Source organism: Pseudomonas sp. YNh, from assembly GCF_037993085.1.
GTDB lineage: Bacteria > Pseudomonadota > Gammaproteobacteria > Pseudomonadales > Pseudomonadaceae > Aquipseudomonas > Aquipseudomonas putida.
Genome location: NZ_JBBMRJ010000030.1, coordinates 1 through 55,563, shown reverse-complemented (window position 1 = coordinate 55,563; position 55,563 = coordinate 1). Strand labels below are relative to the sequence as shown.

Genomic DNA, 55,563 nt, shown 5'->3' with positions numbered 1-55,563 from the left:
CAGGCAGAAGATCAGCGCCGAGTCTTCGGGCTTCCAGTACTCGGGGCGATAGCCGCTGTTGGCAAGGTCGGCCGGCAGCTTGTCGCGGTAGCGGAACAGGTAGGCGTTGACCCCGCGCGCATATACTTCGAAGAAGCGCTTGAGCCGTGGCGATGCGTCGGCGTATTGCTGGGCGGCGCTCTGCTTGAGGTTGGCAGCGCGCATCAGGCGGTCGATGTCCAGCGCGTCGCTGCCGGCCAGTTCGGCCAGGCGGCCTTGGGCGAGCAGGCGCATGGCGACCATCTGTTCGATACGGTCGCCCGCGTGCACGTAGCCCAGGCTGAACAGCGCATCATGGAAGCTGCTGCTTTCGATCAATGGCGCGCCCATGGCGTTGCGGCGGATCGAGACGTTCTGCGCCAGGCCTTTGAGCGGCTGCACGCCGCTGGTCGGTGGCACGCTGTCCTGGTGGCCGCCCGTCTGGCAGCCGGCCAGCCCGAGCATGCCGAGCAGCGTGGCGGCGGTTGCAAACCGCAGGCGGAAGGGAGGAAAGGCGGGGGCGGCCATGACAAGGGCTCCTGCAAGGCGAGGCGGGTTTCGAAAGGCGCTAAGGTAGTAAGCGCGCAGGCGCCGTGCAAGGTCCTGTGTCGGTTTATTTGCCTGCGCGGGCTCAAACGTTGAAGTGGTCTGCCAGCGTGTCGGAAAAATGCGTGCAATTGATACGCGCATAGCGTCGGTAGTCACGGGTGACCGCGAATGCAGAGCCAGGCATCAGCAGAATCTTGTGCTGCTCCAGTTTGCGCACCAGAGGTTGCAGGTCGGGCAGGTCCGGGTGGTAGACCCAGAGGAACATGCCCCCTTGCGGCGCGATCTCGAACTGCCAGCCGCGCTCGAGCAACAATCGTTGGGTCTGGACTTGCTGCCGGATCAGGCGCTGCTGTACATCCTTCATGTGCCGGGCATAGGTGCCGTCCGACAATATGGTGTTGACGAAGCGCTCGCAAAACGCAGGCACGGCCACGCAGGTCAGCAGTTTCAGGCGGGTCAGCGGTTCTATCAGGTCTTGCGAGCAGGCGATGAAGCCCACGCGCAACGAGGCGGACAGGCATTTGGAAAAACTGCCGATGTAGATGACCCGGTCAAGGTTGTCCAGCTCGGCGAAGGTCTGGCGCACGGCAGGGCTGAAGTCGCCATACACATCATCCTCGACCACGTAGAACTCGTGCTCCACCGCCAGGCGTAGCACGCTGAAGGCGTTGTGCGGGCTGATGTTGCTGCCGGTCGGGTTGTGGAAGGTGCTGTTGCAGAAGAACGCTCTGACCTTGTGGATGGCCAGGTAGCGCCGCATTTCCTCCACATCCGGCCCGTCCTGGGTCCGCCGGATACCGACGACGTGCCCACCCGCCAGCTGGATCAGCTTGATCAGGTTGCCGTTGCCCGGCTCGTCGACGAACACGTGGTCGCCTGGCTTGATCAGCAACCGGGCAACCAGGTCCAGGCCTTGCGTGGCGCCCAGGGTGGTCAGCAACTGGTTGGGGCGGGCTTCGACACGGGTCAGCCGTTTCATGTGCACGCACAGCTGTTTGCGCATGGGCAGGTAACCCTGGATGTCGCCGTACTCTGCCAGCGAGCTTTGCTCCAGCCGCGCGGTGCGACGAATCGCCTTGGCCAGCAGCTCGGTGTCGCGCCACGCCGGCGGCAGCCAGCCGCTGCCCAGTTTGGTGTAGTGCTGCCCGCCCTGCAGCAGCCGGAACAGCGGATCGCCGGCCATGCACTCGGGCTCGTGGATCACGCTCGTCTGCCGGCTGCGGTTGGCGACGAAGTAGCCGCGGCCGGGCGAGGCCGTCAACACACCTTCGCTGACCAGCTGGGCATACGCCGATACCACGTCGTGGTAACTGAAATCGACAGCGGCCGTGAGTTTGCGAATGGAGGGCATGCGTTGCCCTGGCGACCACTCGCCTGCATCCAGGCGCTGTTTCAACAGGTGATGAAGGCTGGAGGGGTTCATGGCAGGTCCGAAACCGTTAGAAAAAAAAGCCTAACAGTTAACGGAAATGCTTGTCGACTGTTCGTTTGCAAATGGCCAGTACCTGCCACTATCCCCTTGTCGGAACTTTCGGCTGCCAGCAAAGGCGGCACTTTTAGCGTCTGTGCAGACCAGACAACTGGATATCAAGCCCATGCATACTATGGACATGCAATCTGCCGTCATTGCCAGGCTCCCTTTGCCTGACGAACTGGCGTCATTCAAAGTAGTCAAGAATCTTGTGACCTCGGCGTTATTGGAATGCTGTTCAATCGACGAGTTCGAAGCGCTGAAAGAAACACTGATTATTGAAAGTGTTTCCGAACAGGCCCATGCCGACTTGCAGGCCTTTGCCCAAAAAGATCCAGCGGCTGGCCGCGACCTGGTATTTATTGCAAGAACTTACACCTCTTATTCTGCGGTTTTGCACTATCGGCTTGCCCACTGGGTCTACTGCAATACGGCTTCTACCTACGGTGCTGGCGGCCAGTGCCTGGCCGCCATGATCTCCAGGCGCGGAAAAATGCTCTCGGGGGCGGAGATTCATTTCCGCAGCCGTATCGGTGCGCGCTTCATCATCGATCACGGCATGGGCACCGTCATTGGTGAAACATCGACCATTGGTGACGATTGCTACGTGCTGGGCGGCGTCACCCTGGGCGCACGCGGTATCAGTGACAACCCTTCGAGCCCCAGGCACCCGACCTTGGGCAACCGGGTACAGATCGGCGCGTTCGCCAGTGTGCTGGGTGCTATCCACGTCGGCGACGGCGCCTTCATCGGGCCGGGCTGCATCATTACCAAAGACGTCCCTGCCGCTGCCCGTGTGCAGGTAAAAACATCACTGCAGGTGGTATTGGAACCATGAATTCCCTGAATTATGAAGTGTTGCGCAATACCGAGAAACTTTATTACAAGGACCAATACCTGGCGGGTGCGAATACTCAAGTAACGCGGGTACACAGTGACGGTATCGAATTGCAGAGTACCGTGGCCTATCCCGAAGGTGGCGGCCAGGAAGCTGACGTCGGCACGATTGAACTACCGATAGGCACTGTGCGCTTTGTCTGGGTTAAAAAACTCTACGGTAGCCCTATTCGCCTGGAAGGTTTCAAAGGCGGAAAACTGGGCGGCATCATTATTCACAGCCTGCACCCTGATGACTTGCACCTGCTGGATGAAGTCACCGTTGGCATGCCGGCCCGCGTCACTATAGATATTGAGCGACGCGAACGGTTGACGCTGTCTCACAGTGCCAGTCACTTCCTGTATGCCGCCGCCATCAGCCTGCGTGAAGAACTGAAACAGTGGACCATCGGCTGCCATATCAAGGAAGACTCGGCGCGTTTCGACTTTCTGGTCGAAGACGCATTCACTGCCGAAGACGTGGTGGAGATAGAACGGCGTGCAAATGAGCTGATCGCCTGCGATGCGCCCATCGAACACTACGCGGTGCAGGGCCTGGAAGACGCGCGCCTGTGGACCTACAACGGCATCGAAATCCCGTGTGGTGGCACACACCTTGAGTCGCCTCGGCGGATCGGGCGCGTGTCCGTGCGCCGCAAACGCCTGGGCAAAGGCAAAGAGCGGCTGATCTGCGTGTTCCCGGATGCCGAAATCGATGTTTCCACCTATCACGAGCCTGGGCTATGAACAGCACACTCCCGCGGCGTACCTACCTGTACTTCACCGCACAGTCGATCAACCTGACGACCGCTGTCATGTCCGTGACCATGGCCGCCATCGTCGGGGCCGCATTGGCGCCGGCTGCTGCGTGGTCCACCGTGCCCTACGGGTTCCAGTTTCTCTGCCTGATGCTGGCAACGTACCCAGTCTCCAGGTTGATGAGCCGTATCGGTCGCAAGAAAGCCTTCATGCTGGGGTCGATCCCCTTGGCGGCTTCTGGTGTCAGCGGTTATCTGGCCGTGGAATACCAGCACTTCCAGCTGCTGGTACTGAGCCATTCAGCGTTGGGCGTTTATATCGCCTTCGCCAACTTCAACCGCTTCGCGGCCACTGACAACCTGGCCCAGAGCCTCAAGCCCAAGGCCCTTTCACTGGTGGTGGCGGGGGGCGTGATTGCAGCCGTGGTGGGGCCGACTCTGACCGAGTGGCTGAGGGACGTGGGTGGGTACCCGCTATTTTCGCTGTGTTATGCCTCGTTCGTTGGCCTTGCGTTGATGTCGCTGTTGATTGCCGTTTGCCTGCCCGACGATGCCGGTATCGTCAAAGCCAGTCAGCACGCGGAAAAATCGGCCACTCCCCGCGAACCGTTCAGCCCGTCGGTGAAAGTTGCCATGGCGGTTGCGGCGCTGAGCTACGGGATCATGAACCTGCTCATGATTCAGGCATCGATGCACATGAAACACATGCATGAGGACTTCTCTGATGTCCGCCTGGCCATCCAGTGGCATGTGGTTGCCATGTTTGCACCGTCATTCTTTACCGGCGCAATCATTCAGAAGCTGGGCATCAAGACCACCATCTGTGCCGGGCTGGCACTGTTGATCGGTTGCTCGGCGCTGAATATTTGGTCGCACAGCTACGCCATGATGACCCTGGCGCTGATTGCCCTCGGGCTGGGCTGGAACCTCACGTATGTGGGCGGCGGCGCATTGCTGGCCCAGTCGCTGCAAAACAGCCCGGCAGCGATGCAGATGCAGGGCAAGAACGACCTCGCCATTGCCATTCTGGCAACCGTCGGTGCGTTCAGCCCTTCGCTGTTGCTGAGTACGGTTGGCTGGGATGGCACCAATGCCATTTGCATGGCCCTTTGCATCGGTTTGCTCTTCGCCACTGCCGGCCTGCTGCAGAACAAGGCCTGCCTGCACACGTCAATGGAAGGTAGCCGCAAATGAGCGAGCTCATCAGCGTCAGCGAACGCATCTACACCAAACTGGAAATGAACAATCCAGGCGGCAGCCACAAATACCGGGCAGCCCGGCACATTGTCGAGCATGCCCTGCGCAACGGCGACATCATCCCGGGTGTGACCACGGTCATTGAAAAAACCGGCGGCAGTTTCGGTTTCGGCTTGCTGGCGGCCTGTCACAAGTATCAGGTGGCCGTGGAACTAGCGGTAGGGCTTGGCTTCAGCCAGACCAAACGGGATTTGCTGGAGTGTTTTGGTGCCAGGCTGATCGGCAAAGAGATGCTGGTGGCCGGCGCCACACCCAAGGATGTCGTGATGCATCACCTGGAGAACCAGGCCGCACTGGGCAAGTCCTATTTCTACACCGATCAATTCAACAACCCGGTGGGCATTGAAGCCCATCGTTACCAGACGGCCAGTGAGCTTGCCGTGCAATTGACCAACATCGGGGCCGGGCGGGAAATCCTGTTTGTCGGCTGCGCCGGCACTGGCGCAAGTTTCACAGGCATTACCCTGGGGCTGAAGGACCACGGTTTTGACGTTTCGACGGTGTTGGTCGACCCCAGCGGTTGTGATTCAAGGGCGGGCGTGTTCACGGACCATCGCTTTGAAGGCATGGCGGTGGGTGTTTGCCCACCCTTCATGGACTGGTCGCTGGTGGACGAACGGGCTCAGGTGCAGCACGCCGAAATGCTGGCCGCACAGCGCTGGTTCTACATGCAAAGTGGCATTTTCGTGGGGAATACCGCCGCAGCCTGCCTCGCTGTTGCCCAGCGCATGGCACAGCACCCGCGGTATGCCGCGACCACCCTGGTCACCATCGCCTATGACGCGGGGCTCTGGTACCAGGACTTGCTGGGGGCGACCCGGCGAAAGGCCGCGTAGCAGGTTTTTAATCGAGCCAGTCGATCAGGCGCCGTGGCACTTCTTGAACTTTTTCTCGCTACCGCACGGGCAAGGGTCGTTACGGCCAACGTCCTTCAGGGCGTTGCGTACCGGCTCCTGGTGGCCGTGGTTGCAGTGCGGGCCGTGTACATGGCCATGATCGTGGTGGTGGTCATGATCATGGTCGTGGTTGCAGTCAGGGCCATGAACGTGGGGTTGTTGGGACATTGCAGGGTTACTCCGGGATGTGATCGCCGGGGATTATCTCACCACTGCGCGATAAGTGCAGGTCCCGATGGATGACCAACCCGGTCGCCAGTTCGCCCTGCAAGGTGTAATGCAGCGGCTGCCTGCTTTTGAGCAGCTTGGCCAGTGGCTTGAGGTGCTGCCACAGGTTGGTGCGCGCGGTGATCTTGAAGGTGCGCCGGGCGTGCCCGCCCACGCTGCGCCAGACACTGGCTTCGTCCTGCACCAGCAGCAGGTCGTTGAGGCGTATTGCATACGACAGGTTGCGGATGAACAGGCGGCTGTCATTGGGGTTGTCGACCCGTAGGTGCAGCACGAACTCCTGCTCCAGCAACCTGGCCTTGACCGTTTCGACCTCGACCAGGTGCACTTCGGGTTCGCGCCAGTCGTCACCCCCCCAACTGGCACAGCCCGCCAGCAAGGCCAGGCATGCGATCAGTGTGCAGGGCAGCAGCAGGCGGGCGCGGGCCATCATGCTCAGCTACCCACGTAACTGGCGCAGCATTTCTTGAATTTCTGCCCGCTGGCGCAAGGGCAGGGGTCGTTGCGCCCGGCCTTCAGCCCAACCGTAGGGTCGATGAAATACCAGCGCCCGGCATGCTGGACGAACGCCGAACGTTCACGGTGCTGGTGATCGCCATCCTGGTCGTGCCAGCGCGCGGTGAAGGTGACAAACCCGTGCTCCGGCTGGCCGCCCAGTACTTCGGCGTCTTCCACCTCCAGGCCCAGCCAGGTGCTCTGGGCGCTCCAGGCCGCCATGGCGGCCTGGTCCAGTTCGGCTTGCTGGGCCGGTAGGGTGGTGGCCACCAGGTAGTCGACCAGGCCCAGCACGTAAGCGCTGTAGCGTGAGCGCATCAGCGCCTGGGCATCCGGTGCCGGGGTGCCTGCATGGTAATGCCCGCAGCAAGCGTCGAGCAGGTTGCCACTGCCGCAAGGGCAGACCGAGACACTCATCATCACCACCAGTACTTGCCGAAGTTTTCAGGGTTGGCCCAGAACTGAGTGGGGTATGGCGGCAGGCCAAGCGTAGCGGGCTTCATAGAGGACCTCAAGGATTTTGGTGACAAAGCTGGTGACAGTGTTGGTGACAGACAGCAAGACCGCAAGGGTGAGTTAACCGGGGTCCTTAACGCGCCCACGGGCACCCATGCGAGGGCCTACGGGGGAGCCTGCGCGGGAAGTCTTGTAATGGTGACCTTTCAGATTTTTCTGTCAGATTCTCAAAGAGCCTTATGGTGGCCTGCGAGACCACAACCAGAACCCCAGTTGAACGGCCAGACAGACCCAGTAGAGGGCCTGAAGTTGGTCCATGGGGTTCTCCTTGAAGGGTTAGAGTGACTTGTGAAAGCGAACGTCTGTGAGTTCGTGTTGCAGGGCCACCTCAAGGAGGCGCTCATAGGTATGCGGCCAACTCCTTTGAGATTGGTCGTTAGAAGCACCTGATTGAAGCAACGCAAAGCATAGCGCCGCATGTGGAGTCAGAGACTCTACCGGAACCTTCGTAACTACCCGCTTGCCCTTGTAGGTGTAACACAGCGTGACACTCATAGTAGGGCCTTTGTGAGGACAAGTTAGTCATTGAGCATAGCCCGAGCTTAGGGTAACGATAGTATTATTTCCTCTGCTTAGAGAGTGGCTTTAAGTCCAAGCTCGCGAGCGCGCTGTAGCGTCAAATGGCCTTTCGCTACGGCAGCACGGAGACCCCTTTGAGTATTCTTGTGGGGAGCCTTGATGCTCCAGTTACAGCGATCCTTAAAGGTGTGGCGCTCAAGGATGTCAGCACTATGGGCATGTCCAATATCAGTCATGATATCGGCAACGATTAGGGCGACCTCTGGTCTCTCAAGGATCGCCTCGAAGGCGTGGAAGACGACACGTTTGAACTCTCGGGAGACCCAAGCGGCATACTCAATGGTCGCCAACTTGGTCCCGAAGGTTGCCTCCCGTTGCTTGCCAGTTTGCGAATGCATTTTCTGCATGCACAAATCATCTGACTCTCTTAGGTCTTTGGCGTCAGCGTTTCGCCACTGTCCCGGCTGTTTACCCTTGGGCAGCTTCAATGTTTGCCAGATCTCTGTCAGGTCCCATTGGCCCCGGTCGTTTGCCTTGAAGGCTTGACCTTCGATGATGATGACGTGGCCGGAGTGCTTGTGTTTGATATCGATATTCACGGTGTCGATTTCCTTTTGTTTGCTCTCTGAGTTCGCTCCCAAGGACCAGCGTACAGACCCCGACAAGGGTTCTGATCAGTGGCAAAGAGAGCAAACAGAAAGACTGTACTGAGTGATGCCCAGCGACGGGCGATGGTGGTTTGCGTGTCCATTCTCTGGATGCACAAAGGTGACGCCCCAAGATTTGGGGAGGTGGAGAGATTCAATTTCTGCATCTCTTAGTGCCCCTGCCGGTCCCTCTTTAGGTCCGGCCTTACGGGGCGCTTTTAGATCAGCTCAGGGCAATGCGAGTGACCAGCGGAAACGGCACTTGGACAGTCTGAAGACCATCGGTAGTCAGTTTCACCTTGACCATGCCATTGGCGATGATGTCCACCTCAGCCATGATCTCAAGGTCCCAGCCTTGGGCGTTCGGATTGCGGGTCGCTTCGATGCGCCAGATGTTGCCGTCCCGGCGCTCACGGTAGCTCAGTGAGGTGAACAGCTTGGGCAACATGAAGATGCCATGGTCGGTCCCGGTGTACGGCTGTACGCCTGCGCCAATGAGGTCTTCGATAGAGTCCTGACCAGCACGTTGAGCAGCACGCTCAAGGACAGCCACCAGAGACACTGGGAGCAGGATCACGAAGTCGCTTAGCGAGGTCCCTACAGTCTGGTTAACGTGGGTCGTGAGGATGTCGATGAGGTCCTCAGCGATCTCGGCAGGTTTGCCCGTTGGCTTGACCTCAGAGACACTCTCGGTGCTTGGGGCGGTTGCCAAGATGGCAGCGACCTTACCGGCTGCGCTGTGCTCAATGTCACGGAGCATCTTGTCAGCGGTTTGCTCCATAGACTGGACGGTGAAGCCTGCCATCAGGTTGTGGTCGAGGATGGTGGCACGGTGGCTGATGACCAATGCCGTGTCGGTGGCCTCGGTGAAGATCACAGAACCGGCCAGCACTTCACCCTTGTCGATGGTCTGGTTATCCCAGTTCTTGCGAGGGTCGAAGGTGACAGAGCGGTCGGCCATGGTGATGATTTGTTGCCCAGTGGCCTCAGAGCCAGCCGGACGGAACTCACAAGGAGTCGCCTCCATGGCAGCCTCTCGCCACTCATCGCCGTTCAAATAGTCCTCAGCGGCCTCCACGAGGGCCTCCACATAGACGGACACATCGGTGGCCGCTTGGGTCTCTGGACGGACATCGGCAGTGTTGAATCGGATTGACCCGGTGTTTCCATCGACAATGGCAGTGGAATAGGTCGAAGGCTTGGTGTACTCGAATGGTTTAGTCATGATTGTTGTCTCCTGAATAGATGAATGAAGTGGTTGTGTGTCGAGGTGCTGTTACCAGCCACCGCTATTGGCACGAGAGGCAGCACGGACACGGGCACCATGCTCACGAATGGCAGCGTCTCGGGCTTCCTTATCGGCCTTCGCTTGGGCGATCTCACGAGGCGACCATTCACGGCACCGCTCGGCATGGGCATTGGCCTCAGCCTGCAAGCGAGCACGCTCCTGAGCCTTCTGGTATTGGTCTTGGCGGTACTCTCGGGCAACTACAGGAATCGCTTGGAGCGACAGACCGGCCTCATCGAACGCTTTAACGATCTCGAATTGCTGGCCCTTAACGGTCCCGCATTGGGCGACCAGCATGGGCAGCATGATGTTCTCTACGTACTCACGGTTCAGGGTCTGGCCCGACACGGTGACTTCGTTCTTCAGGACTTTCGTGATAATGATTTTCATGGTTTGGGTTCTCCTATTGGGGACCCTTTGATTCGTCCTTGCGCCATAGACGCGCACGACCAGACGGCCAAGGAGAAAGCCTTCGCGGGCATCTTCAAGGACGATCAAAAGGTTCTGGGTTTCAAGTGGTATTGGTGTTGATGACGCTGATTCAGGACATGGCAGGCCTGAAGGGCATCGAAGGGATCAACCGTGGCGACGGCTGTTGTGCAGGGTCGAGGAAATTATTTTGTTGTTGGTCTTCCTGTCTTGCCCATAGTGAGGGTTTTTAACGACAGTCTTGACGGGCGCCTTTAAGTTGTGAGTGAGATTCCTTCAGAGCCACTCAATGGAATCCTCAAGTGAGTCGTGGCGATGGCTTGCAGACACAACCCTTGTTCAAGTAGCTGGTTCAAACGGTCGAGGGTCTTTTGGGGACACTTAGCGAGGACCCGTTGGGCCAGACCATCCATGTCAAAGGTGACCTGTCCATCCTTGTAGGTCCTGAAGTTGAAACGGTGGTCACTGAGAGTTCGGCGTAGCTCAATGAGCTGGGTTCGAGCAGGTCGAGGGAATACAGTGGACAAGATAGACACGTCCTGATCGGTGAGGCGTGAGTTAGCTGGGCAGACAATGATGGTCATGGTGTGAGGTCTCCTTTGAGGTGTTCTTAAAGATGCCCTTTGAGATGAATAAGAGATGAGGGTGTAATAACAATTACCCCTCTCCCTCTGGGCTGGTCGATTAGTTGGTCAATCAGGCGAAGCGATGGCCTCGGAGATGATCTTTATATTATCCGGCGTTAAGTCGCCAAACCCCGAAATAGAGCCTCTGCGCCTACCTCAGCCACAATCTCAGCCTTGATGCCAGGGTGCCTCTCCACATACGAAGCGATCCCATGGGCAGCGTGTCGGGCAGCCTTGGCGATTCGCTGGGCGGTTCTCAAGGAATACTCATTGGTCTTGCAGGCGTCCGCCGTGATCTGCGAAAGGAACAACGCACCGATGACCGCTCGGGCCTTGACGTTGATCTTCCCGTTGGTGACTCCTGCACTGGTGATGATCGACCCAGTAACGATGTCGTCTACCCATGGCAGCGGATCGGGAATCGCAAGGAGGTACATGTAGGCTGCGACAGGGTTAGCGAAGGTGGCCTTTGGGCGTCCACGGCCTCGCTTAGGCTCATCGCTTGGGGGCTGGTGGGGTTGCCCTTGGGTCTCGCTGGTAAGGCCCTTGGCGGCTTTCTGGTGGTCCTCAGAGAGGGACTCATCGGCACGGCGCTCAGCCGCCCATGCCTGATACAGGGCTTCGAGGTTTGCGGGTCGAACCATATCCTCGCGGCGAATAACCTCGCCAGAGATTGGGTCAGTGTGAAGGATGGTGCCGGTTTCGTGATCGACGTGACGGTGTAATGGTCCGGGTTGTGTGAGCAGGGTCATGATAGTGGTCCTCATATGGCCGCTGCGAACGTGCAGCCATAGTGAGGGTTTTTAACGACACCGCTTTCCGAGGGCGATCAAGGTCGAGTTCATCAGAACCTTGCGAAGTCTCCACCCGGCAAAGTTCTTAGGTAGTCAATCAGGTCATGAAGCGCTTTCACTACACACGGCTCTCCGTCGAGCCAAATCCAATCATAGAACTCTTGCACCTTGGAGTTGTTCTCTCCGGTGATTGTGTCCAGTAGTGCTTGAGCTTCGATAAGCGAGATTGGCTTGTCCTTTAAGTCCCAAATGTGAGCGGCGTATCTGCTTCGAAATTTTTTGATGTTACGTTTTTCAATTTCTTTGGCGTACTGGAATAAAGGGTTGACGAAGGTTTTATCAAGTGAGTAGAGGTGCTGGTTATAGTTGTCCCTAATCTCCCAAACCTTGTAAAGTGAAAGGATTAGGCTGTGGTTACACACTCTCAGTCGCGTCATGATCTGAATCAGTGTCAGCTTGCCATCGCTGTAAGCTTTCAAAAAATCTTGGCCCATACAAACTGCGGCAGTCAAGTCCGTCATCTGATCTAAAAGAAGCCACTTGATTTCATTGTTGGCTTTAGCTTTTTCCATATGATCCTACTCCTTGTTAATTACCATTCGAGAATTGGACAGTTCGAGCGAACGCCTTCACCAGAGCCTCATGGAGTGTCCCCACAGGAACCCTCTGAGACCCCGCATAGAGGTCATAAGTAATGTTCCCTGAGCTGTGCCCGGTGATGCTCTGAGCGATGACCTCAGGGGTCGCAGCGGCCTTCAGCAGACCCGACAGGGAATGCCTCAGCGAGTGGAACGACTGGTCACTGCCTGCCTTCAATCCCAGTGGCTCACGTAGGGCCTCATTGAGCGGCTTGTTGAAGTAGTGAGCCTTCGCCTTGAACAGCTTGCCGGGTTCCGATGCCACCCACTCAAGGAAGGTCTTGAGGGAGAACCCATAGGCCCCATCGACCAGAGGGACTTGCCGGATGGAGAAGTCATTCTTCAGGGTCTTTCCCTTCTCGTCCTTGTTGATGTCGATGACGGTGATCCCGTCCACTTGCTTTATGTCGTCCTGAGTCAGTTGGTACAGCTCACCAATACGGGCACCTGTGAGGACTCCCAGAGACAGCGCCCAGCGCTTCCAGTCAGTTGCAGGCAGGGCGTTGGCATAGTCCATGATGGTTGCCACCTCATCACGAGAGAAGGGCCTACGCTCACTGTCAGCCCCTTTCTCGATCTTCAGACCCTTGTCATAGGAGCGCTCAAGAAAGCCGTTGTTAACAGCCCAATCCATGACAGTAGATAGCTGGGTCAATAGCTTGTTGACTGTCAGGACCTTGCGGCCATCCATCACACGCTCTTTGAGCGCCACCATGTCAGCCCTTGTGTGGGTCTTGATGTCGAGGTCCCCGAGAAGCCCCGAGAGCGTCTTACAGTTCGATTGAATGGCCTTCAGGGTCGAACCTTCTACGTTGCCTTGGCGTTCCTTGATGAACAGCTCAGAGAGGCCCTCGAAGGTAATCGGGTCTGTCGAGGACGCATTTACAGATAGGGACAGGGAAGGGGCTACAAACGTGCTACAAGACAGCTCCCCAATGATCTCCGTGAGTTCCTGAGGGCGACCCTCAAGACGCTCCTGAGCGGCCCTGAGTACCCTCTGGCCTGTGCCGATAGCTCGCTGCTGGTTCCCAGTGAACCGACCAAGCGAGGCAGCCTCAGCGAGGTGGTTGCTCATCTGGTCATAGATTTCCATGTATAGGCCCCGTGAGTCCTCGCTATGGCCCTGTAGGGCGTCCTCAGCGATCTCCTTGAGGCGCTCCTTGAGGTCCTCCCACGAAGCCTCAGGGCGGTCGAGGTGGAAGACAGCCAGTGTCTTGAGGATGTCCTTTGAGAACTGCATAGCGGTTGGCCTATCGGTGGAACGGAGAGAGATGGCGAGACTACGGGTTGAGCATCCCCGAGGGCGAACCCTCAGGTAATAGATTCCTGACCGTCTGTAGTGCCAGACCGAAAGGGCCTGAGATGGTCGTTGGTGACAAGGCTGGTGACAGGCTGGTGACAGTTGGCCCTGCTCTGGCATAGCTTCGATAGCGTTCATGGTGAGGTAAGCCCTTGATATTCATGGGTTTACCACCAGTACTTGCCAAACATTTCCGGGTTGGCCCAGAACCTGGCGTTGAGCCAGTCCGGGACCTGCTTGTAGTCATGTAGATCATAGGTGAACAGGCTCAATACCTGCTGGTCACGGCAGAATTTCTCGCTGGCCGACAGCGCCAAGGCAAAGAAGTCGGTGTCTTGCCAGCCGCAGGCGGCCAGGTCGGCCAGCACCGCTACCCGGCTGGCATTGAGGTTGCGAATGCCGCCGAGCAGTTCCAGGCCGGTGCGCTTGGGCAGGTGTTCCAGGCAGTCCACCAGCACCGCCAGATCAAAGCGTTGGGCCGCCAGTCCGGCCGGCAGCGGGCCCGGGGCAGCCGTGGCGATCGTCACCTGGGGGTGCGCCTGGGCGAAGGCGTCCAGCGCCGGGAAGCGCGTGCCGACCAGTAGCAGGCGTTGCGGGGTGAAGCGTTCGAGCAGGGCCGCCAGGGCTTGCTGCGGCGTGCGTTGGGAAAAACCGTCGGTCATTGCCAATCCTCGTTCAAGTCGTCCAAGACTAGCGGGCCGCGGCGTGTGGGCAAAGAGGCATGTGACCACGTCGTGGCTTATTGCTGGCAGGGTTGGAAAGCGCGGTCTTTACTCCCAGAGATCGGCCTTATGCCGATTCCCCCTAGGAGAAGCAATGAAATGAGCATAGTACGCACAGCGTTACCCCTGGTACTGCTCACCAGTGTGTTGACTGGTTGTGCAGGTTTGCAAAAAACCGACTGGCCGAAATGTGCCGCCGTCGGGGGTGTAGGCGGCGCCGCTTTGGGCGCTATTGAAAGTTCCAGCTGGGCTGGCTGGGGTGCGTTGCTGGGCGGTGGCCTGGCGGCGGGCTATTGCTGGGCCCATGGCGATGGCGACGAGGATGGCGACGGCGTGCCGGATAGCCGTGACAAGTGCCCGGGCACCCCGCGTGGTGTGCAGGTCGATGCCAACGGCTGCCCGCCTGAGCCGGTAGCGGTGGTGGAAGAAGTGGTGGTGCAGAAGGAGGAAGTCATCGTCATCCGCGATGTGCACTTCGAGTTTGATTCCGCGCGCCTGACCGCCAGTGACAAAGAGCGCCTCAATACCATTTCCACGCGTCTGAAGCAGGAAGCGCCATCCGCTCGCCTGAGCGTCAGCGGCCATACCGACAGCGTTGGCTCCGACAGCTACAACCAGAAACTGTCCGAGCGCCGCGCCCACTCGGTAACCGATTACCTGATCGAGAGCGGCGTACCGCGCAGCAGCTTCGTTTCGGTGGTAGGTGCCGGTGAAACCCAGCCGGTGGCGGACAATGCCACGGCCGACGGGCGTGCCATGAACCGCCGTACCGAAATCAAGATCCAGCGGTAGACGGTATGCGCCCGTGCCTTGAGCAGTGGCGCGGGCGCGTCTTCATGCCGGTCAGCCGTTCGTGGCCGATGACACAGGAGCATTCAGCATGAGTGTGATGTCGAAGGCGGCATTGCCGCTGTTGGTGGCTGCCAGCCTGCTCGCGGGTTGTGCAACCCACAGCGATGGTAGTGCGCCGCTTAACCAAAGGACCTGGCCCATCTGCAGCCTGCTGGGTGGCCTGGTCGGTGGCGGCCTGGGCGCTATTGAAAGTTCTACCTGGGCCGCAGGTGGCGGTGCCCTGGGCGCGATCGCCGGTGGGCTGATCTGTTACGCCCAGGATGGTGACGAAGATGGCGACGGTATTTTCGACCGCCGCGATCATTGCCCCGATACCCCCGCCAACACTGCAGTCGACCACATGGGGTGCCCGCTGAAGGAGTACCCGTCAGCGGCGCCTGCCACTGCACCTGAGCCCTCGCCAGAGGTGATCATCCTCGATGACAATGGTGCGGTGATGTTTGCCTTCGATTCCGCCGACCTGACCCCGGCGGCGCAGCAACGCCTGCAAGGCCTGGTGGCAAAACTCGACGCGCCGACGATAGCCAGGGTGAGTGTGATCGGGCACACCGACAACGTGGGTTCCGATAGCTACAACCAGGCGCTTTCCGAGCGCCGTGCCAGCAGCGTTGCCGAGTACCTGATCGGTCAGGGCCTGGAGCCGGGCAAGGTCACCAGCCAGGGCCGCGGAGAAAGCCAGCCGGTCACCGATAACGAAAGCGAGGAGGGCCGCGCGCGCAACCGACGGGTGGAGCTGCACCTCAACTGAGCGGTGCTGGCACCTGACTTGACATTGCAGTTAATGTGGGTCGCACGGCCCGCTCGAACGGGCCGCCTCGACATAACAACATTCAATAGGGGCGGGGTATGAAGTTCATCCTGGGCCTGGGCAAGGTCCTGACGGTCGCTTTCTGGGGTGTGGTGTTGTTCAATCAGTTGATGCCACAACCTGTGCCTTTCAATCTGTTGATCAATGCCGCTGGCATCGTCCTGTTCGGCTTGCACCTGCTCGAGGTGCTGTTCTTCAATGGCAGCCTGCGTGGGCGCAGCCACCGCTGGTTCGACCGTTTGCAGATCCTGCTGACAGGTATCTTCCATGTCATGTCCATTCCCCGTGCGCAGGAGGCGCCGCGAAATGCGTAATCTGATATTGCTGGCCATGTTGGCCGCTCCCCTGGCCCAGGCTGAAAGCCTGGAGGTCGCCGCCAATTCCATGCTGCGCCTGCCCGACAAGTCGGCCAGCGTGCACTTCACGCACCTGCGTGTCGCGGATGCGGCAACCCTGCTGCTGCCTGCCTCGCTTGCGCAATTGACGGTCGACCAGCTGGAACTGGGGCGTGATGCGCGCATCGCCATCGCACCCTCCGATAGCCCCCTGGTGATCGAGGCGCGTAGCGCGAAGTTGGGTGAGGGCAGTGAATTCAGTGCCCCCGGGGCGGCGGGTAGTTATCAGCGGGCAGCTCGTCCGGGCCGCAGCCTGGACCTGAAACTGGCTGAAGTGGATGCCGAACGGGTGGCGATCGATGCCCGCGGTGGCGCGGGCGCTCCGGGTTATGTGGGGCTTGATGGTGGCAACGGCCAGGCGGGTGGCTGCACCTGGGGCCAGGCCAGTCGTGGTGCCAATGGCGATAACGGCGGCGACGGGCATGATGGCGCGCCGGGAGGGCGCATTCGCCTGAGCGTGCCGCAGGGCTTCGCGCAAGAGCGCGTTGTCGTGCGCCTGGATGGTGGCGCCCCAGGCAAGCCCGGGGCGGCGGGCAAGGCGGGTAAAGGGGGGGCTAGCAAGGGTTGCCTGGTGTACAGCACCGATGCTGGCGCCAATGGCCGGCCAGGGCAGCCTGGGCAGCCCGGCCTGGCAGGCGCCGCAGGTGAGCTGATTCTGCAGCACCTCTGAGCACTGTGGGCGGCATCCTTTGGGGGAGCGGCCTTGTGTCGCGATTGGTCCGCGAAGCGGCCCCAGGGTTTCAGTACTGATACGCAAATCGGGGGGGCTGCTTCGCAGCCCAATCGCGACACAAGGCCGCTCCCACAGGTATCGCGCAAGTTTTCAGATAATAAGCAAGGCCATTGCCCTGCCAGCCTCCGAGAGCTGTCAGATCATCAGGCGCGAACTGGCCACAGCGACCACTGCCAGGCCCAGCAGCAGGTTGATCCCCACCATCCGCCGAATCCGCCCCAGCACCGCCGCACCCGTCGGCCAGTCCTCGGCCTGCACCGCCGTCTTCAGCTCCGGCAGCAGCAGCGCCTGAATGCGCATGAACAAGGCAAACATGGCGATGCCGCCACCGATCATTACCTGCACGTACTTCGGCGCAGTCTCGAAGCCACTGAAACGCACGTGCAACATGCCGATACCACTTATCGCCAAAATCGCCACCGCCAGCCAGACCCAGCCGAAGAAGCGTCGGAAAACTTCCACCCACAGCCGCAGCCGCGCAGGCCCTTCAAGGGCTGCAACCGTTGCCGGGCGCAGCACCAGCCAGGCGAAGAACATGCCGCCAACCCATACCAGGGCAGCCAGAACATGCAGTGTGTAGGGCAGGGCAAAGGCGAGCATCCGGATCTCCATGCGGCATAAAGGGCAATAGCGGGGTATGATAGCCGCCCCATGCGAAACACTGAAAATATATCCAGCCCGACGGGCGCCTGCAGACCATGATCAGCAACGAACTCAAAGCCACCATCCAGGGCGCCTACTCGCGTTTTCTCGAAGCCAAAAGCCTCAAGCCTCGCTATGGCCAGCGCCTGATGATCGCCGAAGTGGCCAAGGTGCTTGGCGACATTGCCTGCGACGATGAAGGCCGCCGTGCCGGCGAGCCTGCCGTTGTGGCCGTGGAAGCGGGCACCGGTACCGGCAAGACGGTGGCCTACAGCCTGGCCGCCATCCCGGCCGCCAAGGCCGCTGGCAAACGCCTGGTGATCGCCACCGCTACCGTGGCCCTGCAAGAGCAGATCGTCTTCAAGGACCTGCCCGACCTGATGCGCAACAGCGGGCTCAATTTCAGCTTCGCCCTGGCCAAGGGCCGTGGCCGCTACCTGTGCCTGTCCAAGCTCGACATCCTCCTGCAGGAGGGACACGCCCAGTCCGCCACTGCCCAGTTGTTCGAGGAAGAGGGCTTTCGCATCGAGGTCGACGAGCGCAGCCAGAAGCTGTTCAACAGCATGATCGAGAAGCTTGCCGGCAATCGCTGGGATGGTGACCGTGACAGCTGGTCGGAAGCCCTGGAAGACCAGGACTGGGCCCGCCTGACCACCGACCATAGCCAGTGCACCGGCCGCCACTGCCCGAATTTCCAGCAGTGCGTGTTCTACAAGGCCCGTGAAGGCATGGGCAAGGTAGACGTGATCGTTACCAACCACGACATGGTGCTGGCCGACCTGGCGCTGGGCGGGGGGGCAGTGTTGCCCGATCCGCGCGACACCATGTACGTGTTCGACGAAGGCCACCATCTGCCAGACAAGGCCATCGGCCACTTCGCTCATTATTCGCGCCTGCGCTCCACCGCAGACTGGCTGGAACAGACCGCCAAGAACCTGACCAAGCTGCTGGCCCAGCACCCGCTGCCCGGCGACCTGGGCAAGTACATCGAGCAGGTGCCAGAGCTGGCGCGCGAAGTGCGCACCCAGCAGCAGTTCATGTTCACACTCTGCGAGCAGGTTGCCGACTTCCGCCCCAGTGAAGACACCGAGGGCCGCGAGCGCCCGCGCTATCGCTTCGAAGGCGGCGTCGTGCCGGAACAGCTGCGCGAAGTGGGTATCGAGCTGAAGAAGGGCTTTGCCCGCCTCAACGACCTGTTTACTCGCCTGGCCGACCTGCTCAAGGAAGGCATGGACGGCGAGGTCAACATCGGCATTGCCAGCCACCAGGCCGAGGAGTGGTACCCGCTTTTCGGCAGCCTGGTCACCCGTGCCCAGGGCAACTGGGAACTGTGGACGGCCTTTACCGCCGAAGACCCGGAAGACAGCCCGCCCATGGCTCGCTGGCTGACGCTGGCCGAGAGCGGTGCGATGTTCGACATCGAAGTCAACGCCAGCCCGATCCTCGCCGCCGAGATGCTTCGCCGCAGCCTGTGGAGCGTTGCACACGGTGCGCTGGTGACGTCGGCGACGTTGACCGCGCTGGGCAAGTTCGACCGCTTCCGCATGCGCTCCGGTTTACCGCGTGATGCGATGACCTGTGTGGTGCCCAGCCCGTTCGTGCACGGCGACGCTGGCCTGTTGCGGGTGCCTGACCTCAAGGCCGACCCACGCGACGCGGCGGCACACACCGCGGCAATCATCCGCGAGCTGCCGAACATCGTCGAAGATGCCCGTGGCGCGCTGGTGCTGTTCTCCTCGCGCAAGCAGATGCAGGATGTGTTCGATGGCCTGGACCGTGACTGGCGCAAGCTGGTCCTGATACAGGGCAACCTGTCCAAGCAGGAAACCCTCAACAAGCACAAGGCGCGGGTCGACGATGGCCAGCACAGCGTGCTGTTCGGCCTGGCAAGCTTTGCCGAGGGTGTCGACCTGCCTGGCGCCTATTGCGAGCATGTGGTGATTGCCAAGATTCCATTTGCCGTGCCCGATGACCCGGTCGAAGCCGCACTGGCGGAGTGGATCGAAGCCCGCGGCGGTAACCCGTTCATGGAAATTGCCGTACCCGACGCCTCGCTGAAGCTGATCCAGGCCTGCGGGCGCCTGCTGCGTACCGAGCAGGATCGCGGTGTTATCACCTTGCTTGACCGGCGCCTGGTCACCCAGCGCTACGGCAAGGCTATTCTCAATGCGCTGCCGCCGTTCCGGCGGGAGATTTCCTGACCGCCGGAGCACTTGCTCCGGCGCGTTGTCCATTACTCAGTCTTGGTCCCGCAAGGGGCCTGAAGGAGAGCCCCAGCCCTATGGTCCGCCTCACCCTGCCCGCCGTTTTCGCCCTGTTGTTCAGCTCGCCCTTGCTGGCCGGGCAGCAGACGCTGTTCAGCTTCGTGCGCCCGGCCTCGGTGGTCAATGTGGTGACCGAGGATGCCGGCATGCCGCAGTACAACGCGGAGCAAACGGCCGAGGGCGAGGTATTGCGGCGTGTGGTGTTCAACCCGGTCGAGCGGCCCACCCTGCGGCTGAGCCCGCAAGGCGGGGCGTGGGATTGGTCCACCGGGCAGTTCCTCACGTTGCGCATGCAAAGTGCCATGGACTGGGCGCTGACGGTGGATGTGACTGTGCAAGGCAGCGATGGCCGCACCTTGACCAGCCGCGTTGACCTGCCGGCCGGCCCCGCTCAAACCGTGATGGTGCCGCTGACGGCCAGCTCGCCGCTGAGCCAGGGCATGCGCGCCGGCCCACCCATGCCGTGGAACCATGGTGGCCAGCGCTTGCTGCTGACCAGCAGCGCGGGCGCGGTAGACCTCAAGCAGGTGGCCTCGGTCAGCCTGAGCATCCCCAGCCCCAAGGTGGCGCAGAACCTGCTGATCGAGCGGGTGGGCATTCAGGACGACGACCAGGCCTACAAGGCGGCCTATAAGGAGCTGATCGATGCCTATGGCCAGTCCACGCGCGGCAATTGGCCCGAGAAGGTGGCCAATGACGAGCAGCTCAAGGCGGCCGATACGCGTGAACAGCAGCAGCTCAAGGGCTGGCTGGCTGAACGCGGCAAGCAGCAGCTCGATGGCTATGGCGGGCTGCTGGCAGGGCCGGCCTTCGAGGCCAAGGGCTTCTTTCGCACCGAAAAGCGTGATGGCCGCTGGTACCTTGTAACACCGGAAGGGCACCCGTTCTATTCCCTGGGGGTGAACGCCGTCGCCGCAGATGGCGGGCGTACCTACGTCGCCGGCCGTGAAGGCATGTTCAAGGCGTTGCCGGGCGAGGGCGATGCACTGGCCGCATTCTACGGCGAGGGCAACAACGACGATGGCAATGCCTCGTCGCAAGGGCGCCACTTCAAGCAAGGGCGCTGGTTCGATTTTTATGCCGCCAACGTGCAGCGTACCTACGGCAAACCCTGCCCGCCTGCCGCAGAAGGGCAGCCAGCCAACTGCCCGCCACTGATCCTGGACGCTGCCCGCTGGCAAACGCATGCGCTGGACCGATTGCAGGCCTGGGGCTTCAACACGGTCGGCAACTGGAGCGAGCCCGCCCTGGGCCTGGCCAAGCGCATGCCCTACACCCTGCCGCTGTCGATCGTGGGTGATTACGCCAGCATCAGCACCGGCATGGACTGGTGGGGCAGCATGCCCGACCCGTTCGACCCGCGTTTTGCCATGGCCACCGAGCGCGCCGTGGCCATTGCCGCCCGTGATCACCGTGACGATCCTTGGCTGATTGGCTATTTCGCCGACAACGAGCTGGCCTGGGCTGCCCCAGGCAGCGACCCTAAAGCCCGGTATGGCCTGGCTTATGGCACTTTGCGCCTGACCACCGATGTACCGGCCAAGCGCGCCTTCCTCAAGCAGTTGCGTGACAAGTACCGCAATCAGCAAGGGCTGTCCAAGGCCTGGGGCATCGAACTGACCGCCTGGGAGCTCATGGAAGACCCGGGCTTCGAGGCGCCGTTGCCCGACCCGCAACACCCGGAAATCGAGCGCGACTACCAGCACTTCCAGCAGGTGTTCGCCGAGACCTACTTCAAGACCATTGCCGATTCATTGAAGTGGCACGCCCCCAATCACCTGCTGCTCGGTGGCCGTTACGCGGTGAGCACGCCGGAGGCGGTCAAGGCCTGTGCCGAGTTCTGCGATGTGCTCAGCTTCAACTTCTATACCCTCAAGCCGCAGGACGGCTACGACTTTGCCCGCCTGGCCGAGCTGGACAAGCCGGTGCTGGTGTCCGAGTTCCAGTTCGGTTCACGCGATCGCGGGCCATTCTGGCCGGGGCCGCTGGAGCTGGCGCGGGAAGAAGACCGCGGCCCGGCTTACGGAAACTTCCTCAAGGCGGCCCTGGCGCAGCCGATGATCGTTGGTGCGCACTGGTTCCAGTACCTCGACCAGCCGGCCAGCGGCCGCCTGCTTGACGGCGAAAACGGCCACCTCGGGCTGGTGGCGATCACCGATGTGCCGTACCCGGGGTTTGTCGACGCTGTGCGCAAGAGCAACCTGCAGGCGATGGGCCAATTGCGAGCCCTGCTGGAAAAACCGGCTCCCTGAGCACGAAGCTACCGTTCGTCGCGACCATTTGGCCCAAGCCAGTTTGCAAAACACCCAACTACTGAAACAATGCACACCTTTTTTGGACATGGTCCTACGGAGTACAGCGGGTGCAGATCCAGGGTCACTATGAGCTGAAGTTCGAAGCCGTGCGCGAAGCCTTTGCCGCGCTGTTCGAAGATCCCCAGGAGCGTGGCGCTGCGCTGTGCATCCAGGTCGGTGGCGAAACCGTCGTCGACCTGTGGGCCGGCAGTGCCGACAAGGATGGCCAGCAGGCCTGGCACAGCGACACCATCGCCAACCTGTTCTCCTGTACCAAGACCTTCACCGCTGTCACCGCCCTGCAACTGGTGGGCGAGGGCAAGCTGGCCCTCGATGCACCTGTGGCCAATTACTGGCCCGAGTTCGCCCAGGCCGGTAAACAGTCGATCACCTTGCGCCAGCTGCTCAGTCACCGCGCCGGCTTGCCGGCCATCCGTGAGCTGCTGCCCGCCGAAGCCCTGTACGACTGGCAGGCCATGGTCAATGCCCTGGCGGCTGAAACGCCATGGTGGACACCCGGTAGCGAACACGGTTATGCCGCCATCACCTACGGCTGGCTGATCGGCGAGCTGATTCGCCGCGCCGATGGCCGTGGCCCTGGCGACTCGATCGTGGCCCGCACCGCCCGCCCGTTGGGATTGGACTTCCATGTTGGCCTGGCAGACGAAGAGTTCTACCGCGTGGCGCACATCGCCCGTGGCAAAGGCAACCCCGGGGACGCCGCCGCGCAGCGCTTGCTGCAGGTGACCATGCGCGAACCCGAGGCGCTATCGACCCGTGCTTTCACCAACCCGCCGGCGATCCTGACCAGCACCAATAAGCCGGAATGGCGACGTATGCAACAGCCGGCGGCCAATGGCCATGGCAATGCTCGCAGCCTGGCAGGGTTCTATGCCGGTTTGCTGGACGGCAGCCTGCTCGAATCCGAACTGCTTGATGAACTGACCCGCGAGCACAGCCTCGGCCAGGACCGCACCTTGCTCACCCAGACCCGCTTTGGTCTGGGCTGCATGCTCGACCAGCCTGATGTGGCCAATGCCACCTTTGGCCTCGGCGCCCGTGCCTTCGGCCACCCAGGTGCTGGTGGCTCGGTCGGTTTTGCCGACCCGGAGCACGACGTGGCCTTCGGTTTCGTGGTCAATACACTTGGTCCCTACGTGCTGATGGATCCACGAGCCCAGAACCTGGTCCGTGTTCTTGCCAGTTGCCTTTGATCGGGTAATGCGGGTATTGCCCCGCCCCTTTGACTATCCTCAATGCCAACGCCTCATGTGCGTTGGCAAAATCTCTTTCTAATTCATGGTGTATCGCTGATGTCTTCACATAAAACCTTAGCACTCGCCCTGTGCCTGACCGCCGTTACCGGCTGCGCCAGTCATTCTCCGGACGGCTCCAAGGAAGGTGGCTCCAGCTGGTGGCCTTTCGGTTCCGACAAGGTCGCCGAGCAGGAAGTGAAGGCAGCCGTCACCGAAAAAGTGGCCAAGGCCGATGCCAAGTCCGAAAGCGCCAGCCGCTGGTGGTGGCCGTTCGGCGGCGATGACAAGCAAGCCAAAGGGCCGGTCGTGCCGAAGATCGACCAGAAGGCCACCCAGGCCTGGCTGGACGAGTACGAGCCCAAGCTGCGCGAAGCCATCAAGGACAGCAAGCTGGAGCTGGAGCGCCGCGACAATGTGCTGGCGGTCACCCTGCCGGTGGACAGCTCGTACAACCCTGATCGCCCGAACATGCTGCTGCCAATGACCCTCGGCCCGATCACCCGTGTGGCCAAGACCGTCGAAGGCGACCCCAAGACTGCCGTGCTGGTACTGGGCCATGCCGACAGCAGCGGCGTTGCCGCTGCCAACCAGAAGCTCAGCCTGGAACGCGCCGCTTCGGTATCGGCCATCTTCCGCCTTAGCGGCCTGCAGCGTGACCGCCTGACGCTCAAGGGCATGGGCTCGGTGATGCCACGTGCCGCCAACGACAGCATCGAGGGCCGTGCCCTGAACCGCCGCGTGGAAATGCTGCTGACCCCGCAGAACACCATGGTCGCACTGTTGGCCAAGTACCAGCAGGCCGCCCCGGCACCTGTCCCGGCATCGATGGTTGCGGTGCAGGATGCCAAGGCACCTGCAGCCAAGGCCGTCGACAGCAAGCCAGCAGCCAAGAAGCCTGCGGCGAAGAAACCTGTTGCCAAGGCCAAGGCCCCTGCCAAGACCACGGCCAAGAAAACAGCTGCGCCGGCCAAGGCAGCCGCCAAGCCTGCCGCCAAGAAAGCTACCGCTGACAAGAAAGTAGCTGCCAACAGCCCTGCGAAGACCAACTGATCGTCAAGGAAACGCAGCAATGACCCAATCCCTGGCCGATATGCGCCGCGACTACACCCGTGATGGCCTGGCCGAAGCCCAGGCCCCGGGGGAGCCGTTCGCTTTGTTCCACCAGTGGTTTGCCGATGCGGTGAAGACCGAGCAGGTACCGGTGGAAGCCAATGCCATGACCCTGGCGACTGTGGACGGCGAAGGCCGCCCACATTGCCGCGTACTGTTGTTGAAGGGGCTCGATGAGCAGGGCTTTACCTTCTTCACCAACTACGAGAGCGCCAAGGGCCAGCAACTGCAGGCCAACCCTTTTGCGGCCATGACCTTCTTCTGGCCGGCGCTGGAGCGCCAGGTGCGCATCGAAGGGCGGGTGGAAAAGGTGACGGCCAAGGAGTCGGACGACTACTACCAGGTGCGCCCGCTGGGCAGCCGCCTGGGCGCCTGGGCTTCGCCGCAGAGCCGGGTGATCGCCGGTCGTGAAGAGCTGGAGGGCCTGGTCAAGGCCACCGAAGCGCGCTTCTCCGACACCCAGCCGCACTGCCCGGAGCACTGGGGTGGTTATCGCCTGTTGCCTGAGCGCATCGAGTTCTGGCAGGGGCGGGCAAGCCGCCTGCATGACCGGTTGAACTACCGGCTGGTGGATGGGCAATGGCTGCGGGAGCGGCTGGCACCCTGAGAATTTGGGGCCGCAAAGCGGCCCCAGTGATCCACAGACTACCCCGGATACCCCGCCGCCTCGCGCTCCAACCACCCCGCCAGTTGCTTGCGCCCCACCTTCTCCCGCCGCGCCTGCGCCAACCTTTCCAGCATGAACGTGCGCTTTTCAGGGTCAGCCCCCGCCAGCGACAACGCCAGGTCACGGTCCATCCAGCGGCGCATGCGTACATACAGCCACCAATGGAAATACAGCCCGGCAACGGTGGTGACCACGACGATGAAGTAATCCATGGCTATCCTTGGTCTCAATTTATGAGCCTATGGCACAACCGCACAGGCTGTACCCCGGCTGAATGAAAACAATTTTATTGCGTTTGTACCGTGACAGCCGTCAACGTGCAGCGTCTAATGAGCACCTGACTTATGGAGACTTTACCCATGCGTAAATCCGCTTTGCTGGTGGCGACCTTTACCACCATGTCGCTGCTGCTGGGGGGCTGTGCCTCGAGCCTGACCGGTGACAGCTACTCCCGTGATGAAGCCCGCCGCGTGCAAACCGTGCGCATGGGCACCATCGAATCCCTGCGCCCGGTCAAGATCGAAGGTACCAAGACCCCGATCGGCGGTGGCGCTGGCGCCATCGTTGGTGGCGTAGCCGGTAGTGCTGTAGGCGGTGGTCGTGGCAGCATTGTTGCAGCCGTGATCGGTGCCGTGGCCGGTGGCCTGGCCGGTTCCGCTGCAGAAGAAGGCCTGACCCGCACCCAAGGCGTCGAAATCACCGTGCGTGAGGACGATGGCAGCATGCGTGCCTACGTGCAGGCCGTGCAGGAGAACGAAATCTTCCGCGTTGGTGACCGCGTGCGCATCATGACTGTTGATGGCACCAGCCGCGTTTCGCACTGACCGTAGCGCAGTAAAACAAAAACCCCGACATGGCCGCTGCCAGTCGGGGTTTTTTCATGCTTCAGTAACGTCAACCAACACGGGTTTTGCGGCTGGCCATGGCGATGACGGCGTAGCCGATCACTGCGGCGAAGAACGAGCCGGTAAGAATACCCATGCGGTCCATACCGGCGTAATCGCTGCTACCCGGGGCGAAGGCGAGCGAACCAACGAACAGGCTCATGGTGAAGCCGATGCCGCAGAGTATCGCCACCCCCAGTATTTGCCCCCAGCCGGCACCCTCAGGCAGCGCGGCCAGGCGCAGCTTGACCGCCAGCCAGGTCAGGCCGAAAACGCCCACGGTCTTGCCCAGCAGCAGGCCAACCGCGATGCCCATCGGCACCGGGTGGGTGAAGCTGTCTACGCTCATGCCTGCCAGCGAGACGCCGGCATTGGCGAAGGCAAAAATCGGCAAAATGGCATAAGCGACCCAAGGATGCAGGGCATGCTCAAGGGACAGCAGTGGCGAAGTCTCGGCGTTGCGGGTACGCAGCGGGATGCACAAGGCCAGGGCGACACCGGCCAGCGTGGCATGTACGCCACTCTTGAGTACGCAGACCCACAGGATCAGGCCAATGATCATGTACGGCCCAAGCTTGACCACGCCAAGCCGGTTCATCGCTACCAGCACCACCAGGCAGGCCGCAGCCAGTAGCAGCGACACGCTCGACAGGGTCCCGGAGTAGAACAGGGCGATGACGATGATCGCGCCCAGGTCGTCGATGATCGCCAAAGTCATCAGGAACAGTTTCAGCGATACCGGTACGCGTTTGCCCAGCAGGGCCAGCACGCCAAGGGCGAAGGCGATGTCGGTGGCAGTGGGGATCGCCCAGCCGGCCACGGCCGCCGGGTTGTCTCGGTTGATGAACCAGTAGATCAGTGCTGGCACCACCATGCCACCCACGGCAGCAGTGGCAGGCAGGATCACCTGGGCAGGTTTGGACAGGTGGCCGTCGACCACCTCGCGCTTGACCTCAAGGCCGATGAGCAGGAAGAACAGGGCCATGAGGCCGTCATTGATCCACAGCAACAAAGGCTTGGCGATATTCAGCGCGCCGACCTGGACGGCGACGGGCACATCGAGCAGCCCGCTGTACAGGTAGGACAGTGGCGAGTTGTTGATGATCAGTGCCATGACGGCGGCGGCGATCAGCAGCAGGCCGCTGGCGGCTTCAAGCTGGAAGAAACGGGTAAACAGGCTACGCACGGGCTATAGGCTCTCCATGAGCAGTTTACGAATGATACGGGCGTACACCCTAGCCTGTGACGATATGCTTTAAAACAAAAACTATATTCGTTTTTGTTATATGGTGTTGCCGGCTAGGCTGTGTGAAGCCTAGATGCAGACGGGGGTGGAAGGGGGAGGGAATGCCTGATGTTCGGGTTGGATATTTCTGATTCCTGCAAGGGCTCTTTCGCGGGGCGCGCCCGCTCCCACAGCTACTGCGCAGTTCTCAAGTACTGTGCAGTAGCTGTGGGAGCGGGTTCACCCGCGAAAGGGCCCTGACAGGCGACACAAAATTACAGGCCGAGCATATCCCGCGCTACCGCCTCGGCAATACGGATCCCGTCCACACCCGCGGACAGAATGCCGCCCGCGTAGCCGGCGCCTTCACCCGCCGGGAACAACCCTTTCAGGTTCAGGCTCTGGTAATCCTCACCCCGGGTAATGCGCAGTGGCGACGAGGTCCGCGTCTCGATCCCGGTCAACACCGCGTCATGCAGGTTGTAACCCTTGATCTGGCGGTCGAACGCCGGCAGTGCCTCACGGATGGCTTCGATGGCGAAGTCGGGCAGACTCGGCGCCAGGTCACCCAGGGTCACGCCTGGTTTGTAGGACGGTTCGACACTGCCCAGGGCGGTCGATGGCCGGCCTGCAACGAAGTCACCCACCAGCTGCGCCGGGGCCTGGTAGTTGCTGCCGCCCATCACGTAGGCGTGGGCTTCCAGACGCTCTTGCAGTTCAATACCGGCCAGCGGGCCGCCCGGGTAGTCGCGCTCGGGGTCAATGCCGACGACGATGCCAGAGTTGGCGTTGCGCTCGTTACGCGAGTACTGGCTCATGCCGTTGGTGACCACCCGGCCTGGTTCGCTGGTGGCGGCGACCACGGTGCCACCCGGGCACATGCAGAAGCTGTATACCGAGCGGCCGTTCTTGGCGTGGTACACCAGCTTGTAGTCGGCGGCGCCGAGTTTCGGGTGGCCGGCGTACTTGCCCAGGCGCGCTTTGTCGATCAGCGTTTGCGGGTGCTCGATACGGAAGCCGACCGAGAACGGCTTGGCTTCCATGTACACGCCCTTGGCATGCAGCATGCGGAAGGTGTCGCGGGCGCTGTGGCCAAGGGCCAGGACCACATGGCGCGAGTGCAGCTGTTCGCCACTCTCCAGCACCACGCCGGTCAGTTGGCCGTCTTCGACCAGCAGGTCGGTGACCTTTTCCTGGAAGCGTACTTCCGCGCCGAGGGCGATCATGTCCTGGCGCATCTGCTCGACCATGCCGGTAAGGCGGAAAGTGCCGATGTGCGGTTTGTTGATGTACAGGATCTCGTCCGGCGCACCGGCCTTGACGAACTCTTCCAGCACTTTGCGGCCGTGGTGCTGCGGGTCCTTGATCTGGCTGTACAGCTTGCCGTCAGAGAAGGTACCGGCGCCGCCTTCGCCGAACTGTACATTGGACTCTGGGTTGAGCACGCTTTTGCGCCACAGGCCCCAGGTGTCCTTGGTGCGCTGGCGCACCTCCTTGCCACGTTCGAGGATGATCGGCTTGAAGCCCATCTGCGCCAACAGCAGGCCGGCGAAGATGCCGCACGGGCCGAAACCGACCACGATCGGGCGTTCCTGCACGTCGGCCGGGGCGTGGCCGACATACTTGTAGGTCACGTCCGGTGCCGGGCCGATGTTGTGATCGTCGGCGAACTTGTCGAGCAGCTCGGCTTCGTTGCTGGCTTCGAGGTCGATGGTGTAGATGAACAGCAACTCGCTGTTCTTCTTGCGCGCATCGTAGCTGCGCTTGAACAGGTTGAAGCTGAGCAGTTGCTCGTCGCGGATGCCCAGGCGCTGGACGATGGCTTCACGCAGCGCTTCGTCGGGATGGTCCAGGGGCAGCTTGAGTTCGGTGATTCGTAGCATGGCAGGGTCCAGTATCCCGGCCATGGGCGGCCGGCGGCTTTACACAAACCGCCAAGTATAAGCTGTTAGCCGCCCCGACTGGCAGGATAAAAGCACCCGGCGATCAGTTGTCGCGCGCGCCACCGTAGTAGCCGCAGCCCTGCAGGGTCTTGCCGTCGATGCGCAGCTCGGCACGCAGGTGGTGGATGGCGCCCGTGGCGCTGTCTACGCAGCGCTGCGGCGCGACCCACAGTTCCACGTGCTGGCCGTTGGCTTCGCTGGTAAGGGTCAGGCCGCCGCCGGGTACTTCTTCTTCCAGAAACGGCAGGGGCAAAGGCTGCTGGCCCACGCGACTGACCACCATGCCCTTGCCGCTGGCCTTGATATCCCACTCGGGTTCATGACCATTGGCGCGCAGGGTCAGCTGCTTGAAGTTGGGGTCTTCGCAGGCGCGCGTGGAGGGTTCCAGGCGGTACAGGCGGCGCACTTCCAGCTGGCCGTCGTTGTTGGCCTGCTTGCTGCCGGTGAGGCGTCCACGGACGTCGGCGAACAGTTTGTCGTTGGCGTCTTTGGCGAGGTTGGCGGCCTCCTGCAGGATGCCGGTGGCACCGACGTCGTTGATCACGAATGTGCGGTTTTCGCTGCACGGCTTGAACAGCAGCTGGCCACCGGCGGCACGCAGTTCGCCCTGCATGCGCGTGGTGCCGATATTCGGGTCGCTTGGCGCGTCAGCCATGAGCTGGCAGCCGGCGAACAGGGGCAGCAGGGCGGTGAGCAGCAGGGTGGGGGTGAGGCGCATGGGGCGAACTCCGGGGATCTTTTCCAAAGAGCTGGCCACGTTACGCAGGGTGTGCGGGGATCTCAAGTCATACACATTCAGCAGGCATGAAAAAGGGCCCGAAGGCCCTTTCCGGATCAACCCCCCAGGTACGCGTCGCGCACCTTCGGGTCGGTCAACAGCGCTTCGCCCGTCCCCTGCATCACCACCCGGCCGTTCTCCAGCACATAGGCGCGGTCAGCGACCTTGAGCGCCTGGTTGGCATTCTGCTCCACCAGGAACACGGTCACGCCGTCGCGGCGCAGCTGTTCGATGATGTCGAAGATCTGCTGGATGATGATCGGCGCCAGGCCCAGCGAGGGCTCGTCGAGCAGCAACAGCTTGGGCTTGCTCATCAGCGCCCGGCCAATGGCGAGCATCTGCTGCTCGCCACCAGACATGGTGCCGCCACGCTGGATATAGCGCTCCTTCAGGCGCGGGAACAGCTGCAACACCTTGTCCAGCTGCTCCTGATAGTCGCCCTTGTTGGTGAAGAAGCCACCCATCGCCAGGTTTTCCTCGACGGTCAGGCGGGCGAACACGCGGCGGCCTTCAGGCACCACGGCAATGCTCTTGCGCATGATGTGCGAGGACGGCTGGCCGACCAGTTCTTCACCCAGGTACTTGATGCTGCCACTGTGTGCCTGCGGCGAGCCGCACAGGGTCATCAGCAAGGTCGACTTGCCGGCGCCGTTGGCACCGATCAGGGTGACGATCTCGCCCTGGTTGATCTCCACGTTCACGCTGTGCAGCGCCTGGATCTTGCCGTAGAAGGTGGAAACGTTTTCGAACTTCAGCATTTACGCTTCCCCCAGGTAGGCTTTGATCACATCAGGGTTGTCGCGGATCTCTTCCGGCGTGCCGTGTGCCAGGGGGGTGCCCTGGTTGATCACCACGATATGGTCGGAGATGCTCATCACCAGCTTCATGTCGTGCTCGATCAGCAGCACGGTGACGTTGTGCGACTCACGCAGGTAGGCGATCAGTGCCTTGAGGTCTTCGGTTTCCTTCGGGTTCAGGCCCGCGGCCGGTTCGTCGAGCATGATGATGCGCGGCTGGGTCATCATGCAGCGGGCGATTTCCAGGCGGCGTTGCTGGCCGTAGGCCAGGGTGCCGGCGGTACGGTTGGCGAATTCGGTCAGGTTGACCTTCTCCAGCCAGTACTGCGCGCGTTCCATGGCCTCCTTCTCGCTGCGGCGGAAGCTCGGGGTCTTGAACAGGCCGGCGAAGAAGTTGGTGTTCAGGTGACGGTGCTGGGCGATCAGCAGGTTTTCCAGCGCGGTCATTTCCTTGAACAGGCGCACGTTCTGGAAGGTCCGCACCACGCCCTTGCGGGCGATCTGATGGCCGGCCAGGCCCTGGATCGGCTGGCCATCGAGCAGGATGGTGCCGCCGCTGGGCTTGTAGAAACCGGTCAGGCAGTTGAACACGGTGGTCTTGCCGGCGCCGTTCGGGCCGATCAGCGCCACCACCTGTTTTTCCTTGACGGTCAGGGCCACGCCGTTGACCGCCAACAAGCCGCCGAAGCGCATGCTCAGGCCGCTGACTTGCAGAATTTCACGGCTCATCGATGCAGCTCCATGTGTGGACGTTGCATAGGCAGCAAGCCTTGCGGACGCCAGATCATCATCAACACCATCAGCGCACCGAACATCAGCATCCGGTATTCGCTGAACTCACGCATCAGCTCGGGCAGCAGGATCATCACGATGGCCGCGAGGATCACGCCCAGTTGTGAGCCCATGCCGCCGAGCACGACGATGGCGAGGATGATCGCCGACTCGATGAAGGTGAACGACTCCGGTGTGACCAGCCCTTGGCGGGCGGCGAAGAAGCTGCCGGCAAAACCGGCGAACGCGGCGCCCAGGGTGAAAGCCGACAGCTTGATCACGGTCGGGTTCAGGCCCAGCGCACGGCAGGCGATCTCGTCTTCACGCAGGGCTTCCCAGGCGCGGCCGATCGGCATGCGCAGCAGGCGGTTGATCACGAAGAGCGCGAGCAGGGCCAGCAGCAGGGCTACCAGGTAGAGGAAGATGACCTTGTTGATCGAGTTGTATTCCAGCCCGAAGAACTCGTGGAAGGTCTGCATGCCCTCGGCGGCACGGCGTTCGAAGGTCAGGCCGAAGAACTCCGGTTTGGGGATGTTGCTGATGCCGTTGGGGCCGCCGGTCCAGTCGGTGAGGTTGCGCAGGAACAGGCGGATGATCTCGCCGAAGCCAAGGGTCACGATCGCCAGGTAGTCACCGCGCAGGCGCAGCACCGGGAAGCCAAGCAGGAAGCCGAAGGTGGCGGCCATCAGGCCGGCAATCGGCAGGCACACCCAGAAGCTCCAGCCCAGGTAGTGCGAGAGCATGGCGTAGCTGTAGGCGCCGACGGCATAGAAGCCGACGTAACCGAGGTCGAGCAGGCCCGCCAGGCCGACCACGATGTTCAGGCCCAGGCCCAGCAACACGTAGATCAGGATCAGCGTGGCGATGTCGACCGCACCGCGCGAGCCGAAGAACGGCCACACCAGTGCCGCAACGATCAGACCAATGATCACATAGCGCTGGGTCTTGGGCAGGGTCAGGTAGTTGCTGACGGCCGGCGGGATCAGCTTGCGATCCGAACGGCGGCCCATCACCGAACTCCACTGCTTGTCGAACAGCACGCGCAGGAACATCAATACCGAGCACACGGCGATGATGCTGATGGTGAACGAACCCTGACTGTGCACGACCAGGCTGATGCCGTCGATGCTCAGTTTCAGGCCCAGCACCGGGAAGGCCACGGCCCAGACCAGCAAGGCGCTGAAGAACGCCTGTTTGAGATTTTTGCTCATACTTTTTCAACCTCCGGGCGGCCCAGGATGCCGGTCGGCCGGAATAGCAGGACAAGAACCAACAAGCCGAATGCCACCACGTCCTTGTACTGGTCGCCGAAGATGTCGGCGCCAAAGGCTTCGGCTACACCCAGCACCAGCCCGCCGAGCATGGCGCCCGGAATGCTGCCGATGCCACCCAGCACCGCCGCGGTAAAGGCTTTGAGGCCCACCAGGAAACCGGCGTTGGGGTTGATCACCCCGTACTGCATGCTCAGCAGCACGGCCGCCACCGCCGCCAGGGCGGCACCGATGACGAAGGTGAGGGCGATGATGTTGTTGGTGTTGATGCCCAGCAGGTTGGCCATCTTGATGTCTTCGGCGCAGGCGCGGCAGGCGCGGCCCAGGCGGGAACGGGAGATGAACAGGGTAAGCAGGGTCATTGCCACGAGGGTGACCACGAACACCAGGATCTGCATGTAGCTGATCAGAACCTCCTCCGCACCGCCTGGCCCGAACGAGAAGCTTCCGGGGATCAGGTTGGGGATGGACTTGTCCTTGGAGTCTTGCGACAGCAAGACGGTGTTCTGCAGGAAGATCGACATGCCGATGGCGGAAATCAGCGGGATCAGACGGTTGCTGTTGCGCAAGGGGCGGTAGGCAACCCGTTCGATACTGTAACCATAGGCACTGGTGACGAAGATCGTCGCGACGAAGGCAACGGTCATCAGGATCGGCAGCGAATGGATGCCCATCATGGCCAGGCCCGCCAGGGCGATGAAGGCCACGTAGGAACCGATCATGTACACCTCGCCGTGGGCGAAGTTGATCATGCCAATGATGCCGTACACCATCGTGTAGCCGATGGCGATCAAGGCATAGGTGCTGCCGATGGTCAATCCATTAACCAGTTGTTGGAAGAAATGGTAGATCTCAGGCATTACAGCGCTCCTAAAAACCTGATTTGCATTTCGCTGGCGGGGGTATGCCAGGAAACCGCGGGTGACGGTTTTAAGATTTTCAGGTGGGCCCGCCCCCGGATCGCGGGAGTCGGGCCCATGAACCTCGTAAAACAAAGCCCACTGCTCGCACAGTGGGCTTCTACGGTCAGCTATTTAGTCACGCAGTTACTGAGGGGAGACTTCGGTCTTCGGCTTGCCGAAGTGCCATTCGTATACCACGAACTTGAAGTCTTTCAGGTCGCCTTTGGCGTCGTACGACAGCTCGCCGGTCGGGGTCTTGAAGGTACCGGCGTGGATGGCCGCTGCCACCTTGTCGGTGTCTTCGGACTTGGCGGCCTTGATGCCTTGGGCGATCAGTTCTACCGCAGAGTAGGCAGGGAACACGAACGGGCCGCTTGGGTCCTTGCCGTCAGCCTTGATGGCGTCGACGATCTTCTTGTTCTCCGGGTCGGCATCGAACGACTTCGGCAGGGTGACCAGCAGGCCTTCGGAGGCGTTCTGGGCGATCTGCGAGATCGAGTCGTTACCCACGCCCTCTGGGCCCATGAACTTGGCTTTCAGGCCTTTTTCCTGTGCCTGGCGCAGGATCAGGCCCAGCTCTGGGTGGTAGCCGCCGTAGTAGACGAAGTCGACATTGTTCTGCTTGAGCTTCTGGATGATCGAGGAGAAGTCCTTGTCACCCGCGTTCAGGCCTTCGAACACGGCAACCTTGGTGCCTTTGCTTTCCAAAGTCTGCTTGACCGCGGTGGCGATGCCTTCACCGTACTGTTGCTTGTCGTGCAGGACGGCAACGACCTTCGGCTTGACGTGGTCGGCGATGTAGTTGCCGGCGGCCGGGCCTTGGGCGCTGTCCAGGCCGATGGTGCGGAAGATCAGCTTGTAGCCACGGGCGGTGATTTCCGGCGAGGTGGCGGCCGGGGTGATCATGATCACGCCTTCATCTTCGTAGATGTCGGACGCGGGCTGGGTGGAGCTGGAGCACAGGTGGCCGATGACGAACTTGACGCCGTCGTTGACCACTTTGTTGGCGACTGCCACGGCCTGTTTAGGGTCGCACGCGTCGTCGTATTCCTTGGCTTCGAGCATCTTGCCATCGACGCCGCCCGCGGCGTTGATATCCTTGATGGCTTGCTTTGCGCCGATGAACTGCATGTCGCCGTACTGGGTCACAGGACCCGTCTTCGGACCGGCGATGCCGATCTTGATGGTATCGGCGGCAAACGAATGGCTGGCTACCCCGGCCAGTACCATTGCGGCGAACAGCTTGGAAATCTTGATCATAGTGCTCCACTCATTCTGTTGTAATTCTTATAGTCCTGGCGGCCAGGGCTACAGACCGGGCGGGATTTGCAGCGTGGCCATGCCAACGCGCAAGCCCACCTTCCCCCGGAACATGTCCCGGAACTGTACCGGTACAGTGTAGAGCGCTGTTTGAGCGCTTGGAAAGCCGTCAAAAAGTGCCTGTTTCCTGGGTTGTCGCTTGCTCGACACAAAGATACAAAAAGGCGCCATCAAATGGCCTGTATCTGCAACCCCGCCCCACAAGTTCGGGGTCAATCGACCAAATTACATATTTGTACCCGGGTTTTTCTGCAAAAATGCCGACCTTTTTTAGTGGCCAATTTTTGCGGATACCGCCCATGACTGATCAAACAAGCACCCTCTATGCCAAATTGCTTGGCGAGACGGCAATCATCGAGTGGAAAGCCCTGGAGCGTTTCTGGGCCAAGGGTGACCTGATTTGGGTCGACCCCAGCCTCGACCTGATCACCGTTGCCGAGGCGATGGCCGAGAATCGCAGCGAGATCTTCGCCAAGTGGCGTAGTGATGGCACTGTTGGGCCGGTGTCGGCCGAGCAGGCACTGGACCTGCAAAGCCGCGATCCAGAGATCTGGGCCGTGGTGGTTTCGCCGTTTATCGTGATTCAGGCGAAGCGTCCGGCTGAAGCATGATCTTTTTTGGTGCGCAAAAATGCGCAGCAGCCCCGTTTTGGTGCTTGAAGGCGTTCAGGGCGGGTAGAGGTAAGTAACAATTCGGCGTGGCGGTAACAGTTTACGGGATGCGTAATGTGTCCACCGTTCCGGCCAGCCTGGAAAACAATTCGAATAGCCAGGAGTCATTGATGAGCACTGCACTACCTTCGCTTGGATTCGCCGGCATTGGCCTGATGGGCCTGCCCATGTGCCAACGCCTGCTGGCGGCGGGGTACCCGCTGACCGTGTGGAACCGCAGCCCGGACAAGTGTGCTGCGCTGGTCGCTGCCGGCGCGCGCCTGGCCAACAGCCCCGCCGAATTGTGCCAGGGCAGCGACATGGTACTGCTGTGCCTGGCCGACACGGCCGTGGTCCGCGAGGTGGTGTTCGGCGAGCACGGCATTGCCCAGGGTGGGCGCAGTGGCCAGTTGCTGATCGATTTCTCCAGCCTGGAACCCACCGCCACCCGTGAAATGGCCGCCGAACTCGCGGTACTGTGCGGCATGGCCTGGCTGGATGCCCCGGTGTCCGGCGGCACACCCGGTGCCGAGGCCGGTACCTTGGCGATCATGGTTGGCGGTGAAGCGGCCGACCTTGAGCGAGCACGCCCAGTGCTGCAGGTGCTTGGTCAGCGCGTGACGCACATGGGGGCTGTGGGGGCCGGGCAGGTGACCAAGGCCTGCAACCAGATGATCGTGGCGTGCAATGCGCTGGTAATCGCCGAAGTGGTGGCGCTGGCCGAGCAGTCCGGGGTAGACGCGACGCTGATCGCCGAAGCACTGGCGGGTGGCTTTGCCGATTCCAAACCGCTGCAGATCCTCGCGCCGCAAATGGCCGAAAGCCGCTTCGAGCCAATCAAGTGGCACGTGCGCACGCTGCTCAAGGACCTCGATGGCGCAGTCAGGTTTTCCCGTGAGCAGGGCTCGGCGACGCCGCTCAGTGGCCTCGCCGCGCAGCTGATGCGCCTGCACGGTAGCCAGGGTTACCTGCAAAAAGATCCGGCGACCCTTGTAGAACTGTACCGCAACAAGGGCTGACTGCCTCGCTTTGGCGCTGCAGCCGCTCCAGTAGCGGCCGCAGATCGGCCAGCGGTACCGGGCGGCCCAGCAGGTAGCCCTGCAGGTAGTCGCAGCCATGGGCTTCAAGGAATGCCTGCTGTTCGACGGTTTCTACGCCTTCGCTGACAACCTGCAGGTGCAGGGTATGCGCCATGACGATGATCGCCTGGACGATCTCGCGGTCCTTCTGGCTGCCCGGCACATCTTGCAGGAAGGTGCGGTCAATCTTCAGCACGTCCAGCGGCAGGCGCTTGAGGTAGGCCAGTGACGAGTAGCCAGTACCGAAGTCGTCGATCGACAGCGCCACGCCAAGGGCACGCACGCGCTTGAGCAGGTTGACGGTACGCTGGATATCGCCCATCAGGGCGTTTTCGGTCACTTCCAGCTCCAGGTTCCGGGGCGCGAGCCCGGCGTGGAACAGCGCCTTCTCTACTTCGTTGGGCAGTTCATCGTGGCTGAGGGTTACGGCTGAGCAATTGACCGTCACCTTGATGTCGCCATAACCGTGGCGCTGCAGGTGCGCCAGGTCGGCGCAGGCGTGGCGCATCACCCACAGGTCAAGGTCGATGATCAGGCCGTTGGCTTCGGCAATGCCGATGAAGCGATCGGGCGCCAGCAGGCCGTGCTGGGGGTGATGCCAGCGCACCAGGGCTTCGAGCTTGGCCACCTGCCCGCTGTGCATGTCGAAGATAGGTTGGTAATGCACGCACAGGCCACGCTCTTCGAGCAGGGCCAGGCGCAGCTCTTCTTCCAGTTGCAGGGCAAAGGAGGCCTGGGTTTTCAGGTTGTGGTTGAAAAAGTGCAGGCTGTTGCGCCCGCTATCCTTGGACTGATAAAGGGCGAGGTCGGCATGCTTGAGCAGTTCTTCGGCGCTGTTGCCGTCATCGGGGAAAATGCTGACGCCAATGCTGGTGGTCATGACCATGCGCCGCCCACCCAGGTCGATGGGCTCTTTCATCCGTTGCATGATGCGTTGTGCCAGGTGGCGGGCTTCGTCGCAGCTGTTGAGGCTGGTGACCACGCAGAACTCGTCGCCGCCCAGGCGTGCAACCAGGTCCTGATTGCGAGTGGCGGCCTTGATGTGGTTGGCGATCACCTTGAGCAGTTCGTCGCCAGCGTCGTGGCCAAGGCTGTCATTGATGCGCTTGAAGTGGTCGATGTCGAGGAACATCACTGCCAGGCGGTTTTCCGTGGCCTGGTGATCGGCCAGGCGCTCGGCGAACACCTGGTTGAAGCCACGGCGGTTTACCAGATTGGTCAGGGCGTCATAGTGCGCGGCCTGCTGCAGCGAGGCGCGGGCCTGGTCCAGTTGGCTGAGCAGTATGCTGACCCGGCGCAGGTCGTGCTCCTTGCTCTGCAGCTTCTTGTCGGCCAGTGCGGCGCTGATGCTGGCGCCACTGATAAGCAGGGTGATGAAGCCGATGCCCAGCCCCAGTTGCAGGCTGTTGTCACCAGAGGGCAGGCGCAGTGCGGTGTCGGCCGGGATCACCAGGGTCATGGCCGACATGGCGGTAAAGTGGGTGGCGACGATACCACCGGCTATCAGCAGGCTGGCGCCGTACTTCATGGCCTGGTGCAGTGTGCCGCTGCCATTGCGCAGGTACCGGGCCAGGCACAACGCTGCCAGGCTGGTAAGCAGGGCAAGGGCAGCAGAGACCAGCAACAGGCCAGTCTGGTAGTACTGCTGGGCGCCGGTTTGCATCGCAGCCATGCCCACAAAGTGCATGAGGATGATGCCCAGGCCGATCAGTACTGCGCTCAGCAGGAAGTGATGCGCGCGCATCTGGCTGCGGTCGAGGCTGTGCATGGTCACCCAGGCGACGCCCAAGGCGATGAGCAGCGAAAGAATGGTAAGGGAAACGTCGTAGTGCACCTCCACCGGCGCCTGGAAGGCCAGCATGCTGATGAAGTGCATGGCCCAGATGCCACCGGCCAGGCAGCAGGCGCCAAGCATGTGCCATTGTCGGTGGGCAGTGGGGTCTTCGCTGTGGGAGTGGCGTTCGGCCATGTCGAGGGTCGCGAAGCAAGCCGCGCTGGCAACGAAGTAGGCGAGCAGGACCAGGAACGGTTCATGGCGGCAATCGATAACGATGCGCCCGGTTGCCGGAAGGTCGGCGAACAGTTGCAGCCCCAGCCATTCCATTGAGTGCCCCATGATCGAGTTTTCACTCGTCTGCTCTACAACCCTGTGCAGACTGTCCAGAGGCAGTATAGGAAGAAGTGTTTAAGCCTTCCTGAATAATGGCATATTGATTTCTACGATTTGGTTATCAACCCGATCGCCATCAGGCATAAAGAGAGGGATATACGTGTAGGAGCAGCCTTGTGCTGCGAAGAGGCCGTACGCCTCACAATAATCTTGTGGGGCATACGGCCTCTTCGCAGCACAAGGCTGCTCCTACAGAGGGTGGTCAGGCCACCAACGGGCGTGTCAGATCAGCCAGCCACCAGCACGCGAATGGCCTCCAGGCGCAAGGCGGCCTTGTCCAGCATCGCCAGGCCGTCTTCACGCTGCTTGCGCAGGGCGTCGATTTCGCTGTCGCGCACGCTTGGGTTGACCGCTTGCAGTGCCACCAGGCGGGCGAGCTCTTCGTCGGCCTCGGCTGCCAGACGGCGCTGCGCTTCGGCTACGCGCTCGACGTGCGTCGGCATGATCTTCTCTTCACCGCCACTGATGCGCTTGGCGAGCACGTCCCGCTGGGCCTGGACGAACTTGTTGGCGCTGGCACGCGGTACGCTCTCGAGCTGCTCGTTGAGGGTTTCGAAAGCCACGCGGGAGGCCAGGTCGTTGCCGTTGGCGTCGAGCAGGCAGCGCAGTGCGGCCGGCGGCAGGTAGCGGCCCAGCTGCAGGCTGCGTGGTGCCACCACCTCGCTGACGAACAGCAATTCGAGCAGGACGGTGCCCGGCTTGAGTGCTTTGTTCTTGATCAGTGCCACGGCGGTGTTGCCCATAGAGCCGGACAGCACCAGGTCCATGCCGCCCTGCACCATCGGGTGCTCCCAGGTGAGGAACTGCATGTCCTCGCGCGACAGCGCCTGGGCACGGTCGTAGGTGATGGTCACGCCTTCGTCGTCGCCCAGCGGGAAGCTGGCATCGAGCATCTTTTCGCTCGGCTTGAGGATCAGGGCGTTCTCGGAATGGTCTTCGCTGTCGATGCCGAAGGCGTCGAACAGGGTTTCCATGTAGATCGGCAGGGCAAACTGGTCGTCCTGTTCGAGAATGGCCTCGACCAGCGCCTGGCCTTCGCCGGCACCGCCGGAGTTGAGCTCCAGCAGGCGGTCGCGGCCAGTGTGCAGTTCGGCTTCCAGGCGCTCGCGCTCGCTGCGGGCGTCGTCCACCAGGGAATCCCAGGCCTTGCTCTCGCCACCTTCAAGCAGCGACAGCAGGCGTGGGCCGAACTGGTGCTGAAGGGCGTTGCCGGTGGGGCACGTGTTGAGGAAGGCGTTAAGGCCTTCGTGGTACCACTGGAACAGGCGCTCTTGCGGGCTGCCTAGCAGGTACGGGATGTGCAACTGGATGGTGTGCTTCTGGCCGATCCGGTCGAGGCGGCCGATGCGCTGTTCGAGCAGGTCCGGGTGTGCTGGCAGGTCGAACATCACCAGGTGATGGGCGAACTGGAAGTTGCGGCCTTCGCTGCCGATCTCGGAGCAGATCAGCACTTGCGCACCGAATTCTTCGTCGGCGAAGTAGGCGGCGGCGCGGTCGCGCTCGAGGATGTTCATGCCTTCATGGAACACCGAGGCCGGGATGCCGGAGCGCACGCGCAGGGCGTCTTCCAGGTCCATGGCGGTTTCGGCGTGCGCGCAGATGACCAGTACCTTGGTGCGCTTGAGCATCTTCAGGGTGTCGATCAGCCAGTCGACGCGCGGGTCGAAACGCCACCAGCGCTCGTCGTCAGCCACATCACCCTGGGCCTGGAAGGCGACTTCCGGGTACAGCTCGGCGTGCTCGCCGGCTGGCAGGTCGCGGTACTGCTCGGGTGTGGCCAGCGGGTAAGGGTGCAACTGGCGCTCGGGGAAGCCCTGGATCGCCGCACGGGTGTTACGGAACAGGACGCGGCCGGTGCCGTGGCGGTCCAGCAGCTCGCGGATCAGACGTGCGCTGGCCTGGCTGTCGCCGTCGCTGACTGCAGCCAACAGGGCTTCGCCTTCGGCACCCAGGAAACCCTGGATGGTGGCGTGGGCCTTTGGCGACAGGCGGCCTTCATCGAGCAGCTCCTGCACGGCTTCAGCCACCGGGCGATAGTGCTCGCTTTCGGCGCGGAAGGCGGCCAGGTCGTGGAAGCGGTTGGGGTCGAGCAGGCGCAGGCGGGCGAAGTGGCTGTCCTGGCCAAGCTGCTCGGGGGTGGCGGTGAGCAGCAGCACGCCCGGGATCACCTGGGCCAGTTGCTCGACCAGGCCGTATTCGGCGCTGACCTGGTCTTCGTGCCAGACCAGGTGGTGGGCCTCGTCGACGACCATCATGTCCCAGCCAGCGGCAAACAATGCGTCCTGAGCCTTTTCGTCGTCGACCAGCCATTCCAGTGCAACCAGCGCCAGCTGGGCATCCTCGAACGGGTTGCTGGCGTCGCTTTCGATAAAGCGCTCGGCATCGAACAGGGCCACTTGCAGGTTGAAGCGGCGGCGCATTTCCACCAGCCACTGGTGCTGGAGGTTTTCCGGTACCAGGATCAGCACGCGGCTGGCGCGGCCCGAGAGCAGTTGGCGATGGATCACCAGGCCGGCCTCGATGGTTTTACCCAGGCCCACTTCGTCGGCCAGCAGTACCCGCGGGGCGCTGCGGTCGGCGACTTCGCGAGCGATGTGCAACTGGTGGGCGATTGGTTGCGCGCGGCAGCCACCCAGGCCCCATAGCGCCGACTGCATCTGCTTGCTGGTGTGCTGCAGGGTGTTGTAGCGCAGGCTGAACCACGACAGGGGGTCGATTTGCCCTGCAAACAGCCGGTCACTTGCCAGGCGGAACTGGATGAAGTTCGACAGCTGGGTTTCTGGCAGGGTACGCGGCTGGTTCTGACCGTCCAGGCCGTGGTAGACCATCAGCCCGTCGATGTCGTCGACTTCGCGCACGGTCAGCTTCCAGCCCTCGAAGTGGGTGATCTGGTCACCTGGCGAGAAGCGCACGCGGGTCAGCGGCGCGTTGCGCAGGGAATACTGGCGTGTGTCGCCAGTGGCCGGGTAGAGCACGGTCAACAGGCGGCCATCCTGCGCCAGGATGGTACCCAGGCCGAGCTCTGCTTCGCTGTCGCTGATCCAGCGTTGCCCCGGTTGATACTGCTGCGCCATACTGCCTGAACTCCCGCGATGAAAAAGCCGATTATGTTAACGGATCGGCCGGTCAGACCAAAGTGCGAACGCACCGAAAGGTGCCGATCGACAACAGGAAGTTAGTCAGTCTAGCCGTTTCATCGTCTTGCACCGTGCAGCTGACGAGGGCCCCGGATCAACATGTCTGCCAAGCACCGCTGGATCAGCGCTTCCATGGCCGTGGGCAGCCTGTTGCTGCTGGCCGCCTGCGAGCAGAAAAACTTTGAGACCTTGCCGGCCATCCCGATGGAGCAGCTTGAGGTCCTGGGCGTGCAGACGCCGATCAAGAGCGTGCACTTTCGTGACCGCGACGGTGAAGGCCTGTTGGTATTGAGCCGCAGCGATGGCCAGGCCAGCGACCCGGAAAGCGAGCAGGAAGTGGACAAGGTGGTACTCAAGGCCACCCTGTACGGGCGCACTGCCGAAAACGATGCATTCAAGGCGCGCTGGCAGATCGAGCAGGAAACCACCTGCCCGGGGCTGGACCTGGACGTGGACTTCTATACCGACGTCAGTGATGTCAGCGACCTGAACAAGGATGATGTGGCCGAGGTTACGGTGGCCAGCCATGCCTTCTGTGGCGGCGGCATCGACCCGCACGATATCGCTATCGAGATGCGCGAAGGGCAGGCCAGCTACACCATCACCGGCCAGTCACTGATCAGCCCGGCGGGTGAGGAGCCGATCGGCGGTGACCGGGATGACAGTGCCTCGCTCAAAGCCGCGCCGCAGGTGCTGCGCGACCACATGGATGCGGTCTGGCAGCAGGTTTACAAGCGGCCCTGGAGCGAAGCCAGCCCGCCAAGCGACGATGATCCTGACGACGAAGCCGAGTAATTGTTGTCCATGACATCAAGGTAAACCCGCGCCTGCCGATACAGGGGGCATAGGAGAACGTCCATGCTGCCGCCAATCATCCCGCTCAGCGCTGCCCCGGTGACCTCGCAACTGGACCCGGTCAAGCCGACCCCCGACATCAAGCCGGTGGTGCCGGCGCAGCCTACGTCCAGCGAAAGTGGCATTGACCTCAAGCACCAGCGCGACCCGCAGGAGCAGGTGCTGTTGCTGCGCGAGGAGCAGCGGCGCCAGCAGCAACGTCGCAAGCAGGGCGGCCAGGATCGCTACAGTGCCGTGCCAGGTGACGAGGTCAACGCTGACAACACCGTGCCGGTCGCCCCGTTGATGGGCGAGCACGTACGCCAGGGGCTGCTGGTGGATATCGAAGTCTGACGCGGGGCTGGTCAGCGCCTGCGCCTGGCTTCATCATGCAAGCCTCAGTTGATCGTCGAGCCCGCCCATGAGCCAAGACAACCTCATCGATTTTGATGCCGAACGCGCCAAGCGCGTCCACGACCTCAAGGAAAAGCGCCTGAACGAAATGCGCAACGCATTCGAGCAGGCCCTGCCGTTGAGCACCAGCAAGAAAAAGAAGCCCAAGGGCAAACCGAAGAAGCGCTGAAACTTGACGCAGGTCAACCCTGCACCTGCCTCGCGTGCCCGGCCCCGGGCACCATTGACCCCGATCAATTTTCTCCCCCCTCACATTGGTTAACGTTCACCCATCGGACAACGGCAGACGAATGGGAGGCCAGCATGTTCTTCGACAACGTGGTTATCGCTGGTGTGGTAACGGTCGGGTTGATGGTCGCTTTCTTTGCCGGTCTGGGCATTTTCATCTGGAAGGACTCGAACAAGCGCAAGCCGCGCTGACCTTTCGGGTACACGAGCACGCAAGGCATTTAGGGCGACTTCGGTCGCCCATTTTTTTTGCCTGGGATTTAAGTGTTGCCTGTGCCGGCCCTTTCGTAGCAAAGGCTTACCGATGTTCCAATAAAGATGATTAGCTAGCTAATTAATCGTTTCCGCATTATCCTCCTCACCATTGTCTATCTTTCCAGTACGACCATCCCCCGCAAGGTCCGCCTAGTGCCCATCACCCTTCAGGCCCTGTTCGCCCCCACCAGCCTCGCCCTCAAGTTCGCCATCAAGACCTTGCTCGGTGGCGGCCTGGCGTTGTGGCTGGCGATGCGCTGGGGCCTGGAGCAGCCGTCCTGGGCACTGATGACCGCCTTCATCGTCGCCCAGCCACTGTCAGGGATGGTGGTGCAGAAAGGCCTGGCACGGCTGGCCGGTACCTTGGTCGGCACGGTCATGTCAGTGGTGTTCATCGGCCTCTTTGCCCAGACCCCTGGCTTGTTCCTCATCACCCTGGCGCTGTGGCTGGCGCTGTGCACTGCTGCCTCGACCCAACTGCGCAGCGCCTGGGCCTATGCCTTTGTATTGGCTGGCTACACCGCGGCGATTATTGCCTTGCCGGCCATCGACCACCCGTTGCAGGTGTTCGACCAAGCAGTGGCGCGGTGTACCGAGATCTGCCTGGGCATTTTTTGCGCCACCGCCACCAGTGCCTTGCTCTGGCCAATGCGGGTGGAGCAGCAATTGGGCGGGCAGGCGCGGCAGGCCTGGCAGAACGGCCTGCAGGCTGCCAGTGCCATGCTGGGCGGCGAGGACGAGGCGCGCAAAGGCTTGCTGGAGAGCCTGGGGCGTATCGTTGCCATCGACAGCCAGCGTGAACATGCCTGGTTCGAAGGCAACCGCGGGCGCCAGCGAGCTCGCGCCATTCGTGGTCTCAGCCAGAAGCTGATGGTGCTGTTGCGCATCTCGCGCTCGGTGCGCCGGCAGTGGCGGCAACTCGATGAGCGTGAGGCAGCACACCTGGCACACTGGCTGGAAGAGGTGCGCGCGCTTCTGGCCAAACCCGACCAGCCCAGCCTGTTGCTGCTGCGCCAGCGCATCTGGGATGCCGCCCATGATGAGCAGATCAGTTCGACAGAGCACTACTGTCTGGCGCGCATGGCCTTGCTACTGGATTACGCCATGGCCGCCAGCCTGGCGCTGGAGGATGTGGAGGCGGGCAGGGCGCCCAAGGATGTATCCCAAGGCCTGGCCGTGCACCGCGACTGGTCGCTGGCCTTGCTGTTCGGCTCACGCAGCGCACTGGCTTTTCTGGTGATGAGCGGCTTCTGGCTGGCGACAGCGTGGCCTTCGGCGCCGGGTGGCCTGGTGTTGACTTGCGTGGTCTGCAGCCTGTTCGCCAGCCGCGAGAACGGCGCGCAGATTGGCCTGAGCTTTCTGCGCGGGATCTTCCTTGCGATACCTGCGGCGTTTCTGGTGGGGCAGATCCTGCTGCCGCAATGGAGCAGCTTCGCCATGCTTTGCCTGGGCATGGGCGTGCCGCTGTTTCTCGGCGCATTGGGCATGGCCCACCCACGCACCGGGGCCACCGCCACTTCCTATTGCCTGCACTTCATCGTGCTGGTGTCCCCGCTCAACGCCATGCAGTTTGGTGTGGCGACCATGCTCAACAGTGCGTTGGCGATGCTGGTAGGTGTGTCGGCAGCGGTGATGGCCTTCCGGTTACTGGTATTGCGCCACCCGGCCTGGCTGGGCCGGCGCCTGCGTGCCGCCACCCAGAGCGACCTGGTGCGCCTGACCCGGCGCGACCTGCGCGGCGCCGACAGCTGGTTTGGCGGGCGCATGGCCGACCGCCTGATGCAACTGGCGCGGCATGCTGGCGAGCTGCCCGAAAACGAGCGCAAGCGCTGGGATGACGGCCTGCACGGGCTGGATATCGGCGATGAACTGGTGCACCTGCGCATGTGCCTGGCGGTTGCCCAGGCCCCCTTGGGGCGGGCCGAGCGCGAGTACTTGCAGCAGGTGGAGGCGGTACTGGCCAAAGGGCCGGCTGCCGGGCGTGGGCAGCGCCTGGACGCCGCCAGTGAACAATTCATTGCCGCCTTGCGTCGGCTGCCTGCGAGTGACCCGCTGCGGCTGGCCGAAGGGGCTGTGCTGCAGTTGCAGAAAAGCTGGGGCAAGTGGTGCCGTTGGCAGGAGGAAGCCCATGGGGTTGCGTGAATGGGAAGTGGGCGGCGTGCTGCTCAGCCCGTTTCTGCTTTATGTGTTGCTGGCGCTGGTGATAACCGGCGTGTTGCGCCTGGTGGTGCAGGCGACGCCGTTGGGGCGCTGGATCTGGCATGAAGCGTTGTTCGATGCAGCGCTGTTCGTTTGTGTGTTGTTCCTGGTGGTGAGGCTGCTGGGAGCTTTATAAAGGAGTGTTTCGATGCGTGCGGCCGTACGTACCCTGGTGACGCTGTGTGTGGTGGCTCTGGCCGTGTGGGCCGGCTACCAGCTGTGGCAGTACTACATGCTTACGCCCTGGACCCGCGACGCCCGTGTGCGCGCCGATGTGGTGGTGATCGCCCCTGACGTGTCCGGCTGGGTACGTGAGCTCAAGGCCCGTGATAACCAGCAGGTCAAGGCTGGCGACCTGTTGATGAGCATCGACCGTGAGCGCTTCCAGGCGGCTTTCGACCAGGCAAGTGCGGTGACCGAGACCCGCGCGCAGCAACTGCGCTTGCGCGAGCGCGAGGCAGCCCGGCGTACCGCCCTGGGGCCAGAAGCGATCAGTGCCGAACTGCGTGAAAATGCCCAGATCAATGCCGCCATTGCGCGTGGCGAACTGCATGAGGCCGAAGCGCAGTTGCAGGTTGCCAAGATCAACCTGGCGCGCAGTGAAGTGCGGGCGCCACGCAGCGGGCATATCACCAACCTGCGTCTGGCCGAGGGTAACTATGTGAACACCGGGCAATCGGTAATGGCCCTGGTGGATGATTCAACCTTCTATATCCAGGCCTACTTCGAGGAAACCAAGCTGCCGCGTATTCGCGTGGGGGACACGGTGAAAGTCTGGCTGATGGGTGCGGGCGAGCCGATGCAGGGGCATGTGGAGAGCATCAGCCGCGGCATCACCGACCGCAACAGCAACCCGGACAGCCAGTTGCTGCCGGAGGTGGAGCCAACCTTCAACTGGGTTCGGCTGGCCCAACGCATACCCGTAAGGATTCGCCTGGACCAGGTACCAGAAGGGGTGACCCTGAGTGCAGGCATGACCGCGAGCGTGCAGGTGCATGAGGACCGGGGCGAGCAGTGATGGTGCTGCCTTGTTAACTTGTAGGAGCAGCCTTGTGCTGCGAAGAGGCCAGTACAGGCAATGTAGTTGTGTTGGTCATGCCGGCCTCTTCGCAGCGCAAGGCTGCTCCTACACGTACGGCGCATCGCCTGGCGTGCCGTGAGCCTCAGAGGAACATGCCGCCCGACACTTCCAGCCGTTGCCCGGTAATCCAGCCATTGCCGTCTTCAAGCAACAGCGCAATCGCTGCGCCGATATCATCCGGCAAGCCCACGCGGCCCAGCGCCGTATTGCCGGCAATGTACTCATTCACCTGCTGGTTATCCCGCACCACGCCGCCACCAAAATCGGTCTCGATCGCCCCTGGCGCCAGGATGTTCACCCGGATGCCACGCGCGCCCAGTTCCTTGGCCTGGTAGCGGGTCAGCACCTCCATGGCGCCCTTCATCGCGGCATAGGCGGCATACCCCGGCAGTGCAAAGCGCGCCAGACCGGTGGAGATGTTGATGATGCGGCCATTGTCGACCAACAACGGCAGCAGGCGCTGGGTGAGGAAAAACGGACCTTTCAGCTGAATGTTCAGCAACTGGTCGAACTGCGCCTCGCTGGTTTCGACGTACGGCACGTTCAGCCCGATCCCGGCATTGTTCACCAGAAAGTCAAAACGCTCGCGGCCAAAGTGCTGCTGCAGGGTGGTGCCCAGGCGCTCGGCAAAGCTGGCAAAACTGCTGCTGTCGCCGACGTCCAGTTGCAGCATGGCCGCCTTGGCCCCGGCCTGTTCCAGTCGGGCAACTACGGCTTGTGCTTCGTCGGCTTTGCTGTGGTAGGTGCCGATGACATCGATACCGCTTGCGGCAAGGTGTTCGGCAGCATTGCGGCCAAGGCCGCGGCTGGCGCCAGTGATCAGGGCAATTTTGCGGGTCATGGTGGAAACCTCCAGGTGGGTGGTGAGCGCAGGTTATTGGTCGGCGCGACGCTGTTAAATCCTGCAAAAATGGAAATACTGTTCGCCAAAACCGGATAATCGAGGCCCGTATGAACAAGCTTGAGTTGTTGCGCACCTTCGTGCGGGTATGTGAGGTCCGCAGTTTCACTTTGGCTGCCGAGAGCCTGAGGCTGCCACGCTCGACTGTGTCAGAGCAGGTGAGGGCGCTGGAAAAGTTGTTGGGCACTCAGTTGTTCAACCGTACTACCCGCCGGGTACAGGCGACCCAGGATGGCGCCTTGCTGTACGAGCGCAGCAAAGACCTGCTGTCTGGCATGGACGAGATCGAGAGCCTGTTCAGCGCCGACGATGCCGAGCTGGCCGGGCGCTTGCGCATCGACCTGCCGACCATGATGGCCCGGCGGGTCATCATCCCGGCGTTGCCGCAGTTTGTGCAGCGGTTTCCGCGGCTGGAGGTGGAGCTCAGTTGTACTGACCGCCAGGTGGATCTGCTGCGCGAAGGGTTCGACTGCGTGATGCGCATAGGTGCCCTGCATGACCTGGATGTTGTGGCACGGCCGGTCGGGCAACTGAGCATGCGCAACTGTGCCAGCCCCGCGTACCTGGCCCGCTACGGGGTACCGCAGACGCCGCAGGACCTGGCCGGGCACCAGCTGGTGCATTACGTGCGCAACCTGGGTGCACGCAGCGCCGGGTTCGAGTACCTGCAAGGCGATGAGCTGCGCTATCAGGCCATGGCGGGTGTGGTCACGGTCAACAACGCCGAGGCGTACTCGGCGGCTTGCCTGGCCGGTCTGGGGCTGATTCAGGTGCCGGCGGTGGGGGTTGCCGAGCACCTGCAGCGGGGCGAGCTGGTTTCACTGCTGGAAGACTGGCAGGCCCCGGCCATGCCGGTGTCGCTGTTGTATGCCCGGCAACGGCACGTTCCGCGCCGGGTTCAGGCGTTCATGCAGTGGCTGGCGGCAGTGCTGGCGTCGCAGGTCGACCCAGCGCCAAGTGAACGCTGAACAGGGTGCCGGACGCAGGTGCAGACGTGCGGGGCAAGCACGAAAAACCTTGGCGAACGGCCTGGCAATTGCGCTAGGCTCCAGTTTGCGAGTTGCCCGGTAGAGGCGACCGATCCCCGCCAGGCGTGCGTATCTTCCGATTTCATTGCGAGGTTACGTCATGGCCATTACTTCCCAGGACATCTGCAATGCCGCCGACCAGCTCAAGGGCTTTGTCGGTTTTCATGGCAAGCGCGGTGTTCATATCGTGCGTTTTTCCGAGGACTCGTTCGGCATGGATGTGGCCGACGACAGCATTACCCCCTGCAGCGAGTTTGTCTGGCGTGCCGAGCAAGGGCAGCGCATGGCGCTATGCCGTGAGCGGCTGGCGCTGCTGCTGGAGCAGCATGTGGATGACCGCTTGAATATTGCTGAGCCACTGCGCGCCTACCTGCGCCGCCGGGATCTGCCAGAGATCGTGGCCGAACGCAGCATGCAGCAATAAACCCGGCCCTTGTAGGAGCAGCCTTGTGCTGCGAAGAGGCCGGAGAAGTGCAGCTTGTACCGGCCTCTTCGCAGCACAAGGCTGCTCCTACAAGGGCTGTGCAGTGCTTTGAGAGGGTTGCTGCAGCAGCGCTGCCAGCCCGGCACTGTCCAGCGGCCGGCTCAGGTAAAAGCCCTGCACTTCGTGGCAGTGGTCCTTTTCCAGCGCGCTGAGTTGCTGTTCGCTCTCTACTCCCTCGGCAGTTACCGTCAACCCCATCGCCTCACCCAGGTTGATGATGGCCTGTACCACGGCGCGGTCGCTGCCGCCGTTGCTGTTCAGGCCACTGATGAAGCGCTTGTCGATCTTGATGCTGTCGAACGGGTAGGTACGCAGGTAGCCCAGCGATGAGTAGCCGGTGCCGAAGTCGTCCATGTTCAGGCGTACGCCCAGTTCCTTGAGTGACAGCATGGTGCCCAGCGCGCCCTCGATGTCGTTGAGCATCACGTTTTCGGTAATTTCCAGCTCCAGGCGCTGGGCCGGGAAGCTGGTGTCCAGCAGGATCTCGCGCACGTCGGCGACCACATCGCTACGCAGGAACTGCGCAGGCGACAGGTTCACCGAAACCAGAATGTCGGCGGGCCAGTCGTGGGCTGTGCGGCAAGCTTCGCGCAGCACCCAGCGGCCCAGCGCGACGATGATGTCGCTCTGCTCGGCCAGCGGGATGAAGGTATCCGGCCCCAGCAACCCTTCCTGCGGGTGCTGCCAGCGCAGCAAGGCTTCGACCGCGACGATGCGCAGGTCGCTGAGGCGGTAGCGTGGCTGGTAATGCAGCTCGAATTCCTGGTTGCGCAGGGCCCGGCGCAAGTCGTTTTCCAACTGGCGGCGGTACTGGATCTGCTGGTTCATTTCGGCGGCAAAGTAGCGCCAGGTATTCTTGCCATCGGCCTTGGCCTGGTACAGGGCGATGTCGGCGCAGCGGATCAGTTCGCCGGCATCGAAACCCTGGGTGCGGGTCTGAGCGACGCCGATACTGACCCCGACGTGCAGCGGTTGGCTGTCATAGCTGATGGGTTGCTGCAGCAGGCTAATCAGGCGTGCGCAGAAACGGTCGACTTCGCTGCGGTTGTCCATGCCGCTGAGGACCACAATGAACTCGTCGCCGCCCAGGCGTGCGACCAGGTCGCCATCGCGGGTAGTGTCGCGCAGGCGCGTCGCCACTTCCTGCAGCACCGCATCCCCGGCGCCATGGCCGAGGGAGTCGTTGATCGGTTTGAAGTTGTCCAGATCCAGCAGTAGCAGGGTCAATGGCGGCGAGTCACTGCCGCGCAGCAAAGCCTGCTCCAGGTGCCTGGCGAGCTTGTTGCGGTTGGCCAGCCCGGTAAGGGGGTCGTGCAACGACAGGTGCTGGATGCGTGCGTGGGCGTCGACTTCGTCGGTGATGTCGCTGGCGGTGCCACGAAAACCGATGGGTGTGTCGTCATACCAGATGGCGCGGGCCGAAATCCTGCAGTAGCGGTTTTGGCCATTCTGGTCGCGGTAAGTACAGCGCAGGTTGGCCAACTGTTGCGGGTCTGCGTTGGCGAGGGCGTCCAGCCAAGGTGAGAGCGGCGTGGTATCGCAGGCCAGCAACTGGTTGAGCGGGTGACCCAGCCAATCGTCCACCGGGTAGCCGGTGACATTGGCGAAGCGCTGCGACAGGTACGTCAGGCGTTGTTGCCGGTCGGTTTCCCAGATCCAGTCGGATGCCGACTCGGCCACCGCGCGAAACCGCTGCTCGCTGGCCTCCAGGGCCTGGTTGCTCTGCTGCAAGTGTGAAAGCGTCAGGCCGATTGCCCGCGAGCTGCGCAAAGTGAGGCGGAACAGGTAGAGCATGATCAGGCCGAGTATCAGCAGCGCGCCCAGCAGGGCTGGCATTACCGCCCACAGCAATTGGTGACCAGGCAGCGGGCTGCTCCAGGACAGGTGATAGCCGGTGTCACCCAGGTCGATACGCAGGTGGTCATGCTGCTGCATGTCTTCCTTTTCAACGTGCATGCCGGCCAGGCCGGCACCCTTGCCCAGCTGCGCCAGTTTTGCTTCGGTAAGCTGGTCGACGAACAGCATCACTGGCGCCTGGCTTACCTCGCTGTCGGTGACGTCGCGGTCCGGGCGTACGGCTGCGGCACTGAGTATGGCCGGCCAGCCATTGAACAGCACGAAACGGGTGATCTGCTCGCGGGGAATGGCCGCCGCACGGGCCAGGTCGATGATCGGCTGCAGCGGCGCATCTATATAGGTGTTGGCGCCTGCCTGGCTGGGTTGTCCTTTGAACAAGGCATAGGTGGTGCGGTCGTTTTCCACCACGAACACCCCTTCGTAGCCGCTGGCGCTGTACAGCGACTCGCCTATGTTCTTTTCCTCGTAGGCCCACTTCCAGTCGGCATTCCCCGCCAGGTGCTCGAAGGCCGCATCCCATACGGCATAGCTGGACAGAAACTGGCGTGAGGCCAGCAGCCGTTGCTCCAGCGCCAGGGTCGCATGAAAGGCGCTACGCTGGCGCTCCTGTTGGTCAAGCGTGGTCGCGATATTGAACAGCGCTCCGAGGGTGACCAGGCAGGCCAGCCCGAAAACAGCGCTGAAACCGGCAATCAGGTGGCGTACCTGAAAACGCGGCGTGGGGGTTGCGGGTGGAAGGTTGGCGGTCCTGGCCATGCGCGAGCGGCTCCTTCAAGCAGCCCCCACCGGGCAATCAGGCAGGAGGTTCAATCAGGATAGGCCAGCCTGAGCGTCGCAGCCTCGCCGCGGGCAAAATTGACTTGGTCACGGCCTGCGTGCTTGGCGGTGTAAAGCGCCTTGTCCGCCTGTTCCAGCCAGTGTTCCGGGGACTCGAGGCCAGCCTCGAATGCTGACAGGCCGATGCTGAGGCTGATACGCAGGTGCGGCAACTGCGGGTTACGGTAGTTGGCGACCCGTTCGCGCAGGCGCTCCATGGCGAGGCAGGCCTGAGCTTCGCTGGTGTCCGGCAGGATGACGCAGAACTCGTCGCCGCCGTAGCGCCCGGCCTGGTCGCCATCGCGCAGGTTGCGCCGTAGCTCGGCACTGAGCTGACGCAGTACACAATCTCCGACCACATGGCCGAAGGTGTCGTTGATGGTCTTGAAATGGTCGATGTCGATCAGGGCAATGACCGCGCCTCCCTGTTGTTGTTTACAGGCGTGGAACTTCAGCAGCAGCAGGTCTTTCCAGGCGCCATGGTTGAGCAGCCCGGTCAGGCTGTCTGTGAGGGTCAGGGCGCTCAGCCGGCGCTTGTGGTCGGCCAGCTTGATCGCCAGTTGATAGCACACCCAGCCCAGGGCCAGCGGGTACAGCGTCAGCATCGGCAGGCAGGCATAAACCTGCAGGGGCGTGGCGTTCAGCTGCAGGCCGGGGCCGAGCGCCAGGACGGCGACAAGCATGCCGGCCAGCTGGGCCAGCGCCCCGCGCACGAGCATCCGCTTGCCGCCGGCAGCGACGTTATTCATGGTCATCATCGACAGCACGGTCACACTGGGCAACGGGTTGAACTGCATGGCGGCGGCCCAGAACCCGCCCATCAGCGAATCGAGCAGCAAGTTGCGCTGTTCTGCCTGATAAGGGGTTGTGGAGCGGCTAGCCCAGAAGTAGGCCACGTGCGGCCACAACAGCCCGTTGAACAGCACCAGCACCCATACCCAGGCAGGCGGCGTCAGCGTAGCCATGCCGGCCATGACGCTGAACAGGCCGATACCCAGGCCGATAACGCGTGGCAGGTAGATGCGCTTGACGAATGTAAGGCCTTTGCCGCTTCGGTTGTCCATCATGCTCATTGTTCTTCTGCCGGGGTGCCGTTTATCGCATAACTCACGTGAATATTGTTGAACACAGTTTCATCGGCGAAAAATGGCCTTACAAGCCAATTCACGGTTGATGCGATCACTGTGGGGTAACATGAAGGCTTTCCTGTTGCTTGGAGTGCTGCTGATGGTCCCTTTGGCCAACCACGCTGGCGAGCCGGCACCCCAGCAGGATGGGCGTTTCCATAACCAGGCGGTGCGGCCGCAGGATGGCGTGCTTAAAAAGCTGCGCATCGGGCTCAAGTACCTGTTCCTGCGCAAGCCGCCGCAAACCCGGCCAGCCACGCCAATCAGCCTCCAGCCCATGACCCGCCAGCAGGTGCTCGATGCCCCGGACCACAGCTTATGGCGCTTGGGGCATTCCACGGTATTGCTGAAATTGCGCGGGCGCTTCTTCATCACCGACCCTGTGTTCGCCGAGCGCGCCTCGCCCGTGCAGTGGGCGGGCCCCTTGCGCTTCCATGCGCCGCCGCTGGCATTGGACCAGTTGCCACCGCTGGCTGCGGTAGTGCTGTCGCACGATCACTTCGACCACCTCGACGAGCAGGCGATTCGCCAGCTGGCGCCGCACACCGGGGTGTTTCTGGCGCCACTGGGTGTGGGCGACCTGCTGATGCGCTGGGGCGTGGCCCCTGCGAAAGTGCGGCAGCTGGATTGGTGGCAGGAAAGCGTGGTGGAAGGTGTGCGCTTCGTCGCTACCCCGGCACAGCACTTTTCCGGGCGCGGGCTGCTGGATAGCAATAGGACGTTGTGGGCGTCCTGGGTGATTGTCGATGAGGATGTGCGGGTGTTCTTCAGTGGCGATACCGGGTACTTCGACGGTTTCAAACAGATAGGTGAACGTTTCGGGCCGTTCGACCTGACCATGATCGAAACTGGCGCCTACAATGTCGCCTGGCCCGATGTGCACATGCAGCCGGAGCAGAGCTTGCAGGCCCACCTGGATTTGCGCGGGCGCTGGATGCTGCCGATTCACAATGGCACTTTCGACCTGTCTATCCACGGCTGGCAGGAGCCCTTCGAACGCATACTGACGCTGGCCAATCAGGCTCAGGTGCGCTTGAGTACGCCGCAGATGGGCGAGCGGGTCAGCCTTGGCTCACCGCATGCCGGGCAAAACTGGTGGCAGCCGCGGCCTGTGCGCCAGCGGGGCCAGGCGAACGAGCGCACAATGGCGGCACGCTGAGCTTCAATGTTTGTCGTCCCTGCTGCGCGAAGGCCGGTCCTGGTCGTCTTTCAATAGTTGCGAGGGCGGCTTGCCGCTGTCACTGCGTACCTGAGCATGGCTGATCAGGCCGAAGATAAAGCTGCCGCCAATGATATTGCCCGCCAGGGTCGGCAAGGCGAATTCCAGCCAGAAGCTGCGCCAGGTCTCATCGCCGGCCCAGACCAGATAAGACACCTCGACCGAGCCCACTACTATATGAGTGAAGTCGCCAAGGGCCATCAGGTAGGTGATCATCAGGATGATCCAGATCTTGGCGTGCTCCATGGACGGGATCATCCAGACCATGGTGGCGATCATCCAGCCCGAGACGATGCCCTTGGCGAACATCTGGCTGACGTCGTTCTTCATGACCTTGCGGCCAATCTCCAAAAAGGCCACATCCGTCTTGCTGTCGAAGATCGGCAGCTCCAGCATGACCCAGGCCACCAGTAGGGTGCCGGCCAGGTTGCCGAGCAGTACCACGCCCCACAGGCGCAACAGGCGCCCGAAGTTGGCCAGGGTAGGGGAGGTCATGACGGGCAGCACGGCGGTGAGGGTGTTTTCGGTAAACAGTTGCTGGCGTGCCAGGATAACGGCAAGAAAGCCTGCGCTGTAGCCGATGCTGGCAACCACCTGGGCACTGTCGCCGTCCGGCAGGCGGGCGTAGAACAGCCCCATGGCCATCAGCGATAGGCCCATGGACAAGCCGGCGGCCAGTGCCGACCACCACAGCGCGGCGAGCGTACGCTCCAGCTCCTGGTCGCCCTGATAGCGAATGATTTCGTGCAGCACTGCCGCCCGCGGCGGCTGGTTGTGGCTGACCTCCTGCTCTTCATCTGCAGACAGGCCCGGGGTTTTCTCGCTTTGCCCATCGCTCATGGCCGCTACGCTCCGTGGGGGTGTTTCATTACAGATCCGCTGCGCTTTCATTAGTTGCCAGGAGGCTGCGAAACACCTTGGGAAAGTTTTTTAGATCAAGGTGTTGACTCTAATTTCAAAGCGCGTATTATTCGCCACCTCGCAGCGACAAACGCTTCGGGGCAAGCGGTAAGTGTTTGAAGTGGTTAGCTTTCGAAAGGAAGCGGTTGTAAAAGACTTCGAAATAAACGCTTGACAGCAAATGAGGAAAGCGTAGAATGCGCGCCTCGGTTGAGACGAAAAGCTCTTAACCAAACGCTCTTTAA

54 protein-coding genes (1 of these 54 only partly in view) are annotated in these 55,563 nt (G+C 61.9%); 26 read left to right on the top strand and 28 right to left on the bottom strand.

Going from position 1 to position 55,563, the window contains the following annotated elements; translation table 11 throughout:
• A protein-coding gene (locus tag WF331_RS23935; RefSeq protein ID WP_016498232.1) for a penicillin acylase family protein crosses the window boundary here: on the bottom strand, positions 1-546 show its 5' portion. 1,896 nt of this gene lie to the left of the window's left edge; only the first 546 of its 2,442 coding nucleotides appear in the window; the start codon lies at positions 544-546; the stop codon falls past the left edge of the window.
• 103 nt (positions 547-649) lie between these two features.
• Positions 650-1,990 (bottom strand): aminotransferase-like domain-containing protein, encoded by a 1,341-nt coding sequence (locus tag WF331_RS23930; protein ID WP_016498233.1) that lies wholly within the window; start codon positions 1,988-1,990, stop codon positions 650-652.
• A gap of 172 nt (positions 1,991-2,162) precedes the next feature.
• Here WF331_RS23930 and WF331_RS23925 point away from each other — a divergent pair, with 172 nt between their 5' ends.
• The 4 genes from WF331_RS23925 to WF331_RS23910 are packed head-to-tail and all read left to right on the top strand — an operon-like array spanning position 2,163 to position 5,765.
• Positions 2,163-2,876 carry a serine O-acetyltransferase gene (locus tag WF331_RS23925; RefSeq protein ID WP_016498234.1) on the top strand — a complete coding sequence of 238 codons (714 nt, stop codon included), beginning with the start codon at positions 2,163-2,165 and terminating at the stop codon, positions 2,874-2,876.
• A complete protein-coding gene (locus WF331_RS23920; protein WP_340623358.1) occupies positions 2,873-3,661 on the top strand; it encodes an alanyl-tRNA editing protein in 789 nt (262 codons plus the stop codon). Before WF331_RS23925 ends, WF331_RS23920 begins: the two co-directional genes overlap by 4 nt.
• Positions 3,658-4,866, top strand: a complete 1,209-nt coding sequence (locus tag WF331_RS23915) for an MFS transporter (RefSeq protein ID WP_340623357.1) — start codon at positions 3,658-3,660, stop codon at positions 4,864-4,866. The genes WF331_RS23920 and WF331_RS23915 overlap by 4 nt, the downstream gene beginning before the upstream one ends.
• Positions 4,863-5,765 (top strand): pyridoxal-phosphate dependent enzyme, encoded by a 903-nt coding sequence (locus WF331_RS23910; protein ID WP_016498237.1) that lies wholly within the window; start codon positions 4,863-4,865, stop codon positions 5,763-5,765. The genes WF331_RS23915 and WF331_RS23910 overlap by 4 nt, the downstream gene beginning before the upstream one ends.
• Before the next feature lie 24 nt (positions 5,766-5,789).
• Here WF331_RS23910 and WF331_RS23905 read toward each other — a convergent pair whose 3' ends face one another.
• The 10 genes from WF331_RS23905 to WF331_RS23860 all read right to left on the bottom strand — a co-directional run bounded on the left by WF331_RS23905 (position 5,790) and on the right by WF331_RS23860 (position 13,967).
• A complete protein-coding gene (locus tag WF331_RS23905) occupies positions 5,790-5,993 on the bottom strand; it encodes an SEC-C metal-binding domain-containing protein (protein WP_019471879.1) in 204 nt (67 codons plus the stop codon).
• Between the two features lie 7 nt (positions 5,994-6,000).
• Positions 6,001-6,486, bottom strand: coding sequence for an LEA type 2 family protein (locus WF331_RS23900; RefSeq protein ID WP_016498239.1), 486 nt, complete (start codon positions 6,484-6,486; stop codon positions 6,001-6,003).
• 2 nt (positions 6,487-6,488) lie between these two features.
• On the bottom strand, positions 6,489-6,965 hold the full coding sequence (locus WF331_RS23895; RefSeq protein WP_016498240.1) for a YchJ family protein: 477 nt from the start codon (positions 6,963-6,965) through the stop codon (positions 6,489-6,491).
• A 671-nt stretch (positions 6,966-7,636) separates the two neighbouring features.
• Positions 7,637-8,182, bottom strand: coding sequence for a hypothetical protein (locus WF331_RS23890; protein WP_161871468.1), 546 nt, complete (start codon positions 8,180-8,182; stop codon positions 7,637-7,639).
• A gap of 271 nt (positions 8,183-8,453) precedes the next feature.
• Entirely contained in the window at positions 8,454-9,455 is a 1,002-nt protein-coding gene (locus WF331_RS23885; RefSeq protein WP_161871467.1) for a hypothetical protein, read from the bottom strand.
• Between the two features lie 51 nt (positions 9,456-9,506).
• Positions 9,507-9,908: a hypothetical protein gene (locus WF331_RS23880; RefSeq protein WP_161871466.1), complete on the bottom strand. Its 402-nt coding sequence runs from the start codon at positions 9,906-9,908 to the stop codon at positions 9,507-9,509.
• A 781-nt stretch (positions 9,909-10,689) separates the two neighbouring features.
• On the bottom strand, positions 10,690-11,325 hold the full coding sequence (locus WF331_RS23875; RefSeq protein WP_161871465.1) for a hypothetical protein: 636 nt from the start codon (positions 11,323-11,325) through the stop codon (positions 10,690-10,692).
• A gap of 92 nt (positions 11,326-11,417) precedes the next feature.
• Positions 11,418-11,939, bottom strand: coding sequence for a hypothetical protein (locus tag WF331_RS23870; RefSeq protein ID WP_161871464.1), 522 nt, complete (start codon positions 11,937-11,939; stop codon positions 11,418-11,420).
• A gap of 16 nt (positions 11,940-11,955) precedes the next feature.
• Positions 11,956-13,245 carry a site-specific integrase gene (locus WF331_RS23865; protein WP_161871463.1) on the bottom strand — a complete coding sequence of 430 codons (1,290 nt, stop codon included), beginning with the start codon at positions 13,243-13,245 and terminating at the stop codon, positions 11,956-11,958.
• A gap of 227 nt (positions 13,246-13,472) precedes the next feature.
• Positions 13,473-13,967 carry a DUF6231 family protein gene (locus WF331_RS23860; RefSeq protein ID WP_340623356.1) on the bottom strand — a complete coding sequence of 165 codons (495 nt, stop codon included), beginning with the start codon at positions 13,965-13,967 and terminating at the stop codon, positions 13,473-13,475.
• A 159-nt stretch (positions 13,968-14,126) separates the two neighbouring features.
• Between WF331_RS23860 and WF331_RS23855 the strand changes: the two genes are divergently transcribed.
• The 4 genes from WF331_RS23855 (at position 14,127) to WF331_RS23840 (ending at position 16,752) form a co-directional block, all read left to right on the top strand.
• The gene (locus WF331_RS23855; RefSeq protein WP_016498242.1) at positions 14,127-14,819 is read left to right on the top strand and encodes an OmpA family protein; all 693 of its coding nucleotides are present in this window, start codon (positions 14,127-14,129) and stop codon (positions 14,817-14,819) included.
• 88 nt (positions 14,820-14,907) lie between these two features.
• Entirely contained in the window at positions 14,908-15,627 is a 720-nt protein-coding gene (locus tag WF331_RS23850; protein ID WP_340623355.1) for an OmpA family protein, read from the top strand.
• A 98-nt stretch (positions 15,628-15,725) separates the two neighbouring features.
• Positions 15,726-16,001, top strand: coding sequence for a DUF1145 domain-containing protein (locus WF331_RS23845; protein ID WP_043197545.1), 276 nt, complete (start codon positions 15,726-15,728; stop codon positions 15,999-16,001).
• Positions 15,994-16,752, top strand: a complete 759-nt coding sequence (locus WF331_RS23840) for a hypothetical protein (RefSeq protein WP_016498245.1) — start codon at positions 15,994-15,996, stop codon at positions 16,750-16,752. Before WF331_RS23845 ends, WF331_RS23840 begins: the two co-directional genes overlap by 8 nt.
• A 198-nt stretch (positions 16,753-16,950) precedes the next feature.
• Here the strand turns inward: WF331_RS23840 and WF331_RS23835 are convergent, their stop codons facing one another.
• Complete coding sequence (locus tag WF331_RS23835; RefSeq protein WP_016498246.1) at positions 16,951-17,415, bottom strand: CopD family protein; 465 nt, start codon at positions 17,413-17,415, stop codon at positions 16,951-16,953.
• A 98-nt stretch (positions 17,416-17,513) separates the two neighbouring features.
• On the opposite strand from WF331_RS23835, the gene dinG reads away from it, so the two are divergent.
• From dinG to pdxH, 5 genes are all read left to right on the top strand, one after another.
• A complete protein-coding gene (gene dinG, locus WF331_RS23830; RefSeq protein ID WP_016498247.1) occupies positions 17,514-19,658 on the top strand; it encodes an ATP-dependent DNA helicase DinG in 2,145 nt (714 codons plus the stop codon).
• A gap of 80 nt (positions 19,659-19,738) precedes the next feature.
• Complete coding sequence (locus WF331_RS23825) at positions 19,739-21,973, top strand: beta-galactosidase (protein ID WP_340623354.1); 2,235 nt, start codon at positions 19,739-19,741, stop codon at positions 21,971-21,973.
• Between the two features lie 110 nt (positions 21,974-22,083).
• A complete protein-coding gene (locus WF331_RS23820) occupies positions 22,084-23,229 on the top strand; it encodes a serine hydrolase domain-containing protein (RefSeq protein ID WP_016498249.1) in 1,146 nt (381 codons plus the stop codon).
• A gap of 99 nt (positions 23,230-23,328) precedes the next feature.
• A complete protein-coding gene (locus WF331_RS23815) occupies positions 23,329-24,321 on the top strand; it encodes an OmpA family protein (protein ID WP_197899080.1) in 993 nt (330 codons plus the stop codon).
• A 19-nt stretch (positions 24,322-24,340) separates the two neighbouring features.
• Positions 24,341-24,988, top strand: coding sequence for a pyridoxamine 5'-phosphate oxidase (pdxH, locus tag WF331_RS23810; protein WP_016488732.1), 648 nt, complete (start codon positions 24,341-24,343; stop codon positions 24,986-24,988).
• Positions 24,989-25,026: 38 nt separating this feature from the next.
• Here the strand turns inward: pdxH and WF331_RS23805 are convergent, their stop codons facing one another.
• Entirely contained in the window at positions 25,027-25,260 is a 234-nt protein-coding gene (locus WF331_RS23805) for a hypothetical protein (RefSeq protein WP_241799631.1), read from the bottom strand.
• Positions 25,261-25,407: 147 nt separating this feature from the next.
• Between WF331_RS23805 and WF331_RS23800 the strand changes: the two genes are divergently transcribed.
• Positions 25,408-25,872 carry an outer membrane lipoprotein gene (locus tag WF331_RS23800; protein ID WP_009684613.1) on the top strand — a complete coding sequence of 155 codons (465 nt, stop codon included), beginning with the start codon at positions 25,408-25,410 and terminating at the stop codon, positions 25,870-25,872.
• 70 nt (positions 25,873-25,942) lie between these two features.
• Here the strand turns inward: WF331_RS23800 and nhaA are convergent, their stop codons facing one another.
• The 8 genes from nhaA to WF331_RS23760 all read right to left on the bottom strand — a co-directional run bounded on the left by nhaA (position 25,943) and on the right by WF331_RS23760 (position 34,879).
• The gene (gene nhaA, locus WF331_RS23795) at positions 25,943-27,118 is read right to left on the bottom strand and encodes a Na+/H+ antiporter NhaA (protein WP_016498253.1); all 1,176 of its coding nucleotides are present in this window, start codon (positions 27,116-27,118) and stop codon (positions 25,943-25,945) included.
• A gap of 314 nt (positions 27,119-27,432) precedes the next feature.
• Complete coding sequence (locus tag WF331_RS23790; RefSeq protein ID WP_041167602.1) at positions 27,433-29,040, bottom strand: NAD(P)/FAD-dependent oxidoreductase; 1,608 nt, start codon at positions 29,038-29,040, stop codon at positions 27,433-27,435.
• A 103-nt stretch (positions 29,041-29,143) separates the two neighbouring features.
• A complete protein-coding gene (locus WF331_RS23785; RefSeq protein WP_016498255.1) occupies positions 29,144-29,818 on the bottom strand; it encodes a COG3650 family protein in 675 nt (224 codons plus the stop codon).
• Between the two features lie 116 nt (positions 29,819-29,934).
• On the bottom strand, positions 29,935-30,636 hold the full coding sequence (locus tag WF331_RS23780; protein WP_016498257.1) for an ABC transporter ATP-binding protein: 702 nt from the start codon (positions 30,634-30,636) through the stop codon (positions 29,935-29,937).
• On the bottom strand, positions 30,637-31,404 hold the full coding sequence (gene livG, locus WF331_RS23775; RefSeq protein ID WP_003254878.1) for a high-affinity branched-chain amino acid ABC transporter ATP-binding protein LivG: 768 nt from the start codon (positions 31,402-31,404) through the stop codon (positions 30,637-30,639).
• A complete protein-coding gene (locus tag WF331_RS23770) occupies positions 31,401-32,657 on the bottom strand; it encodes a high-affinity branched-chain amino acid ABC transporter permease LivM (protein ID WP_016498258.1) in 1,257 nt (418 codons plus the stop codon). The genes livG and WF331_RS23770 overlap by 4 nt, the downstream gene beginning before the upstream one ends.
• A complete protein-coding gene (gene livH / locus WF331_RS23765) occupies positions 32,654-33,577 on the bottom strand; it encodes a high-affinity branched-chain amino acid ABC transporter permease LivH (protein WP_008097482.1) in 924 nt (307 codons plus the stop codon). The genes WF331_RS23770 and livH overlap by 4 nt, the downstream gene beginning before the upstream one ends.
• Before the next feature lie 186 nt (positions 33,578-33,763).
• Positions 33,764-34,879, bottom strand: a complete 1,116-nt coding sequence (locus WF331_RS23760; protein WP_016498259.1) for a branched-chain amino acid ABC transporter substrate-binding protein — start codon at positions 34,877-34,879, stop codon at positions 33,764-33,766.
• Between the two features lie 359 nt (positions 34,880-35,238).
• Here WF331_RS23760 and WF331_RS23755 point away from each other — a divergent pair, with 359 nt between their 5' ends.
• Together WF331_RS23755 and WF331_RS23750 are read left to right on the top strand one after the other, a co-directional pair.
• A complete protein-coding gene (locus tag WF331_RS23755; protein ID WP_016498260.1) occupies positions 35,239-35,550 on the top strand; it encodes a DUF2288 domain-containing protein in 312 nt (103 codons plus the stop codon).
• A gap of 170 nt (positions 35,551-35,720) precedes the next feature.
• Complete coding sequence (locus WF331_RS23750) at positions 35,721-36,608, top strand: NAD(P)-dependent oxidoreductase (protein ID WP_229608569.1); 888 nt, start codon at positions 35,721-35,723, stop codon at positions 36,606-36,608.
• Here the strand turns inward: WF331_RS23750 and WF331_RS23745 are convergent.
• Both WF331_RS23745 and rapA read right to left on the bottom strand, forming a co-directional pair.
• The gene (locus tag WF331_RS23745) at positions 36,508-38,772 is read right to left on the bottom strand and encodes a putative bifunctional diguanylate cyclase/phosphodiesterase (protein WP_284365216.1); all 2,265 of its coding nucleotides are present in this window, start codon (positions 38,770-38,772) and stop codon (positions 36,508-36,510) included. The two genes, WF331_RS23750 and WF331_RS23745, sit on opposite strands and share 101 nt — an antisense overlap.
• A gap of 293 nt (positions 38,773-39,065) precedes the next feature.
• Positions 39,066-41,912, bottom strand: a complete 2,847-nt coding sequence (gene rapA / locus WF331_RS23740; protein WP_016498263.1) for an RNA polymerase-associated protein RapA — start codon at positions 41,910-41,912, stop codon at positions 39,066-39,068.
• A 162-nt stretch (positions 41,913-42,074) separates the two neighbouring features.
• Here rapA and WF331_RS23735 point away from each other — a divergent pair, with 162 nt between their 5' ends.
• The 7 genes from WF331_RS23735 to WF331_RS23705 all read left to right on the top strand — a co-directional run bounded on the left by WF331_RS23735 (position 42,075) and on the right by WF331_RS23705 (position 46,923).
• On the top strand, positions 42,075-42,770 hold the full coding sequence (locus tag WF331_RS23735) for a M949_RS01915 family surface polysaccharide biosynthesis protein (protein WP_016498264.1): 696 nt from the start codon (positions 42,075-42,077) through the stop codon (positions 42,768-42,770).
• A gap of 63 nt (positions 42,771-42,833) precedes the next feature.
• Positions 42,834-43,163 carry an aspartate-semialdehyde dehydrogenase gene (locus WF331_RS23730; protein ID WP_284365201.1) on the top strand — a complete coding sequence of 110 codons (330 nt, stop codon included), beginning with the start codon at positions 42,834-42,836 and terminating at the stop codon, positions 43,161-43,163.
• A gap of 67 nt (positions 43,164-43,230) precedes the next feature.
• Positions 43,231-43,392: a hypothetical protein gene (locus WF331_RS23725; protein WP_003254864.1), complete on the top strand. Its 162-nt coding sequence runs from the start codon at positions 43,231-43,233 to the stop codon at positions 43,390-43,392.
• 134 nt (positions 43,393-43,526) lie between these two features.
• The gene (ccoM, locus tag WF331_RS23720; RefSeq protein WP_003254862.1) at positions 43,527-43,643 is read left to right on the top strand and encodes a cytochrome c oxidase subunit CcoM; all 117 of its coding nucleotides are present in this window, start codon (positions 43,527-43,529) and stop codon (positions 43,641-43,643) included.
• Positions 43,644-43,859: 216 nt separating this feature from the next.
• Positions 43,860-45,848 (top strand): FUSC family protein, encoded by a 1,989-nt coding sequence (locus WF331_RS23715; protein WP_340623353.1) that lies wholly within the window; start codon positions 43,860-43,862, stop codon positions 45,846-45,848.
• Complete coding sequence (locus WF331_RS23710; protein WP_016498267.1) at positions 45,835-46,041, top strand: DUF1656 domain-containing protein; 207 nt, start codon at positions 45,835-45,837, stop codon at positions 46,039-46,041. Before WF331_RS23715 ends, WF331_RS23710 begins: the two co-directional genes overlap by 14 nt.
• A 12-nt stretch (positions 46,042-46,053) precedes the next feature.
• Entirely contained in the window at positions 46,054-46,923 is an 870-nt protein-coding gene (locus tag WF331_RS23705) for an efflux RND transporter periplasmic adaptor subunit (RefSeq protein ID WP_016498268.1), read from the top strand.
• A 145-nt stretch (positions 46,924-47,068) separates the two neighbouring features.
• On the opposite strand, the gene WF331_RS23700 is transcribed toward WF331_RS23705, so the two are convergent.
• Positions 47,069-47,827 (bottom strand): SDR family NAD(P)-dependent oxidoreductase, encoded by a 759-nt coding sequence (locus WF331_RS23700; RefSeq protein WP_016498269.1) that lies wholly within the window; start codon positions 47,825-47,827, stop codon positions 47,069-47,071.
• 110 nt (positions 47,828-47,937) lie between these two features.
• Here WF331_RS23700 and WF331_RS23695 point away from each other — a divergent pair, with 110 nt between their 5' ends.
• Positions 47,938-48,855 (top strand): LysR family transcriptional regulator, encoded by a 918-nt coding sequence (locus tag WF331_RS23695; RefSeq protein ID WP_229610184.1) that lies wholly within the window; start codon positions 47,938-47,940, stop codon positions 48,853-48,855.
• Positions 48,856-49,015: 160 nt separating this feature from the next.
• A complete protein-coding gene (locus WF331_RS23690; protein ID WP_016498271.1) occupies positions 49,016-49,339 on the top strand; it encodes a DUF2025 family protein in 324 nt (107 codons plus the stop codon).
• Between the two features lie 87 nt (positions 49,340-49,426).
• Here the strand turns inward: WF331_RS23690 and WF331_RS23685 are convergent, their stop codons facing one another.
• Entirely contained in the window at positions 49,427-52,012 is a 2,586-nt protein-coding gene (locus WF331_RS23685) for a bifunctional diguanylate cyclase/phosphodiesterase (RefSeq protein ID WP_340623352.1), read from the bottom strand.
• 50 nt (positions 52,013-52,062) lie between these two features.
• The gene (locus WF331_RS23680; RefSeq protein ID WP_041167606.1) at positions 52,063-53,136 is read right to left on the bottom strand and encodes a diguanylate cyclase; all 1,074 of its coding nucleotides are present in this window, start codon (positions 53,134-53,136) and stop codon (positions 52,063-52,065) included.
• Between the two features lie 130 nt (positions 53,137-53,266).
• Here WF331_RS23680 and WF331_RS23675 point away from each other — a divergent pair, with 130 nt between their 5' ends.
• Complete coding sequence (locus WF331_RS23675) at positions 53,267-54,358, top strand: MBL fold metallo-hydrolase (protein WP_041167608.1); 1,092 nt, start codon at positions 53,267-53,269, stop codon at positions 54,356-54,358.
• 3 nt (positions 54,359-54,361) lie between these two features.
• On the opposite strand, the gene WF331_RS23670 is transcribed toward WF331_RS23675, so the two are convergent.
• On the bottom strand, positions 54,362-55,258 hold the full coding sequence (locus WF331_RS23670; protein WP_016498275.1) for a formate/nitrite transporter family protein: 897 nt from the start codon (positions 55,256-55,258) through the stop codon (positions 54,362-54,364).
• Positions 55,259-55,563 lie beyond the last annotated feature (305 nt).

Excerpts from the sequence above, each read along its gene's own strand:
- WF331_RS23930 (WP_016498233.1), bottom strand. The coding sequence starts at position 1,990 with ATGAACCCCTCCAGCCTTCATCACCTGTTGAAACAGCGCCTGGATGCA.
- WF331_RS23925 (WP_016498234.1), top strand. The coding sequence starts at position 2,163 with ATGCATACTATGGACATGCAATCTGCCGTCATTGCCAGGCTCCCTTTG.
- WF331_RS23920 (WP_340623358.1), top strand. The coding sequence starts at position 2,873 with ATGAATTCCCTGAATTATGAAGTGTTGCGCAATACCGAGAAACTTTAT.
- WF331_RS23915 (WP_340623357.1), top strand. The coding sequence starts at position 3,658 with ATGAACAGCACACTCCCGCGGCGTACCTACCTGTACTTCACCGCACAG.
- WF331_RS23910 (WP_016498237.1), top strand. The coding sequence starts at position 4,863 with ATGAGCGAGCTCATCAGCGTCAGCGAACGCATCTACACCAAACTGGAA.
- WF331_RS23905 (WP_019471879.1), bottom strand. The coding sequence starts at position 5,993 with ATGTCCCAACAACCCCACGTTCATGGCCCTGACTGCAACCACGACCAT.
- WF331_RS23900 (WP_016498239.1), bottom strand. The coding sequence starts at position 6,486 with ATGATGGCCCGCGCCCGCCTGCTGCTGCCCTGCACACTGATCGCATGC.
- WF331_RS23895 (WP_016498240.1), bottom strand. The coding sequence starts at position 6,965 with ATGAGTGTCTCGGTCTGCCCTTGCGGCAGTGGCAACCTGCTCGACGCT.
- WF331_RS23885 (WP_161871467.1), bottom strand. The coding sequence starts at position 9,455 with ATGACTAAACCATTCGAGTACACCAAGCCTTCGACCTATTCCACTGCC.
- WF331_RS23880 (WP_161871466.1), bottom strand. The coding sequence starts at position 9,908 with ATGAAAATCATTATCACGAAAGTCCTGAAGAACGAAGTCACCGTGTCG.
- WF331_RS23875 (WP_161871465.1), bottom strand. The coding sequence starts at position 11,325 with ATGACCCTGCTCACACAACCCGGACCATTACACCGTCACGTCGATCAC.
- WF331_RS23870 (WP_161871464.1), bottom strand. The coding sequence starts at position 11,939 with ATGGAAAAAGCTAAAGCCAACAATGAAATCAAGTGGCTTCTTTTAGAT.
- WF331_RS23865 (WP_161871463.1), bottom strand. The coding sequence starts at position 13,245 with ATGCAGTTCTCAAAGGACATCCTCAAGACACTGGCTGTCTTCCACCTC.
- WF331_RS23860 (WP_340623356.1), bottom strand. The coding sequence starts at position 13,967 with ATGACCGACGGTTTTTCCCAACGCACGCCGCAGCAAGCCCTGGCGGCC.
- WF331_RS23855 (WP_016498242.1), top strand. The coding sequence starts at position 14,127 with ATGAGCATAGTACGCACAGCGTTACCCCTGGTACTGCTCACCAGTGTG.
- WF331_RS23850 (WP_340623355.1), top strand. The coding sequence starts at position 14,908 with ATGAGTGTGATGTCGAAGGCGGCATTGCCGCTGTTGGTGGCTGCCAGC.
- WF331_RS23845 (WP_043197545.1), top strand. The coding sequence starts at position 15,726 with ATGAAGTTCATCCTGGGCCTGGGCAAGGTCCTGACGGTCGCTTTCTGG.
- WF331_RS23840 (WP_016498245.1), top strand. The coding sequence starts at position 15,994 with ATGCGTAATCTGATATTGCTGGCCATGTTGGCCGCTCCCCTGGCCCAG.
- WF331_RS23835 (WP_016498246.1), bottom strand. The coding sequence starts at position 17,415 with ATGCTCGCCTTTGCCCTGCCCTACACACTGCATGTTCTGGCTGCCCTG.
- dinG (WP_016498247.1), top strand. The coding sequence starts at position 17,514 with ATGATCAGCAACGAACTCAAAGCCACCATCCAGGGCGCCTACTCGCGT.
- WF331_RS23825 (WP_340623354.1), top strand. The coding sequence starts at position 19,739 with ATGGTCCGCCTCACCCTGCCCGCCGTTTTCGCCCTGTTGTTCAGCTCG.
- WF331_RS23815 (WP_197899080.1), top strand. The coding sequence starts at position 23,329 with ATGTCTTCACATAAAACCTTAGCACTCGCCCTGTGCCTGACCGCCGTT.
- pdxH (WP_016488732.1), top strand. The coding sequence starts at position 24,341 with ATGACCCAATCCCTGGCCGATATGCGCCGCGACTACACCCGTGATGGC.
- WF331_RS23805 (WP_241799631.1), bottom strand. The coding sequence starts at position 25,260 with ATGGATTACTTCATCGTCGTGGTCACCACCGTTGCCGGGCTGTATTTC.
- WF331_RS23800 (WP_009684613.1), top strand. The coding sequence starts at position 25,408 with ATGCGTAAATCCGCTTTGCTGGTGGCGACCTTTACCACCATGTCGCTG.
- WF331_RS23790 (WP_041167602.1), bottom strand. The coding sequence starts at position 29,040 with ATGCTACGAATCACCGAACTCAAGCTGCCCCTGGACCATCCCGACGAA.
- WF331_RS23785 (WP_016498255.1), bottom strand. The coding sequence starts at position 29,818 with ATGCGCCTCACCCCCACCCTGCTGCTCACCGCCCTGCTGCCCCTGTTC.
- WF331_RS23780 (WP_016498257.1), bottom strand. The coding sequence starts at position 30,636 with ATGCTGAAGTTCGAAAACGTTTCCACCTTCTACGGCAAGATCCAGGCG.
- livG (WP_003254878.1), bottom strand. The coding sequence starts at position 31,404 with ATGAGCCGTGAAATTCTGCAAGTCAGCGGCCTGAGCATGCGCTTCGGC.
- WF331_RS23770 (WP_016498258.1), bottom strand. The coding sequence starts at position 32,657 with ATGAGCAAAAATCTCAAACAGGCGTTCTTCAGCGCCTTGCTGGTCTGG.
- livH (WP_008097482.1), bottom strand. The coding sequence starts at position 33,577 with ATGCCTGAGATCTACCATTTCTTCCAACAACTGGTTAATGGATTGACC.
- WF331_RS23760 (WP_016498259.1), bottom strand. The coding sequence starts at position 34,879 with ATGATCAAGATTTCCAAGCTGTTCGCCGCAATGGTACTGGCCGGGGTA.
- WF331_RS23755 (WP_016498260.1), top strand. The coding sequence starts at position 35,239 with ATGACTGATCAAACAAGCACCCTCTATGCCAAATTGCTTGGCGAGACG.
- WF331_RS23750 (WP_229608569.1), top strand. The coding sequence starts at position 35,721 with ATGAGCACTGCACTACCTTCGCTTGGATTCGCCGGCATTGGCCTGATG.
- WF331_RS23745 (WP_284365216.1), bottom strand. The coding sequence starts at position 38,772 with ATGGAATGGCTGGGGCTGCAACTGTTCGCCGACCTTCCGGCAACCGGG.
- rapA (WP_016498263.1), bottom strand. The coding sequence starts at position 41,912 with ATGGCGCAGCAGTATCAACCGGGGCAACGCTGGATCAGCGACAGCGAA.
- WF331_RS23735 (WP_016498264.1), top strand. The coding sequence starts at position 42,075 with ATGTCTGCCAAGCACCGCTGGATCAGCGCTTCCATGGCCGTGGGCAGC.
- WF331_RS23730 (WP_284365201.1), top strand. The coding sequence starts at position 42,834 with ATGCTGCCGCCAATCATCCCGCTCAGCGCTGCCCCGGTGACCTCGCAA.
- WF331_RS23725 (WP_003254864.1), top strand. The coding sequence starts at position 43,231 with ATGAGCCAAGACAACCTCATCGATTTTGATGCCGAACGCGCCAAGCGC.
- ccoM (WP_003254862.1), top strand. The coding sequence starts at position 43,527 with ATGTTCTTCGACAACGTGGTTATCGCTGGTGTGGTAACGGTCGGGTTG.
- WF331_RS23710 (WP_016498267.1), top strand. The coding sequence starts at position 45,835 with ATGGGGTTGCGTGAATGGGAAGTGGGCGGCGTGCTGCTCAGCCCGTTT.
- WF331_RS23705 (WP_016498268.1), top strand. The coding sequence starts at position 46,054 with ATGCGTGCGGCCGTACGTACCCTGGTGACGCTGTGTGTGGTGGCTCTG.
- WF331_RS23700 (WP_016498269.1), bottom strand. The coding sequence starts at position 47,827 with ATGACCCGCAAAATTGCCCTGATCACTGGCGCCAGCCGCGGCCTTGGC.
- WF331_RS23695 (WP_229610184.1), top strand. The coding sequence starts at position 47,938 with ATGAACAAGCTTGAGTTGTTGCGCACCTTCGTGCGGGTATGTGAGGTC.
- WF331_RS23690 (WP_016498271.1), top strand. The coding sequence starts at position 49,016 with ATGGCCATTACTTCCCAGGACATCTGCAATGCCGCCGACCAGCTCAAG.
- WF331_RS23685 (WP_340623352.1), bottom strand. The coding sequence starts at position 52,012 with ATGGCCAGGACCGCCAACCTTCCACCCGCAACCCCCACGCCGCGTTTT.
- WF331_RS23680 (WP_041167606.1), bottom strand. The coding sequence starts at position 53,136 with ATGGACAACCGAAGCGGCAAAGGCCTTACATTCGTCAAGCGCATCTAC.
- WF331_RS23675 (WP_041167608.1), top strand. The coding sequence starts at position 53,267 with ATGAAGGCTTTCCTGTTGCTTGGAGTGCTGCTGATGGTCCCTTTGGCC.
- WF331_RS23670 (WP_016498275.1), bottom strand. The coding sequence starts at position 55,258 with ATGAGCGATGGGCAAAGCGAGAAAACCCCGGGCCTGTCTGCAGATGAA.